Raw genomic sequence first — 57,671 nt, 5'->3', positions numbered from 1 at the left:
AGAGAATCACTAAAAACTATCCGCACACTCCTGGTATCGATGCGGCAGGCGTCGTGGTCAGTGATAAGTCTGGCACTTTTGAAGAGGGGCAAGAAGTCGTGGTCTTTGGCTATGATCTCGGCATGAATACCGATGGTGGCTTGGGGCAAATGATTTCTATCCCTGCCGATTGGGCGCTTCCCTGCCCGTCGTCGCTGACATTAAAAGAAGCGATGATTTACGGTACGGGTGGTCTAACCGCAGCGTTAAGTGTGCAAAAGTTAGAAAAAATGGGCGCAAAACCAAGCGATGGCCCAGTCGCTGTCACAGGCGCAACGGGCGGCGTGGGCAGCATCAGTATCGCGATATTAAAGCAGCTCGGCTACGAGGTGATTGCGTTCTCAGGTAAGCCAGAGCAAAGCGAGCATTTAAAAACATTGGGCGCGAGCGAAGTGCGTCATCGCGATACCATCAATGAAATCGGTAACAAACCTATTGGTCGTGAGCTATGGGCAAATGCCATTGATACCATAGGCGGCGATTACTTAGCAAACTTGCTCAAGCAAACCAAGGCGGGCGGCGCGGTAACCAGTTGTGGTTTGGCGGGCGGCGCTGAGTTTTCGATGTCTGTGATACCTTTTATCACCCGTGCGGTGTCATTATTGGGTATCGATTCGGTATATATTCCACTGGCTGACAAAGAAGCCATTTGGCAGCGTGTCGCGACTGATATGAAACTACTTAATTTAGAGAGCTATGGCGAAGAGATTACGCTTGAACAAACACCTGAATACTTAGATCGCTTTATGGCGAGCAAGACGGTTGGGCGTTATGTAGTGAATGTGAAGGGTTAGGTTTTTAAGAGCTAGTTTTATACATAAAAGGCAGCATCTGTTTTGAGGTGCTGCTTTTTTTATTTTTTAAAAGATTATTGTTTGATATCGAATACAATGTTTTTAACGTCAAATTCGTTACAGTTAATTCTTGGCGTCTCTAATCCTTCAATATTATAGAAATTGGACATTAGCTTTATTGCACTAGCAAAATTATCTTGAGTCGGCTCTAGTATTTCAGAGTAAATAGATAGTTTGTCTAATTTAAGGGTGGTACTCAATGTTCTAACCACTGAGTCTTGAACATTCGAATGCAAATATTGAATATTATAATCAATGGTGATTGCTATATAACCGTTGTCTATCTTTCCAAAAGTCAGCTTTGACACAGATACAGGATGATGTGTCCATAATATATAAACTGAAGCATCGATATAATTTTTCTCAGGATAAATTCGAAAATCAAAAGCTCTATTTTCGAGTTCCTTTAGATCATTGATATTAAAGCTTATGAAGTCTAGAATCAAAGAAGTATCAGTAACTTCATTTTCGATCTCGAACGTTTCTAGCTCAACTTCTATACTATAAAATAGTGTCATAGGAATGTTGACATGGTCATTCTCAAATATTAAACCATCTATTTTTCCACCTTTTGGTACGATTAGCTCATAGTTGAATGGTACGTTTTCGTCTGTCATTAGATAGTCCTTTATCTAGTAATAGTCAGTATGACCCATGTCTAAGTAATATATTAAAATTCGATAGTATTTTGATTAAGTCATATAGTTGCTAATAGAGTTTTACATTAAAAACTCATAAGTGTTCTTGATATTGCGCTACTAATACCAACTTGGTGAAAGCAATTCTCTTACAATAGCGGATAATATAAGTATCATTATAGTAAACCCAATAGCCTTGCCTAAAGATGTGCCTCCCTCTTTTGTTAGAATTATTTTAGCTTTTTCAGTGTTAGTAGACTGAGCTAGAGCCTTTTTCACTTGTTGTATACTGAAGTATAAATATAAATGATTAGATACAAAAGGTGCGAGAAGTCCACCAACTAAATAAGATGAGACTTTTAGATTGTTATAGGAATCCATTCCAAATATATGCATTGAAATCACATCTAAAATACTGACGAAAAATAGATAGGCTGCACTGTAAAAGTACATTTTTCGATAGCTAAACCATGTCCATTCGAATATTAAACTAGCTAAGTTGAAACCTCTTAGTGATACTTTCATATTTCTAAGATCAAGGCTGGGTTCATTACCGCTAAACCACTTATTACGGTAATAAATGTCGTATTTATCACCAACGAACGTAGCAAGCATTTCATCAGCCTGATTTATGCGTGTCGGCTTCTCATTCTTATTAGTATCTACTGTAGTCTTATTCAACTTCTCCAAAGAAGGTACGCGTTCTATAGTCATCTCTGCCCTAACTAAGTTGTCAAATTCGAAAATTAATTATAGTATTTTATTCTCATAAAATTTTAATTATTAAACATAATAATGAAGATTGAGGTTACTTGTGAAAATTATTTAGCATAAAAAACACCCAACTAAGTTGAGTGTTTTTCATTTACGACAAGCTGTATATCAATTCAAAAAATTTGAGTAGCGAGGAAAACGAGTGATAGCACTACATCAAGTAGGCTGAACGAGTTTGACGACGCTAATCAGATTTTTAGTTTGCTTTTATTAAGTGTTATTCCCACTCAATCGTCGCAGGTGGCTTGCTCGACACATCATAAGTGACGCGTGATACTTCCGCGATTTCATTCATGATACGATTCGATACCGTCTCGATCAAATCATATGGCAGATGTGCAAAGCGCGCAGTCATAAAGTCTACCGTTTCAACCGCACGTAACGCGATTACCCACGCATAGCGGCGGCCATCACCTACTACGCCAACTGACTTGATTGGTTGGAATACCGCAAATGCTTGTGCAGTCTTATCGTACCAGCCTGATTTTTCTAGCTCAGCCATAAATATCGCATCAGCTTGACGCAAGATATCCGCATATTCTTTGGTCACTTCGCCAAGGATACGCACGCCCAAACCTGGACCTGGGAACGGATGGCGATAAACCATTTTGGCTGGCAGACCCAAAGTAATACCCAGTTTACGGACTTCATCTTTGAACAAATCACGTAATGGCTCAATCAGCTTAAATGCCAAGTCATCGGGCAGACCGCCAACGTTATGATGGCTCTTAATCACATGGGCTTTGCCTTGATGCGACTTGGCAGATTCGATAACGTCAGGATAAATCGTACCCTGCGCCAAGAACTCAACGACTTTACCATCGCTCTGCTCGCTCACTTGACGCGCGCTCTCAGCGAATACGTCGATGAACGTTTTACCAATGATTTTGCGTTTCTTCTCTGGATCAGACTCGCCTGCTAGGGCATTTAAGAATAAATCTTCTGCATCAACACGAATCACTTTAACGCCCATGTTTTCTGCAAAGATTTGCATGACTTGGTCACCTTCGTTCAGACGCAGCAAGCCGTTGTCTACAAATACACAGGTAAGCTGATCGCCGATCGCTTTATGCAATAACGCTGCGACCACTGAGCTATCGACACCGCCTGATAGACCTAGCAATACTTGCTTGTCACCGATTTGCTCTTTTAACTGGGCGATACGCATATCAGCGATATTGTCTGGCGTCCAATCGCCTGAACAGTCGCAGATTTGATGCACGAAACGACCAAGCAGCGCTTGACCTTGCAAGGTATGCGTCACTTCTGGATGAAACTGTAGACCGTAATATTGCTTGTCGTCATTGGCCATAATCGCAATCGGACAGCTTGGCGTACTGGCGACGATATCGAAGCCTTCAGGGACTTCAATCACTTTATCGCCATGACTCATCCAGACATTGAGCGTGCCAGCCGCATCTTCAATACCATCGATCAAGGTAGAAGTGCCATTGATGTTGATCGTCGCTGCACCAAACTCATGGATATCACTGGCATGAACCTGCCCGCCAAAACGATCTGCCATCGCTTGCATGCCGTAGCAAATACCCAATACTGGTACGCCCAAGTCAAACACCGCATCATTGATACGCGGGCTATTCTCTGCGTGTACGCTCTCAGGGCCGCCTGACAAGATAACGCCTTTGGCACCAAAATCAGTAATTCGCTGAGTGTCGATATCAAAGGGTAGCATCTCACAAAACACCCCAGAATCGCGCACACGGCGGGCGATAAGCTGGCTGTACTGCGAGCCAAAATCGAGGATAAGAATGCGATCTTGCTTGATAGTCGGTATTGCAGAAGTGGCAGCGGCAGTGGTCATAAATCGATGTCCATCAATAAATAAATTGGTGGCCTATTTTAACAAGTTTACGCCCTCTATTGGCTATTAGATGCGTAATTGTTCGCGATTATTGATGGTTATCGATAATTATTAGTGAATATTGATAATTATTCGCCAAAGACGATAATTTTTTATTATACAAATGACGAGTACCTATAAAATTTTTGTTTATATTGTGATATGCTCAAATGATAAGCAATTTGGCTTTAATGCGATAGATTTAGTATCGTTAGCTCACGCTCATTACCAGACATTGGGCCGTCGCTAAATTGCGCCTAATTATTAACAGCAGATCTCAATCCAAACCTAAATAAAAGTGATAGTCGGTTCAAGATAATTTGGATACAAGGAAGACGAGTGAAGTGTCTACAGGATAGTAGACTGAGCGCGCCTGACCTCGCATCCGATTTATATAGGATTTGACTATATAATAAATCGAAAGGCTAACTCTCTATGAGCAAAATCAAATCTCTTATCCGTAAAAGTCCTGAATCTGACCAGTCTGCACCTATCGCCGTAAATTCTGATAATAAAAATATCGATAACATCAGTGTAGATAGCGTCTCAAAAGATAATACCTCCTTAAATACCCCCATCGAGCAAACGCGCTGGAATGGTTGGGGCAATGTCAGTATCAATAAAAAAGTCTCGCCACATGGCGCAAAATTGATCAAATCACACATCGGCAAAACCAATAAGCTAAAATCTGTGAGCTTGCAACAAGTGCTCAAAACTGTGCCCAAATCGCGCTTACCTACCGCCCTTACCGATCTTGATACGGTATCTATCGATAGTGAAGTTAGACTCAGACATGCGCGTGGGCAAAGCTTCCCCGATTGGATCGCTATGCACGGTGGCGACTTTGAAGTCTTCCCTGATGGTGTCGCTTTCCCTGAATCGACTGATGATGTCGAAACCTTATTAAAGCTTGCCAGCGAGCACGACCTTATCGTCATTCCGTTTGGTGGCGGTACTTCAGTCGTCGGTCATATCAATCCGCAAAAGGGCTCGCGTGCCGTATTGACCATCGCCATGAGCAAGATGGATCAGCTGATTGACTTAGATACCGAGAGTCAAATCGCAACCTTTGGTGCGGGTACGCAAGGGCCTGCGGTTGAGGCACAATTGGACGAGCACGGTTACCGTCTAGGACATTATCCGCAGTCTTGGGAGCTGTCAACCCTTGGCGGTTGGATCGCCGCGCGCTCCAGTGGTCAGCAGTCGTTGGGCTACGGGCGCATCGAGCAAATGTTTGCGGGCGGTACGCTAGTTACCCCACAAGGTGTGCTAAATATCGCTGATATTCCGGCGTCATCGGCAGGGCCTGATTTGCGTGAGATGATGATGGGCACCGAAGGTCGTGCTGGCATCTTTACGACAGTCAAAATGCGCGTACAGTCACAACCAGAAGAAGAGCTATTCAAAGTTGCTTTTTTACCCAATTGGGCAGCAGGTAAAGCCGTATTAAAACAAGCGGTGCAAAGTAATATCCGTCTGTCTATGCTACGTCTAAGTAATGCGGTTGAGACTGACGCTCACTTACATCTGGGCACTACGCCTAGTCAATTTTTAGCGATCAGCACTTATCTAAAAGCGCGCGGACTCAGCTCAGATAAAGTCATGCTGACTTATGGCGTCTCAGGTGACAAAGCACAGAATAAATTGGCACTTACCCAGTTTAAAAAACTACTAAAGCAGCACGGCAGTGTCACGGGTAAGCTGACCGATATCATGGGCAATATCTGGGCACACGGGCGTTTTAAGTTTCCTTATTTGCGTGGTACGTTGTGGGAAAAAGGCATCATGGTCGATACCTTTGAGACCGCGACCAACTGGATTAATATCGATGAGCAAATGGCGCAGATGCAGGATGCGGTGAAAACTTCATTAGCAGATGAAGGCGAAGAAGTGATGGCCTTTACTCATATCTCGCACGTTTATAAGCAAGGTGCCAGTCTTTATACCACTTACTTCTTTAGAGCGGCAAAAGATCACGCTGCTACCTTAAAACGCTGGCAAAAAATCAAACATGCCGCCAGTGTTAGTTTGGCTAATGGTACAGCCACGATATCGCATCAGCATGGCGTTGGTCGTGATCACGCCCCTTATCTTGGCGCTGAAAAAGGCGCGCTTGGCCTACAAGTCACCAGTGATATGATTAAAAGCTTAGATCCTGAACAACGTATGAATCCGGGCGTTTTACTTGAAAAGTGATTGCTTAAAAAGAGGAACGATAAGTGCTATAGCAATATTTTTTACGCAGCCTCTATCTGGCGAAGCGCACAGCATGCAAGAAAAAACTATTGCTGTCGCACACCGTAATCATGACGCTTTTTTGTTTAAAACTGCCTATGTCATATCAATGGATAACTAAGATGAATCATCTATGAACCAAACCACACAACGTGAGCAAGCCCTAGCGCCCCTATCTCGATCACAGATTTGGGATATGCTCATTATTGGCGGCGGTATTACTGGTGCTGGGATTGCCCGCGAAGCAGCGCGGCGCGGCTTGGCGGTATTACTTATCGAGCAAAAAGACTTTGCTTGGGGCACGTCCAGCCGCTCTAGTAAAATGGTACATGGTGGGCTGCGCTACATCGCATCAGGCGACTATAAGACCACTTTGCTTAGCGTGCGTGAACGTGAGCGCATGCTGAGTGAGGCTGGCGGCTTGGTCAACGAGATGCATTTCGTTATGCCGCATTATAAAGGCAAGTTTCCACCGCCATGGATATTTAATACTTTGCTTCGTGTCTACGATAAGCTGGCAGGTAAGCGCTATTTTACCTACTTTAAAAAGGACGCTTTTTTGCGTCTGAATCCTCATATCAAGCAAAATAATTTTTTGGGTGCCAGTCAGTTTAGTGATGCCGTTACCGATGACTCGCGACTCGTGATGCGCGTGCTAGACGAGGCGATACATGACGGTGCGCAGGCGATTAACTACTTAAAAGCTGAGTCGTTACTCACTAATGAGCAGGGATTGGTGGTAGGGGCAGCGCTCAAAGATACCGCTGATTCAGATTCTATAACTGCTAACAACGCTCAAACTTATAACGTTCATGCCAAAGTTGTCGTCAGTGCGACGGGCGCTTGGGCAGATACGCTACGGATGCAAGCCAGCCAACAAACCGAGCAAACCTTTAATAAGCAAATTCGTCCGTCTCGCGGCAGTCATTTGGTGGTTAGCCAAGAGCGTTTACCGCTTACGCAGGCCTATACCTTTTTGCATCCTATCGATAAAAGAGCAGTTTTTGTCTTCCCTTGGGAGAACCGCACCGTCCTTGGTACCACCGATTTGGATCATCCACCGTTAGGCGATGAAGAGGTCGGCATCACCAGCGAAGAGGTGGACTATCTGTTGACTGCGACCAATGATCTCTTTGATGACGTCAACCTAAACCGAGAGGATGTGATCAGCACTTGGGCAGGCGTGCGTCCGCTGATTTCTGAGGGTGGCGATGGTAAGCGCGTCAGTCCGAGCAAAGAGAAGCGCGACCATAGCGTATGGCTAGATAACAACCTAGTGACTGTCAGCGGTGGTAAGCTGACTACCTTTCGCCTGATTGCCCTCGATGTCCTTAAAAAGTGTCAAGAAGTGCTCGCCCTTGATGAATCAGTTATTCAAAACAACAACCTAGATAACGACCAAGTCTTTAGCAATCAAATTCCAACCAATCCTAAGTTTGCGACTTTACCAAAACCTTTACAACAGCGCTTACAAGGGTTTTATGGCCGGCAACTTGACAGCTTGCTTGAACTTGCCCATGACGATGATTTGGCTTACGTCACCGATAGCAATACCATTTGGGCGGAGATTCGATTTGCCGCGCATTATGAGCAAGTGATTCATTTAGATGACTTACTATTGCGGCGCACGCGCTTAGGTTTGATACTACCGCACGGCGCGATGACGCCATTGATTAGCGCCAGACTGAAGCCAATCTGCCAAGAGGAGCTGGGCTGGGATGAGCAAAGGTGGCAGCAAGAAATTGAGCGCTATCAAAACTTATGGCAACGCTATTATCATCTGCCTGCGGCTTAATTTTTTTAAAGTTACGTTGATATTCAAGGTCAGTGCTACTGGGATATATTTTGCGCAGCCTCTGGAGTTTTGAGGTCGCACATCAAGCAAGGAAAATGTATTTCAGTAGCACGTTTTGACGTTTATGATTATCACCACATAGTTAAGGACAACTATGACCACTCTTGATGACCCGATTTATTTCTTAGCTATCGATAACGGCACCCAAAGCGTCAGAGCGCTTATCTTTGATCAATTCGGCACTGAGATCGCCAAAGCCCGTGTGCCTATCGAGCCATATTTCTCTAATCAGCCCAACTATGCCGAGCAGCATGCCGACTATTATTGGCAAAAGCTCAGCGAGGCATGTCAGCAGTTATGGCAAAGCTGCGATGTCACCCCAGCACAAATCGCCGGTGTCAGTCTCGCGACCCAGCGCTATACGATGATATGTTTGGATAAGGATAAACAGCCGCTGCGCCCTGCTATCGTATGGATGGATTTGCGCCGCGCTGAGACCAATGATATTGGTTTCCTAAGTCCACTGACCAAAATCATCGGCATGGGCGAGCTAGTCTCCGAGGCGCAGCAAAAAGCGCGCTGTAATTGGCTCGCGCAAAACGAGCCTGAAATCTGGGCGAAGACTGCGCACTATGTCAATCTCTCCGCCTACCTCACCTATCAGCTCACAGGCGAACTCGCTGATTCGACAGGCCATTCGGTTGGCTACCTGCCTTACAACTTTAAAGCACAAAAGTGGCTAAAACCCACAGATCTCAAATGGCGCTTATTCAGCTGTACCCCTGATCAAATGCCCAAAATTATCTCGCCCGGTCAAAAGCTCGGTCAAATCAGCACGGCAGCCGCCGAGGCCACAGGCATCCTTGAGGGCACACCGATGATTGCTGCCGCCAGCGATAAAGCCTGCGAAGCTCTGGGGGCAGCGGGTCTAGCTACCGACACGGCCTGCTTAAGCTTTGGTACCACTGCCACTATTAACACCATCTCTACCGATTACGTCGAAGTCCTCAAGCACATGCCCGCCTACACCGCCGCTGCGCCAAACTATTACAATCATGAGTATATGATCTATCGTGGCTTTTGGATGGTCAGCTGGTTTAAAGAGCAGTTTGCTCACTACGAGGAGCAGCTGGCGCAGACTCAGGGTATCGATACCGAAAAGCTCCTCGATCAAGCGGTCAAAGACATTCCGGCAGGGTCTATGGGTCTGATGATGCAGCCATATTGGTCGCCCGGTGTTCGTCATCCGGGGCTTGAGGGCAAAGGCGCGCTCATTGGCTTCGGCGATGTGCACACGCGGGCGCACGTTTACCGCGCTATCTTAGAAGGGTTGGCCTACGAGCTTAAGCTTGGTTTTGATACCATTGAGAAGCGCACGGGCAAGCCCATCAAACACTTGCGCGTCTCTGGCGGCGGCTCCCAAAGTGACTCAGCCATGCAGCTCACAGCAGATATTTTTGGTATGCCCGCCTACCGACCGCATACTTATGAAGCCTCAGGCTTAGGCGCTGCCATCAACTGTGCGGTGGGTCTTGGCGTTTATCCTGACCATTTAACCGCGACACAAGCGATGACCCATTTGGGCGATGAATTCTTACCCATTGATGCTAATGTCCAGCTGTACAAGCGCTTGTATAATGAAGTCTATCTAAAGATGTACGAGCGCTTACAGCCCTTGTATCATAGCATTCAAGACATCACCGGCTACCCTGCCAAATAAGATAAAACGTCTGCGCCAGCCTAACCTTAATCTTGATTAGGAGTGATGGCTTGCGTTGCTGTTTACTTGTCATCACTATTTAAGGCTGTATAAATACGGTTCAAGCCTTCTATCAATACCGCTTGAGGACAGGCCACGTTAATACGCATTTTAAGATGTCCCTCATTACCATATTTGACACCAGAATTTAGCTCAACTTTAGCGTCTCTAAGCGTTTCATAAAGCACTTGATCCTCTTGACCATACGCCGAGCAATCTAGCCAGATTAAATACGAGGCTTCTGGGCGCATAACCTTAATCTTAGGTAGATGCCCTTCTAAAAAGTGAATCGTTAATTCGATATTGGACTCGATATAACCAAGCGCCTGCTCAAGCCACTCACCGCCCTGTTCATAAGCACTACGCATAGCCGCATAAGCAAATAAATTCAGCTCATACTCGTCATTTAATTGCTGCCGTTGGCTGATTTTTTTGATTAATGACTCATCTTTAGCAAATATCAGCGAGCCTTTGATACCAGCGATATTAAAAGTTTTGGTCATAGAAGTAAGGCTTACTACCTTGTGCTCATAACCTTTTGCTAGCGTCAAAAAAGGCGTGAATTTGTGACCTTGTAAGGTTAAATCTTGATGAATCTCATCGCTGACAATCGCTACATTGTGCCTTTTGCAAACTGCAAGCAGTGCTTCTAGCTCATCAATCGACCATACTCGTCCACCCGGATTGTGCGGATTACACAGTAAATAAAGCTTGACGTCATGCTCGATTATCTTGGCTTCGATATCAGCCAAATCCAAGCGATATTTGCCCTCAATCTCTTTTAATGCAGAGGTCACCAGCTTGCGACCGTTTTGCTCCACCTTAGTCATAAAGGGTGTATAAATGGGATCATTGACCAGTACCGCATCCCCTACTTCAGTAAATACGCTCATCATCAGTGCGAGGCTTGGCACGACACCGGGTGAGAACAAAATATGCTTCTCATCCAACCACAAATCATAGCGACTGCCATGCCAGTCAATAATCGATTTATACAAAGCCGCAGTGGGTTTGGTATAGCCCAATATGCCATGCTGCGCAATTTTCTCAATCGCGTCTAATATCGGCTGGGCAGCCTTAAAGTCCATATCCGCCACCCATAGTGGAATCGTGTCATCGGTATAGTGCCATTTGACTGACCCCGTATCACGCCTATCAATTATCTCATCAAAGTTATATAGCACTGACATTCTCCTAACAGATGGTGGTCACTTATTATAGTCTAGATAATAGCGTTGTCTTTACTGTTTGAATGATTAGGACACGCCCTAGCAGTATTAGCCTCTTTCAACCGTAATTATCTATTCATCGGCTTAAACGACCTTTGAGTAAATAATGCTAACAATAATTAAATTTTCATCAAATATTAATGTTACATTTATATTGCGAATTCTGAATAGTATTTAGGCCGTGTTATCAATTAGTACATGGATACATTTAGTGGTCTTAAAATGGTTAAATTTTGCCAAACATCGTCAGAAACCTTGTCAATATGTTCATATTTACGGCAATTTCTTTCTTGTTTGGCTGCAATTTTCCTCAGTTTAAGCCTCACAATCTAAATGATGACACGCCCTAGTCGTTTACGTCAGAGTACGCTGATATGACGAGCGTTAACATAGACATTGACCTCTACCAACCAATTAGCCCCGAGGGCTTTTAAAAAAGGATATAGCATTATGAAAACGGATTTTCTACCATGCTCAGCACTAAAAATTAGTGCGCTTACCCTAGCCATTGCCGCTGCTTCTTTGAGTACTTCCGCTGTGATGGCAGCTGAATGTCAATTAGGCAGTGGAGACACAGGAGGCGCAACCAGCTTTGGGACAGATGCCCTAGCTTGTGGCCCGAACACCAGCGCCTTTGCCGACAACGCCACCGCAGTGGGTCAAAATGCGTTTGCGTCGGATGAAAACGCTGTGGCGATCGGTAACACCGCCTTTGCCTCTTTTGAAAATGCTACCGCTATTGGTGCGAACTCACAAGCTGACGGTATCGATGCTGTAGCACTTGGCGGTGGTGTATCTGAAAATGGCTCGCGCGCAGGTGCGCAGGCGTTAGGCAATTCGACGACTGCCATTGGTGGCGAAAGCTTAGCGAATACCCCAGGCGCAACCGCTTTGGGTTGGCAGGCAGAAGCTTCTGGGGCTATGGCTACCGCAGTCGGTCATCAAACGACCGCATCAGGCGACCAAAGTTTTGCTGGTGCTGAAGATGCCGTGGCTTCAGGTACTAATGCGGTTGCGATAGGCAACACTGCCGTGGCTTCAGGCGATGACGGCGTGGCGATCGGCGGTGACAGAAGTGGTTTACGTCAGACGACTGCTTCGGGTACTTCTTCTACTGCTGTCGGTGCGCAGGCGCAAGCCACTCAAACGGGTACTACTGCGGTAGGTTGGCAATCAACCGCTAGTGCCGAACGCGCGCAAGCATTCGGTCATTTAGCCAATGCCAGCGGCGTACTCTCTACTGCTGTCGGTGAGGCAGCCGCTGCTCAAGGCGAAGCGTCGGTAGCGCTGGGTAATAAATCCGTGGCAGGTGGCACCAACGATACCGTCGCCATCGGTAACGCGGCAAACGCAGGTATGAACTCAGCCACTGCAGTTGGCGGTCAAGCCAATGCTGCAGGATTAGGCTCTACCTCTATCGGTTGGCAGTCAAAAGCCACTGCCGAACGCGCGCAAGCATTCGGTCACTTAGCCAATGCCAGCGGCGTACGCTCTACTGCTGTCGGTGAAGCAGCTACCGCAGCTGGTGCTAATGATACTGTCGCCATCGGTAACGCGGCAAACGCAGGCATGAACTCAGCCACTGCAGTCGGTGGTCAAGCCAATGCAGCAGGATTAGGTTCTACCTCTATCGGTTGGCAGTCAAAAGCCACTGCCGAACGTGCGCAAGCATTCGGTCATTTAGCTTCTGCGACTGGCCTGCGTTCAACTGCGGTTGGTGAAGCGGCCAGCGCTGAGTCAGACAACGCCATCGCTATCGGTAACAACTCAGTCGCTTCGGGTCTTGATGGCGTTGCCATTGGCGGGGACAGAAGTGGTGTTCGTCAGACGACTGCTTCTGGCACTTCTTCAACCGCCGTCGGTGCGCAAGCTCAAGCCACTCAAGCAGGGTCTACCGCAGTAGGTTGGCAATCAACTGCAAGCGCCGAACGCGCGCAAGCCTTTGGGCACTTAGCATCAGCAACAGGAGTACGCTCTACGGCAGTAGGCGAAGCGGCAGCAGCGCAAGGTGATTCTTCTGTAGCAGTGGGTAATAAATCTAGTGCTAGCGGCGCAAATGCTATTGCTATCGGTAACGGTGCAACAGCGGCAAGCGATGACCAAATCGTCTTAGGTAATGCCGGTCAATTACAAGCCAGTACGGGATCACAGTCAGGCGCAACCAACATAGTCACTACCGATGCCAATGGCACGTTAGGCGCTAGCGTCTCTGTCAACTCTTTGGCTACCGCAAACCAGCTAGCCAACACAGATGCTCAAGTCGCCAACTTAGGCACAGCCTCAGTTAGCAATGCGAGACAAATTAACGATTTGCGCAACGAGTACAACCGTCAAGAAGATCGCTTAGATGAAGCGGAAGACGGCATCGCGATGGCGCTAGCGCTCGAGACACCAGTCATTCCTTCAGGCAAACGCTACGCCATGACCATTGGCACAGGCTATTATAATAGTGGCTCAGCACTGAGCACCTCATTTGCTGGACGCGTGAATGACAGCATGACGATCTCAGCGGGTGCAGGATTTGGTCTTGATACTGGAAAAGTCGGGGCACGTGGCGGAGTAACCTTCGCTTGGTAAATGGCGCAAAAGTATCGACTCAATCAATCGCTATTTAACTCAATAAAACCTCGCGATTGCGGGGTTTTTTGCAGTATATTTATTTTACTTATTGCCGCACCTACTCTGTAATCAAACCAACCAGCCTTTTGGGCTTTTAAAAAGGATTTACTCATGAAAATGGACTTTCTACTACAATCAACGCTAAAAATTAGTGCGCTTACTCTCGCCATTGCTGCCACTTCTGCATGCACTGCTATGGCAACAGGCGCTGAGGCTCAGCCCGTTACTGCAAACGCTCAAATGATGGCAAACGCTAACTCTACTGCCATTACTTTAGGCAATAGTGCTATGTCTAGCGGCACTAACGACACAGTTGCTATCGGTAATATGGCCAATGCAGGTCTAAACTCCGCAACCGCTGTCGGTGGTCAAGCCAATGCCGCAGGTCTAGGCTCAACGTCTATCGGTTGGCAGTCAAAAGCCACTGCCGAACGCGCGCAAGCGTTTGGTCATCTAGCCAATGCTAGCGGTGTTCGCTCTACCGCAGTCGGTGAAGCCGCCATGGCTGGTGGCAGCAATGATACCGTCGCCGTCGGTAACAAAGCCAATGCAGGTCTGAACTCAGCAACGGCTGTCGGTGGTGAAGCCAATGCCGCAGGTTTAGGCTCAACCTCTATCGGTTGGCAGTCAAAAGCCACTGCCGAACGCGCGCAAGCGTTTGGTCATCTAGCCAATGCTAGTGGCGTACGCTCTACGGCAGTGGGTGAAGCGGCAGCCGCACAAGGTGCAAACTCAGTCGCGCTAGGCAATAAATCTATGGCTGGCGGTATGAACAGCATCGCTATCGGTAACGGAGCAATGGCAGCCAAAACCAACCAAGTCGTCTTAGGTAATGCTGGACAAGTGCAATCCAGTACCGCAGCACAGTCAGGTACGGTCAGAATCGTCACTATCGATGACAATGGCACGTTAGGCACGATGATGGTTGATTACTACAAATCGGCTAAATAATCATAGTCAATCAGAGCCAAGTTGCTAACGCTGGCACAGTGTTAGCCAGCTATACTCGATAAAATAATGAGACCTCGCCATGGCGGGGTTTTTATTGTTCAGGTTAAAAGTATTAGAAAGGTCGTAAGGTGTGGTTGGCGCGGTGTAACTCGCTGAACAGGTTGAGAATTATCTAAAAATCGAAGGTAGTCATAATCCTAATAAAGGGTTGGAGCTGATCGCGCTTTTTGCTTGTATCTGCACCCCTAAGCGAGGCGGGCACTAACGGCTGATGGCATTCCTGTATTCTCGATACTACCCTCAGTCGAGTGCCCACAACTCGCTTAGTCGCACAGGATACCGCGTCAGTCACGGCTAAAAAACATCTATATATAGTTAAGTCTTTATAAAATCGATACAGCCCATATCATGAAACAGTTTAGGTAGATTATTCTCCATCCACCCTTGGCGTAGAAACTTAGCCTGTGCCCATTTTTTCTCGATAGGGTTCAGATCGGGGCTGTACGGCGGCAGCCAAAGAATACGGTGGCCATGTCTGTTGAGTAGTTTTTGAATACGTCTGTTTTTATGAAACCGAGCGTTATCCATGACAATCACGCTCTTGGTTTTAAGACTTGGAATAAGTGTGAACTTACACCAGTCATAAAATATATTGCTATTGATATTTGTCTCAACGTACTCAAGCGCAAACAGCATTTTCTCATAGAGAGCTCCGATGACATTCGTACGCTTCTTTGCTTGCCAGTTGTAGCTATCGATACAGGGTTTACCTATCGGTGCATAGCCATGAGAACGAATGGTTTCAGCCTCAAAGCCGCTTTCATCCATATAGACAATGGGATAGCCTTGCTGAGTAAAGCGATCAAGCTTACTCTGGAATATCGCTCTTTTTATCGGACACGCTTTCGGGTGTTCTAAGGTCTTTTTTTTGACTGATACCAAGACGCTTTAAAGCATTGAAGATGCCCGTTTTACTACAGTTCAAGCGACGAGCTCTTTCATAGTTATAATCATCTGGGTATCTTTTTACGTCTTCAATCAATGCGTCATCAGGTATTTTAGTTGGTGCTTTATTTCTGGTTGTTTTAGGAGCTAGGTTCTGCTGCCAGCTATGAATGGTGCTGGTGCTAAGTCCATAAAATAGCGCAGCTTCTCGTATGGTCATACCATCAGCTATGCTAGAAAGTACCTGTTTGCGATAGTCTATTGAATACGTCATCGTTTATTTCATTAAATGCAATTGTTAATAGGATTGTATCGGTTTTATTTGGATTATACTATAGCTAAGTTTACCGATAAAATAAAAAAGGTTTATTCAAAAAGATACTGCTTACTTCTATCATCTTCTGTTATAGGGAGTTTAAATGGTTTAGCAGTTAATAATGTATTGCCAACGCTTATACATCTACCGTTTAAGTTTTTAAAGTTAGCATCAACGTAGCTCTTAAGCTTCGATTGATCTTCAAACTCATCTTTAACAACAAAAAAGCCAGAATCACTAGGAGAGTTAAAAAACTGTACAAATTTTTCTCGGAAGTGCTTTTTGGTTTTATTTCTAAACTCTTGTATAGACGACTCATTGCTTGAAGTATATGACTTAAGGATATATAAAAAATTTAATTTGTATTCATGAATAAACAAGGTATCTCTATCAAACAGACGCTCAGGAAAGTGTGCTGATTTAGTAGGTTTGTTGCCTTTCACCTTTAACAGGGGCTCTTCAAATATACGGTAATTATCAATATACCCATAAATAAAGAAGTTAGGACTTATATTATAACCTTCTGTAATGTCATCTCTATATCTTAATCCATCAAGTAGCTTCGATTTTTGGTTTAAAACATCAATGTGAAATTGAATGACATTTTTAGCATAGGTGAACTGCTTAAATTTTGAACTTTGCCCAGCACTATTCACAGATTTATAATATTTAGAATCACCAATATAAAAAATATTAGAGTTATCAATCAATGATTTATCAGAATATATATGATCTATGATTTTTCCGTCTGGATGGTTTTTCAATTTCTTAAGTGAAAGCCCTTCTTTATTCTCTACAGAAATACTGTCTGTTATAAGATCAGAGAACAGCTTATCTACCATGTCTTCAAATACTATGTTGTAGTTATCTATCGTTATAAATTCCTGACTAAGATTTGATCTGGATCCTAAATCATTTTTAGTAAAATATAATTCGCACAAACGATACATCTTCTTATATACGTCTGAAAAGTAACGATATTTAATTTTCTTTAGCTTACTTAGTCCATTATTTTTAAGCACTTCAAAATCTTTGCCCTTGATAAGGCTATAGCTTTTATCAATAGCTATATTTAAGCCATGTTCTTGGTTAAAATGCTCCAAGATAGAGAAGAAATATACTAAAAGCTCTTCTTGTCTATTTACTGCTTTATTTTTATTTAAAAACTGATGATATACAGGTTGTCCTGCACTATCTATTAAAGGTAGCTGCTTACGAATAGTTTTAGGCCAGTTAGTTCGCTTAGCTGTCTTGGAAACTGATTGAATATGCCTATATAGGATTGGATTTTTGTTTTTTTTATAAAAATTTACGAAAGTAAGTAACAAGTCTAAATAAGTGTATTCTTGCTCAGCAATATTTGAGTTTAGTAGAGTCTGATCGCTTTTATGAAGTAAAATACTTTCACTGTGTCTGCGTTTAAACTCCTTAAGACTGTTATAGAAATAAACCAATAGTTGACGTACCCATTGATATTTGTCATCGTGCTTAAAAGTATCATTTGAGTCTATATTTACTAACTCTAGTACATCTATATCAAATACTGTGTTTCCATTTTCACGCATAAAAACTTTAGGCAACATATAAACTAAAGATTTATTTTTAGACGAATAGTAATAACCTACTGTGGTTATTGTGCCCTTAAAGTTATCTTGCGTGTAAAAGCTAGCATCTTCTAATATTTTCTCCAAAAGCAACAGAGGATAAGCTTCGCCTTCAATTAGTATCTTCATTCGAGACCGTATATTTATCATCCGATAATTTAAAATTTAAAGTCTTCAGTAGTGCTTTCACCATTTGAGCACCATTTTTTTCAACAGGAAAAAAATTCTCGTAAGTTACATTTTTAGCAAATATAGACTCATCACCGAACTCGTCTTTGAACACATCATTCCATAAATAAAATATAGCCTTGTTAATAAAGGTTTTTAAACTGATAGTATTGTCTGTAGGATTGATAAAATAGTTACCTATACATTTATCCATACCTAAATTGGGGTTACTTTTGATTTGAATATTTACTTTTTCTATAAAATCCAACCAAGAAAAGTATGTTTTATCATCAAACTCAACTATAAATTTTGATGATTTGTTTTCATCATTTCTATCATAATTTATGGGTATGTATTCCCAGTCCCAACGGCGCTTAAATGCGCTATCCATAGGGAATAACGACTGATCAGAGGTATTCATAGTTGCTAGAATAGATAAGTTATCTGGCATCTTCAAGCCATTAGCTATACCTTCTAAATGCTCTGATAACTCTTGAACTAAATAAGCTTTTAACTCACTTGAAGGTGTAACAGTATATTTTTGGTTTTGATCTAGTAATTGAAATATGTCGCCAAATATTTCAGCACAATTACCACGATTGATCTCTTCTATAACTAGATAAAACTGCTCTTGAGGATTTTTCCACGCATCAACATATATGTTTGTAAAGACTTGAGGAACAAATTTGTATTTAATATTATCATCGCCCTCAGTAATAGGCCTATAACCACCAACAAATGATACGTAATCATAATCGGGATGAAAGGTGACTCTCTCTTTATTTTTATCAGGTACAGTTTCAAGTTTTTCTTCAATAGTATGCGACTTACCTGTCCCTGGTGCACCATAGTAAATAGTATTAGGTTCTTTATTAGGGAAATATATCCTTATATCAGCATCTGGCTCAGGATATTCAATTAATAAATCTTCAAGTTTTGCAATTGTAGTATCAAGCTCTTGTAAATCTAAAAATATTTTTTTGTGTTCATAATCCTCAATAGTAAAGTTATTAGCCCAGCTAATTATTTTACTAAGCGTACAAAATAGTGGCTTAGTCTGTACAGTAGCCATAGCATTAGCTGTACTGTCAGTATAGAATTCACTACCTAAATCTCTCCAAGTCTTTTCAACATACGTTTCATTACCTTGGAATAAACTCAGATTCTGATTAATATCTTTTAAAGTCTGTAAAACTGCATCTATACCTATTGCAAAATACTTATCGCTTGTATTACTAAACCTCAAATAACCCCATCGAGTATTGATCTCCGTTTTAAATTTCTCATGTTCTGAAATATCTTTTAAATAATGTTCTAACTCCTTAATCATAATAACTGCCTCTTAATCTCTGAAAACACAGATCTAATCACGGGCACTGACACACTATTACCAAATTGCTGGTAAGCCTGTGTATCAGACACTGGAATAACAAAGCTGTCATCGTATCCTTGTAAGCGACAAGCTTCTCTAGGTGTGACCTTTCTAGGATTTTTTCCTTTTTGATCTATCATTATTTCACTACCATCTTTGTAGTAACGTGCTGATATCGTGCTTGTGTAAGGCGAGCTTGCATCAAACAAACTAAAGCCAAAACCATTGCCTTTTCTTTTGTGCTCTTCTTTTCTTCTTAAATGACCTGCATATAACTTATCAGATATTGTGTATTTTTCAGGCACATTCTCTTCTAATATATCGCCGAGACTCACTTTTTTAGCATTAGTTTGAAGAATTTCTTTATCAAAAATTAGTTCATCTTTAGGTGTTAGCCCGTAAGGAAAAGAAAACTCTTTATTAGAATCTTTCAGCCATGCAACGATGAAAATTCGTTCTCTATTTTGAGGTACACCAAAATATTTAGAATTGAGCACTTCATTTTTCACTTCATAACCAAGCTCATTTAAAGTGCGAGTTATAATGGAAAGTGTTCTACCTTTGTCATGGTTTCTTAGTCCTTTAACATTTTCAAGAAAAACTATTTTCACTGGATTACCAGCTTTCTTCCTTTCTTGTAGTATTTGCACCACGTCAAAAAATAGAGTGCCTCTTGTATCTTCAAAACCTTTTTTCAAACCTGCTTGAGAGAATGGCTGACAAGGAAAGCCAGCACATAAAACATCAAATGAAGAAGGTATATCTTGTTTAGTTTCTTCTAACGTAATATCTCCAAGAGGTTTATCACCATAATTTACTTCATAAGTAACTTGAGAGAACTTATTCCACTCTGAAGTAAAAACACACTTTCCCCCTAAATCTTGCAAAGCAAGTCTAAACCCACCTATTCCTGCGAATAAGTCAATAAATGTAAAATCAGGATTTATAGGCGCTGGAAACGGTACTTGCTCTTCAAAAATATCTTCTTGAACCATGCTCATGGACTAGTCTAAACCTTATGGAATTTAAAAATTACGATAGTAGAGCATTGTGAATGATACAAAATTAGATGGCAAGTTGAATACTTTGATATACGACATTAAACGTCGTAAATTCCTACTTCCCCTTAAACTCAGCCTCACGCCTTTCAACCATCGCCATCACACCCTCTTTCGCATCTTCTGAATGAAAGAGCGGCGGCAGATAACTATGAATATTGGCCAATGCAGTCGCTGCGCCATTACGACTGGCATCTTGCGCTGATGATAGTGCACCTCTCACGCCTAGCGGTGCTGCCTGACAAATCTCCTGCGCCAACGTCAATGCGCGCTCATACTCAGACCCATTTGCCACCACTTCGCTGACCAAATTCAGTCTATCAGCCGTTTGCGCATCGAATGCCTTACCCGTGAGTAGATACGGCATGGCTTTTTGCCAGCCTGCTGCTGCGACGAAGCGTACTGTCGCACCGCCAAATGGCATAATACCGCGCTGGACTTCCATTTGGGCAAAATTACAGTTATCACTAGCGATGACCACATCACTATTGAGCATCAGCTCGATAGCTACCGTAAAGCAAGTGCCTTTTACCGCCACTACTACGGGCTTAGTACGCAATTTTCCACTGATGCCCCACGGGTCGATTTGGTTATCGTCAAACTCAAACACACCGTCATTTAGCTTGTCTTGCAGCTCTACCAAATCCAGACCTGCGGTAAAATGATCTCCATGAGCAAATATTAAGGCACAGCGTAAATTGTCATCATCTTCATAGCGAGTGAGCGCTTCAGATAACTGCGCAATCATATGACTGTCAAAAGCATTGCGTTTATCGGCTCGATTTAGCCCGATCAGGCAGATATGGCCGTCTGTTTCTTGGGTAATGCGATTGTCTGTGCGGTTATTATTTTCCATAGTCATGGTCTTGTCCTTTTTAGAATGCTAGTTTGCAGGGTTCACCCTATGCCAAATCAATATTGCTAAAGATTTATTCGACTTACTTTTAATATAGACATACGCCCTCTGCAACGCAAGTACCGTTTTCGCGTTGATGAATAGCTGACATCAATATTAGTTGACCTGATTTGCGATAAGTGCAACTATTATTCAAACTAAGACATAACTCAGAGCATTTTATGGAATTTTGGCACGGTTTTTTGCTGATCACTAGCGTCCATCTACTCGCTGCTGCCTCTCCAGGGCCTGATTTTGTCTTGGTATCACAGCAGACATTGGCAAAAGGTCGACGCACGGGTTTGATTTGTAGCCTTGGCATTACCTTGGGTCTTGCTGTACACATTATCTATTCGGTGCTGGGACTGGCAACAGTGATCGCCCATTCGCAGCCGCTATTGACCGCTATTAAATGGTTGGGTGGTAGCTATCTGATTTATCTCGGATGGCAAGGTATTCAAGCCAAACCGAAAAAATCATTAGATTTAGCAGCTTCAGAAAATGTAGGCATTGATGTTTCACAAGCCGCGACTACAGAGCAAGCACAGCTGCTTTCTACCAAAAAACCTTTTATTAATAGCGACTCAACTATTAATAGCGACTCAACTTTCGCCATTCTACGTCGTGGCTTTTTTTGCAATGTATTCAATCCAAAAGCGCCAGTGTATTTCGTGGCGATATTTACCTTAGTATTGTCACCTGACATACCGCTTTGGCAGTTAGCAATCTATGGCGTATGGATGATGGTCTTGCAGATGGCATGGTTTAGCACGGTGGTGATGTTACTTTCTATCCCTGCGATTCATCGCCGCTTTCAACGCTTTGAGCATTGGATAGACCGCGTCTTGGGTACAGCGATGATTGTACTGGGATTAAATCTTATTTTACGTAGCCGATAAGACCTTCGTGACTCGTGAAATCTGCTAAAATGGTGCATTATATTCAAACATCAAAGCCCGATACTATGACCAGTAAGCCTATGAACCGTCGCCCGACCGCCAACAATCACAGAAACAGATCGCCTGAGACTGCTAAAAAACTCGGTCAGCTACATCCGCGCAATCCGCACCAAGGTCGCTATGACTTTGCGGTATTGACCCGTGCCTTGCCAGAGCTTGCCAAGCATACGATTACCAATCCTAATGGCGAGCCAACGATTAACTTCTCTGATCATCAAGCGGTAAGAGTGCTTAATCAGGCGCTATTGGCCCATTATTATGGCGTCAAGTTTTGGGACATTCCCGAAGGTTACCTATGTCCACCGATTCCGGGACGCGCAGATTACATTCACTATGTTGCTGACTTACTTGCGCAAACCAGTCATACCAATGACGATAACCTCCCGCCAACGGGCAAAGAAATCCACGCTTTAGATATCGGTACGGGTGCCAGCGCCATTTATCCAATTATCGGTAGTCAAAGCTATGGTTGGCGCTTTACCGCGAGCGATATCGACCCTATTTCGGTCAATACCGCAGCGTTGATTTGTGATGCCAATCCAAAGCTAAAAGGCGCGGTGAAAGTTAAGCTGCAACCCAACCCAAAAAAGTTTTTTGCAGGCATCATTGGTCGTCAAGATTACTTCGATGTGGTCGTTTGTAACCCTCCGTTCCATGCCTCGTTAGAAGAAGCGATGGAATCCAATACCCGCAAGCAGCATAATTTGCAAAGACATCGTGGTAAGAACGAAAGCGAGCAAGTAAGCCGTAGCTCAACGAAATCTGGCAATGCCGCACAAAACCTAAACTTCGGCGGTCAGCATAAAGAGCTATGGAGTGAAGGCGGCGAGATTACCTTTTTAACTAAGATGATAAAAGAGAGCCAAGACTTTGCTGAGCATGTTGGCTGGTTTACTAGCTTGGTATCAAAATCTGAAAATGTTAAGCCTTTACAACTATTGTTAAAGCAGCTCGATGTCACACAGATGCGCATTATTGAGATGAGCCAAGGGCAGAAAAACACCCGTATATTGGCATGGCGTTTTAACACTGACGAAGAGTAGTAGCTACCGTTTTTAATTCTTAAAGTTTCACGTGAAACAAAAAAGCACCGCTCTGGAACCCAGAGCGGTGCTTTTTATTGAGAAAATAGGTTGGAATGAAATATAGTCAAAATATCCTAAAAACGCGTCGGTATTGCTGATATCAATTTTTTTTCGCCTCTGTCTGCGTAGGCACAGCAAGCAAGAAAAATTGATATCAGCAGTGCGTGATGTATCGATATTACTTTTCACTCACTATAGTTATTTAGCCAAAAAACATCACCTTTAGCCCAATCGCAATCAGTACAAATCCACCCAGTACCTCCGCTTTATCCTCTAACCATGTGCCAGAGTGCCAGCCTAAATAAACACCGAACAGCCCGAATACGGCAGTTACTACAGCGATAATTAAACACGCTAACCAAGCATTCAACGCCAATAAGTTAAGCGTAAACCCTGCCGCCATGGCATCGATGCTGGTGGCAATTGCGAGCGTAAGCATAGTGCGATGATTGATATGGTTGTTTGCAGTATGAATGACTGCAGCTTCGTCACCAGCCGTATCAATATCATGGGCTTTTAGATGAAGCGCACTGTCTACCGCATCTTCCCCATCGCCAGTAAACACCTCATACAGCATCTTGCCACCGAGACCGATCAGTATAATGCCACCGATCCAAGGTGCAGCAGCAGCCAACCAACCTAGTAAAGCCGCACCTAACAAATAGCCAATAAGCGGCATAATACCCTGCGCAACACCAAAATATAAACCCGCATAGACAGCTAAACGCAGCAAATATTGCTTGCTCTGTTTTTGCGACTTAGCACCTAGCCCAATCGCGACGGCAAATGCATCCATGGCTAGAGCAACAGCAAGTAGCACGACTTCAATCATTTTATTTTTTCACTTATGCTAATAATTTATAACTGGGACAGTTTAAAGAAGGTTTATAGTCGTTTCAATTTAAAAAAACGACAATGCTGCTGAAATAAATTTTGCGAAGCTTCCGGAGTGCGAAGCGCACAGCGAGCGAGAAAATTTTATATCAGCAGGATATTGTTTTTGATTAAGTTTCACGTGAAACAACCTTAACATTAAAAAACCACCGCTTTGATTACCAAAGCGGTGGTTTTTTAGTGAGTCACAATATCATGCTAGTTAGATATCTAGGTTAGAGACCGTTAACGCATTCTCTTCAATAAAGATACGACGTGGCTCAACATGATCGCCCATTAGGCAGGTAAACATATGATCCGCGGCGATGGCATCTTCAATAGTAACACGTAGCATACGACGGTTTTCAGGGTCCATCGTCGTATCCCACAGCTGATCGGCGTTCATCTCCCCTAGCCCTTTGTAGCGCTGGATGGCTAAACCACGACGCGCATCAAGCATCATCTGCTGCCAGAGGTAATCAAAGTCACGGACTGGGATGTCTTTGCTAGCACCCGTGGTATTCTCGCGGCGGATAAATGCGCTATCCTCAAGCAAAGTGTTCCATTCCGCCGATAAGCGTAGCAACTTGGTATATTCGCCTGAATTGATAAAGCTTGCATCTAGCAGATAATGATGGGCCAATTGATGCACATAAACCGTGATGCGAGGTAACCATTGTGCTTTAGCCGATAACGCTTCACCGTCAGAAGTGTCGCCATCTTCAGCTGCTACGGCAGGCTTCATACCTAATAAATCTGCAGCGGCTGCATCCATATTTTTTGGTTGCGGCGCATGAATATTAATCAATTCAATCTCAGGGCTCAGATCACTACCGAAGTGCTCAAGCTGAGTTTGCATAGTCTCTTGCCACCCTTGCATAGCAGACTTATCATAAGTCATGTCAGTGCTAAGCTTCGGCGTATGCGTTAAAGCATCCAAAATCACCGCTGGAAAACGAATTTGCAAACGGGCTTTGATCAGCTGCGTTTGGTTATAGTCGTTCAATAGCGTTTCTAACGCTTGCCCAGTAATCGCAGGTGCATCCTCACTGATATGTAGCTTGGTATTATCAATCGTAGATGACAGTAGATACGCTTTAAGCGCTTCATCATCTTTTAGATACAGCTCTTGACGACCTTTTTTCACTTTATATAGTGGTGGCTGAGCGATATAAATATAACCACGCTCGATCAGCTCTGGCGTTTGACGGAAGAAGAAGGTCAACAGCAAGGTACGAATGTGCGAGCCGTCAACGTCGGCATCGGTCATGATGATGATTTTATGATAGCGTACTTTATCAGGATTATATTCATCAGGGCCGATACCACAGCCAAGCGCAGTAATTAGGTTACCCACTTCCGCAGACGATAGCATTTTGTCAAAACGCGCACGCTCAACGTTTAGAATTTTACCTTTTAGCGGCAAAATCGCTTGGGTCTTACGGCTACGACCTTGCTTCGCTGAACCACCTGCAGAGTCACCCTCCACGATATATAGTTCTGAAAGCGCTGGATCTTTTTCTTGGCAATCGGCCAACTTACCAGGCAAACCGGCGATATCCAAAGTAGTCTTACGACGCGTCATTTCACGCGCTTTACGAGCTGCGTCACGCGCTCGTGCTGCATCGATGATTTTATTCGCAATGGCTTTACTAGCCGTTGGATTCTCTAACAAAAAGTCGTTGAATTTATCATGCATCGCCGATTCAACAGCAGACTTTACTTCGCTTGAGACCAGCTTATCTTTGGTTTGACTAGAGAATTTTGGATCAGGCACTTTAACCGAGACAATCGCCGTTAGTCCTTCACGCGCATCGTCGCCCGTCGCGGTCACTTTCTCTTTTTTAAATAAGTTTTCACGATCCATATAACTGTTTAGACAACGGGTCAATGCCGAACGAAAGCCTGATAAATGCGTACCACCATCGCGCTGCGGGATGTTGTTGGTAAAGCACAATACTTTTTCGTTATAAGTATCTGTCCATTGCAGTGCCACTTCGACACTGATGCCGTCGTCTTGCTCACTATCAAAATGGAAGACTTCGTTGACGCCATCTTTGCCCGCATTGATATAGCTGACAAACTCTGACAATCCGCCTTTATGTTCAAACTCATGACGCTTATCGATACGCTCATCGGTCAAGACGATACGTACACCTGAGTTCAAAAACGACAGCTCACGTAAACGCTTGGCTAAAATATCATATTCGAAGATAGTGCCAGTAAATACATCGTTACTAGGGTAAAAGCGGATTTGAGTACCAGTTTTATCCGTCGCTTCCATTTGCTGAATGTCAGCATCAGGCACGCCATCGGTATAAGTCTGATGGTAGTGATAGCCTTCACGCCAGATATTCATTTCCAGCTTTTTAGATAAGGCGTTAACGACCGAAACGCCGACACCATGCAGACCGCCTGAGACTTTATAGCTGTTATCATCGAACTTACCGCCTGCATGCAGGACAGTCATAATAACCTGCGCCGCTGACACACCCTCTTCTGGATGGATATCGACAGGGACACCGCGACCATTATCCATGACACTGACCGACTCGTCTTCGTGAATGACGATATCGATCTGATCACAATGACCGGCCAACGCTTCATCGATAGAGTTATCCACTACCTCAAAGACCATATGATGCAAGCCAGTGCCGTCATCGGTATCACCGATATACATCCCAGGACGCACGCGCACAGCTTCTAAACCGCGTAAGACACGGATATCTTTGGAGCTATAATCAGAAGGTAAACTCTCAGGAACGGCGGCAGGGACAATCGTGTCAACGACAGTATCTGACACTGTAGCATCTGAAACTGTCGTATCGGCTGTCAATTGCTCGTAATCGGTAGGTAATGAATCACTCATGTGCATTCCTTAATCTAGCCATCATCAGCCCATCACGGGCGCACCATTACGGTGACGCCTCACGATGTTATCTTAGACTTAACGTTTTATGGTCAAAGTCTTTCATGCGTATTAGTAGCTAAATAGCGTTAGCTACAACTTTGTGGCGTGTCTTTAAAGACATAAAATTAGCGCTCAGTTTTTTAATACTAGCTTCTGTTTTTTTGAACATTATTGAAGCCAAGTAAAATAAATAAAACGCATGTTTATCAGCCACTTAGAATTTTATAGATAATAAAAAAACTCTATATCACGCCATAAGATAACTTGCTGAGAATAGGACAAAAATAAAGCCCCATTTTAGCATTTTTTCCCTTCTAAGTCACTGTTTACTGGCAGTTTTATCACTATTCGTCAAGTATTTTAGGATAGTGAAAATTATGTTGGAATAAGGGTGGAATTTATAGATCAAATGCAGAGTTGACGACAAAGCAAGGAGGCAATAATGTCAAAAACAATTGCTATTGGGCAGATGAGACTTGACCTTGTTTCACATGAAACATATTAGGTTCTGACCATAGTTTGTTGACTAGCGGCACGATATCCTCGGTCAAACTGGTCATAAATACCTGACAGGGCAGCTGCGCTAGCGTTGACAATAAAATCTCAATCGCTCTATCATCCAGCTCTGCGGTGATATCGTCTAACAATACCACAGGCGTCACTCGCGATTTAAAATCATTGTTAGAGGTATCAGTACCTTTTTCAGTATTAAGTAGCAGTGGCAACTGTGATAAGCGCAATGCAGTGATCAATAGTTTCTTTTCACCACGCGACAACACATTAGCGGCCTGCTCTTTTAAAACGGGTAATTTCGTGTGCACATCGCCTTCTACTATCGTGTTTTTAGTTAGCTGCCCTTCATGCATGGCTAGTGGCTCGCTAGAGCGCCAATGGACATGAATATCAGCACGGTGGTTACCGATGCGGGTATAGCCCAGCTGCAAATCCTGCTCCAAGCGTTCATTAAGCTGTACATCGAGCGCAACATTGGTGTCGTAACCGGCGCTATAGCTCAAGCTTAATTGCTCCGCATAAGCAGGCAATAACTGAGCAATGCTTTGAGCAAAATAAGGCTGCCATTCACTAAATATTCGTTCTCGATAGTGGTGGATAAGTGCGGCATGATTGCTCAGACCTTTATCCCATGCTTTTAGCTCAGCGAGTTGAACTTGGGTCAAATGACGCGATTTTTTTAGCAAACTATTGCGCTGTTTTAACAGGCGTTGATAAGCCACCCACTGCGAATGAAAGCCTTGTTTCATGTGAAACACCAACCAATCCAATAGCTGTCGACGACTGGCACTGCCCTGCTCTAACATGTCCATCGTAGAAGGATCTATCAATAGTGTGGGGAGCTGTTCGGTTAAGATGCTTTGATTGTAGACCGTGGTTTGATTAAGACGTAGTATCGTCGTCGCATCGGCTTGCTTTTGAATCGCTAAAGTACTGCTGTCACTGAGCTTAGCATGTACCGTCGCGTTGTCTTGATGATGCTGAATATAGCGTTTGGGCTGGTGATGACGAAAGCTCTTGCCTCTTGATAGCAAGAATATCGCTTCTAATAGCGAGGTTTTGCCACTACCATTCGCGCCGATAATGACGTTGCAAGCAGTGGCAGGTAGATTGACTTGGCTAAGGTTACGTAGGTGTGAGATTTGTAGACGTTCAATCATAATGTCGACAGCCGCCTATTTTCGCCACCTACATTTTAGCAGGCAAAAGTTTGATTAATTATAGATTTTTCGAGGTTGCAGAGGTTAGTTTTGAATGTAAAAACGGTCTTTAAAACTATGCTATAAAGATAGCGACACCGTCTAACAGGACAAGTGCCACGGTCTAACCAAACAGTCTTCCGAAAAAACTAAAAGCACTATATACGCATTGGCATAATGACATATTGATGAAATTCATCATTCAGCTGATTCACTAGCACTGAGGCGTTAGATTGGCTCATATGCATTTGCAGATCACCTTGGATGACACCTAGCACATCTTGCAGATAGGCGGCATTAAAGGACAGCTCCATCGGCTCCCCTTGATACTTAGCTTGTATCATCTCAACTGCTTCATCTTGCTCAGCGTTATTAGCGCGTACTTCTACCATACCGTCGCTGGCGAAATTAAACACCACGCCACGTGATTTTTCGTTACTTAAAATCGCGACACGGCGTAGCACGTCCGTCATTTTTTCTTGATTAAATAAAGCCAATTTATCGGTATTGCTTGGCATGACACGGCGATAGTCAGGGAACTTACCGTCGATCAGACGCGCGGTAAAGGTAACCATTAGATTATCACTCACCTGCCCTGCACTATCCACCTCACCAAATGGCAGGCTTACTTGCAAAAACTCGCGACCGAAACTTAGCGTTACTGCGTTATCTTTATCACCTAGCATTTTACCAAGCTCAGAGGCCAAACGCTCAAGCTCGATCACCGCTTTGCGCGGCAGGATGGCTTGCATGTTCAGATCTGCACTCACATCAATAACACTACGCGCCAATGCCAGTCTATGTCCGTCAGTCGCAACGGTGGTTAGCTGCTGCTGTGAAACATCGAACAGCATACCGGTTAAATAATAACGGACATCTTGAATCGCCATGGCAAACTGAGTTTTATGAATCAAATCAGTAAGACGGCTACGGCTGATGGTCAACGGTGTGATGTTTTCAGGATTGCCCAAGCTTGGATAATCTTCGCTAGGCAATGTACCCAAGGTAAAACGGCTCTTACCACTGGTCAGCAAGCAGCGCTCGTTCTCTTGGGTAGCAAGACTGACTTGTGCTTGTGCTGGTAAAGATTTGCAGATATCTCTCAGCTTGGTCGCAGGTAAGGTGGTTGTACCTGCTTCCACGCAAGCACCAGCAGGCAATTTCAACGTCGATGTCAGCTCTACCTCTAAATCAGAAGCGGTCAAAATAAGCGCTGACTCAGACAACTGTAGCTTAATATTACCCAAGATAACCATATTGTGGCGTTTGTCAGCGGCTTTGGCGATCAGGTTGATAGCTTTTAGTAACGACTCTCGATTAATCGATAATTGCATGCTTGGTTACTCTTATTTGAATGATTCTTTTTATATAAATGTAAAATAATGACTCAATAATACCTTGTCTACTGACGATAATCCATAAGGTATCTGTCTGTTGACACTCGCAATATTATAAACCATATCAGCCGACTAAAATATAGTGTAACCACAGCCTAAAAATAGTGCAGCCACACCCTAAATTTAGCGACTGCATACGCCTTTAACCTGCTTGTAACATCAGCGCGAGTGTCTTGTAATCCTTATCGAACGCAGGATCGGCGGCGCGCAGCTCATTAACTTTATCACAAGCATGCATCACCGTCGTATGATCTCGGCCTCCAAAGGACTGTCCAATCTCCGGAAAGCTATCGCTGGTCAATTCACGTGATAATGCCATGGCTATTTGGCGTGGTCTAGCAATACTACGCGTACGCTTACGACCCATCATATCTTTGATAGTCACATCATAGTACTCAGCGACCACTTTACGAATATTATCCATATTCACGGCTTGGACACGCATTGCGACAATATCTTTCAACGCATATTGCACCATTTCGAGAGTAATCTGTGCACCCGTCAAATTGGCATTAGCAAATACTTGATTTAGAGCACCTTCTAAACGCCGAACATTTGAAACCACATTTTGAGCGATGAATAATGCGCATTCTTTAGGCAGTGTCATGCCATGTGATGCCGCTTTTTTCTGTAATATTTGTACTCGTGTATCAATCTCAGGCGGATCAACAGCCACCGTCAAACCCCAAGAAAAACGAGATCTAAAACGTTCATCAAACTCCGTCATTTGCGAGGGATGACGATCTGATGCCAAAATTAGTTGCTTGTCACCACTGGTAAAATCTGCAAATAACGTTAAAAACTCATTACTACTTTTAGTCTTTCCTGCTAAGACATGAATATCATCTACAATCAATAAATCTACTTTTTTTATTTTCTTTTTAAAATATTCTATTTTATTGTTTCTTAATGAATAAACCAATTGATTAATAAATTTTTCAGAAGTGAAATAATAAAAACTTTGATTATTTTTTAAATAGCGATGTGCTACCGAATGCATTAAATGCGTTTTTCCCAATCCTGAAGGGCCGTATATAAACAAAGGATTATGACGGTTTTTTGACTGGCGTTTACCAAGCTCATAACAAGCCTTATACGCCAGATTATTAGACTTACCAGTAACAAAAGTCTCAAAGTTAAAGTCAGGGTTTAGATAGCTCAAAGATTTGGCATCAGCAGAGTCTACTAGGGCAGCGTGACGCATGTTTGCATCGATATCTGCACGCGCATTATTCTGATGTATAGATTCAAATTTGTGCTCGGCAGGGGTAGGGGAGGGTTTGTCCTCTACAAATAGCGAACCTGATTGCGACTGATTATTTTCATCTGACTCTCGACCCGCATTGTCGACCCGCACGATAACTTCTTCGATCACACCTTGACTGTGCTTAGCCACCAGTTGCTGGATATCTTGCAGATGGTTTTTTTTGATATACGTCACAAAATAATCGTTAGGCGCAAGAATGATCAGCGTTTGTGCTTCTTGATGAGCTGACAAAGGTCTTAACCACATAGTAAATACATTATCTTTGACGTTATAACGTAGGTCGTTTAGACATTTATCCCAAATAGTTGCTGTATCTATCATGAAAAACAATAACCCCATAATCCAAAATAATAAAGGTGCCTAAACGGCATAATTGGTCGACCAGCATCCGATATTGTCGCTGAGTACTATCTCAAAAAAACCATTAGAGAATACGCCAAAATCATATATCAAGCAGGGGGCTAATCTAACACAAATACCCTGTGGATAACATCCTGTTTTTTGTGGATAAGACTGTGGATAGTTTTGTGGATAAGTCAAAAACCCAAGTTATCCATATTTCACCCACAGGTTATCCACAGGTTTACCCATAGCCTAGTATTTTGATAATAAAGGATAAGTAAGACTTAACCCCAGATAATCGTGCTCCCAATAACAACAATACTTATATATATTAATCATTAATTATTATAGAGCACGACGATTTCTGTGGATAACTTTATGAAATTAAAACTGAGATCAGCCAGTCAATAACTAATAAATTAATGGAATTCTGCAGTCAGTTGAAAGAATTTAATCATCACGTTGACAACAAAAAATTAGTTTATTGACCAAAATACAATGCAATGGTATAATCCTCCGTTATTACGAATTTAGTCCATTATTTTGATAGGTGAGTTATGAAACGTACATTCCAACCAAGCGTGATCAAGCGTAAACGTACTCACGGTTTCCGTGCTCGTATGGCAACTAAAAAAGGCCGTCAGGTCTTAGCTCGTCGCCGCGCTAAAGGACGTCATCGTCTTACTGTATAATCACTAGATAACGATAAGCATGGCTACTAGTGCTTGTTGTGTTCCTATTGTTTATAGATTGCGATAGTCAATCATCACAACTGACACGTAGCCGTATATCAAAAGCGCCCAAATAGGCGCTTTTTTTGTCTCTATATTTTATGGTTATTTCTGATATTGTCACCAGCTCTTATACTAGGTTGTACTATGTCCACTACTGTCCCAGCTACATCGACTGCCCGCTTCACCAAAGCGCAACGCCTGCTAACGCCTGCGGCTTTCCGTGAAGTATTTGACGCTCCTGAGCGTAAGCTACACCAAAGCCATCTCATGGCTTTTGTACGCACCAATACGCATGAGCAGCCGCGAGTCGGTATGGCGATTACCAAGCGTAAAGTACCTACTGCGGTCGCTCGAAATTTAATAAAACGTCAAATACGTGAGCAGTTTCGCGTAAAGTCCTCAATGTTAGAAAATAAAGACATTGTTTTTATTGTTAAAAAATCAATTAAAGAATTAGATAATAAAGAATTAAAAAACGAAATAATTAATATATTTAAAAAAATAGAAAAAAAATAAAATGAATTTAATTTATAAAAAATTAAAATTTTTATTATATCGTTTTTTTTATTACATTATTCTTATTTATCAAAAAATCATAAGCCCAATTATTCCTGCCCGTTGCCGATATTATCCAACGTGTTCTAATTATGGCAAACAAGCTTTAGCGTGGCATGGAGTGCGAAGAGGTAGTTGGCTGTTGTTAAAGCGCATTGGGCGCTGTCACCCATTAGGTGGCCATGGTATTGATTTTGTGCCTCTGCCCTTAGCGACCTATAAATACCAGTATTTGCCCTCTACTAAGTTGGGCAGTTCTAAAAACTTTGGTTTTGGGGTGTATCGAGACGATAAGAGTTATGTGAGCCGCTTAAACTATTTGCTGAAGACCACATAGAATAGGTGCTCGACTGGCTGTTTTGTTAGGTCTTCAGAGTTACCCACAAGTTATCCACACTCTTGGTATCATTCGAGGTGGATTTTTAGTAAAATGATGCACATTTTATGTAAATGACTGCCAATACTGTTGTCATGGCGATAATAGATAACGGTGCTTTGTGTTCATGACACATGCCCTAATTTTTCATTCCCTAATTTTTTAATCTAGGAAAGGTTTATGCAAAAGATATTTCGGGTGATGATCATCATTGCGATGCTAATCACCGCTTATCTGCTGATTTTGGCATGGCGAGATGATTATGCCGATGCACCAGCTGTAGACACGGTACCAGAAGCTGCAACGTCAGTAGGTGCTGACATTCCATCTACGACTGGCGCAGCAGGTGATATTCCGGTACAGACACTACCTGTGGATAACGCGACTGCTGTTAACGGCACTGTGACGGCTACTCCGGCGAAAGATGCTGGTTTGATTACAGTCACTACCGATCGCTATGATATAAAAATCAATCCAGAAGGCGGTGATATCGTTTATGCTGCTCTCAAGCAGTATGACGCGACGCTCGATAGCGAGACGCCTTTTGTACTATTAGAAAATAATAGCAATCGCGTTTACGTGGCTCAGTCTGGTCTGATTGGTCAAGACGGTATTGATACCGCAGAAGGTCGTGCCAATTATAGCCATACTGCTAATAACTATGTAATGGAAAAAGGGCAACAAACGTTGTCTGTACCGCTTACTTATAAAAAAGATGGCGTGACGATTACCAAGACCTTTACCTTTACGCAAGACAAATATCCGATTGATATCAGTTATCAAATTCAAAATGCCTCTGCCGCAGCGTGGCAAGGACAGATGTTTGCGCAGTTAAAACGTGATGATAGTAAAGATCCTGGGATGTCTGATAAAGGCGCGCTAAGCATGGCGACGTATTTGGGCGGCGCTTGGGGCACACCTGACGATCCTTATAATAAGCTGAAGTTTGGTAACTTTAGTGATGGTGAGTTAACGACAACCAGTGATAAAGGCTGGGTCGGCATCGTGCAGCATTATTTTGTCTCTGCATGGACGCCTGAAAATTTCACGGGTAAGTTCTTCAGTCGTGAAACTGCTGATGAGTACTTTATCGGCTTTAACAGTCAGCCAGTTAATGTCGCACCGAACAAGCAAGTCACACTAAATGCAACGTTATATGCTGGGCCGAAAGTACAGTCTGAGCTTAAAGACGTGGCAGTTGGCTTGAACAAAACGGTCGATTATGGTCTGTTATGGCCAATATCGAAGATCTTGTTTGCTATCTTGGACGGCATTCATAAGGTAATCGGCAACTGGGGTTGGTCAATTATTGTACTGACTATCTTGGTTAAAATTGCTCTCATGTGGTTCTCAAACAAGAGCTACTATTCAATGGCGAAGATGCGTGCCATCGCACCGCGACTTAAAGTGCTCAAAGAAGAGCATGGCGATGATCGCATGAAGATGTCGCAAGAAATGATGGCGATCTATAAAGAAGAGAAAGTCAATCCGATGGCGGGTTGTCTACCTATCTTGATGCAAATGCCGATTTTCTTAGCACTATATTGGGTACTGGTTGAAAGTGTTGAGTTGCGTCATGCCCCGTGGATCCTATGGATTCAAGATCTATCAGCGATGGATCCATGGTTTATTTTGCCATTGCTAATGGGCGCATCGATGTTTGTACAGCAACAGCTAAATCCGCAGCCTGCTGACCCAATGCAAGCAAAGGTAATGAAATTCTTACCGATTATCTTTACTGCATTCATGCTGTTCTTCCCAGCGGGTCTGGTTTTATACTGGACAGTGAACAACTTGTTTAGTATGACTCAGCAATATATCGTTAATAAGAAAGTTGACGAAGAGCAAAAGCGCCGTACGGTTAAAGTGCTTGACTAATCGACAAGTAGTTAGCTCTATAATAAAAAACCATCGCATAAGCGGTGGTTTTTTTATACGTCAAACCTAGTATTTGCTTATATTGGTACGCACTAAAAAGCGCAAAATACCGCTATGTAAAGATTGCTTTGTCAGCATGCTTTTAGCCGTCTATAATGGGGTTTTTATCTATTGAGAGTAAGCGTGAATTCTGTCGAAGTGACGTTAGCACTTGGTTCATCTGAAAAGCCTGATTCCTCTAAAAATCATAAGTCATCTGGATTGGCCACCATTGCCGCAATTGCCACACCGCTTGGGCGCGGTGGTGTTGGGGTTATTCGTCTGTCAGGTGCGCGTGCTTATGACATTGCCTGTCAGCTCACTGGTAAGTCTGTTTTTGTTCCGCGTATGGCCAGCTTTTGCCGTTTCTATCAAGAGGATGGCACGACCATTGATGAAGGCTTAGTGTTGTACTTTAAGGGGCCGCACTCATTTACTGGCGAAGATGTGATTGAGCTGCAAGGGCATGGCGGCATGATTTTGCAAAATCAGCTGCTAGCACGAGTGTTTGAATTGGGCGCAAAACAAGCCAGTGCAGGGGAGTTTTCTTACCGCGCTTTTGACAACGATAAGCTGGATTTGGTACAGGCAGAGGCTATCGCTGATGCGATTGATGCGACCAGTGCTGCCGCTGCCAGTAGTGCTATACGCTCGCTAAGTGGTGAGTTTTCACAAAAAATTAATGAATTGCTTGAGCAGCTTATTCATCTGCGTTTACATGTTGAAGCCGCCATTGATTTCCCCGATGAAGAAGATGTTGATTTTTTATCCGATGGCGTTATACAGGCCAATCTTGAGAACACGCAACACAAGATACAGCAAGTACTGTCGACCGCAAAACAAGGTCAGCTATTACGTGACGGTATTCACGTGGTATTGGCAGGCAGACCAAATGCTGGCAAATCGAGCTTGCTGAACCGTCTAGCAGGACAAGAGCGCGCTATCGTCACTGATGTCGCAGGTACAACACGCGATACGCTACAAGAGACCGTGGTACTGAATGGCTTGACGCTGCACCTAACCGATACAGCTGGCCTACGTGAGACGGAAGACACCGTAGAGCGTATTGGTATTGAGCGTGCGCGTACCGCTATTACGCAAGCTGATATGCTGATGATGGTCTATGATGTGACCCGCGACCTTGAAGAAGAAAGTACGCCATTACAGCTGGCTGAGCAGTTATTTGGCAAGCTACCAGAGGCTAAGCGATTATTGATTATTGCCAATAAAAGCGACTTACTAAACGGTTTGAGTGACGAGGATGCCATGTCCGCTTCGCAGATTGAAATTAAGAATCGTGGTTATGAACAAGTTAATGTTTCATGTGAAACAGGCGCTGGTATCGATACATTGGTCGAAGCGTTGTGTGCTAAAGTGGGTTTCCATCCGCCCGAAAACAGTCTCATCGCCCGCACGCGGCATTTAGATGCACTCAGACGCACAGCAGATTATTTGGCAGAAGCACACGAACAATTAACAGTCTTTCAGGCAGGTGAGTTGGTGGCTGAAAGCTTACGTCAAGCTCAGCAAAGCTTGGCTGAGATTACCGGTGAGTTCAGTGCCGATGATCTACTGGGTAAAATTTTTGGCAGCTTTTGTATTGGCAAGTAGCTTTTTAAGCCAGCATAATTAATGGCTTTGTTGAGCTGCGCTTGAGTAAATCGTCGATGTTGCCGCCTTTAATATTAAGACAAGGAAAGTAGTATGCATTGCCCTTATTGTAATGCGTCAGAGACCAAGGTAATTGATTCGCGGCTAGCGGCAGAAGGTGCGCAAGTCCGTCGCCGCCGTTCCTGTAATAGTTGCCAAGAGCGTTTTACCACGTTTGAGATGGTAGAAGTGGTAATGCCAAGAATTATCAAATCAAGCGGTAAAATTGAGCCTTACGACAATGAAAAGCTGCGCCGCTCTATACTCTTGCCGCTACAAAAGCGTCCGATCACGATTGATGAGCAAGAGGCAATGATTAGTCGGATAGAGAAGCGCGTACGGCAAATGGGTGAGCGTGAAATTAGCAGCAAGGTCTTGGGCGAGATTATCATGAGCGAGCTTAAAACGCTTGATGATGTCGCTTATGTACGCTTTGCCAGTGTTTACCGTGACTTTCAAGACATTGATGCTTTTCATCAAGAAATCGCTAACATCCGCCCCACCGAAAAAACTGACGATAACGTTAAGTAGGGTCTGTTGAACATTCAAATATTAGGACTGCTGATCGCTAAAATCGCATCAAACGTTTTATCAAATCAGGCGTAAACCGACGATAATGTTGAGACCTTAGCTAGGTTTACAACAACGTTTGGGGTGATTTTAGCATCAGCCCCAAGTATACAAGCAGGGGCAGGGCTATTTTTTGCCAATACATGGCGAAATTGTCTACCCTAGAATGACTAGGCGTCAAAAATTTCACTGCGTATTGTCTAAAAAATAGCCACTGCCAGTTCCACATTTGAATGTTCAACAGACCCTAGTCTTTATTAGCTACTTTCTTATTAAGTGTGACCTCTTTATGACGCTCTCAAATCATCAACTTTCAAAACATCAACAAAATGCTCAAGACCAGTATTTTATGATGCTTGCTATCGAGCAGGGTAAGCGAGGTCTCTATACTACGAGGCCCAATCCAGCGGTAGGATGCGTTATTGTTCAGGCAGAGTCTATTGTCGGTCAAGGCTTTCATCCGAAAGCGGGGGAGCCACATGCCGAGGTGTTTGCCCTGAAAGAAGCAGGTACGCGAGCAGTAGGGGCAACTGCTTATGTAACCTTGGAGCCGTGTAGTCATACAGGACGTACGCCACCTTGTGCGCTTGCGCTGATCACTGCAGACGTTAAGCGAGTAGTGATTGCAGGTCTAGATCCCAATCCACAAGTTGCTGGACGCGGTGTACGTTTACTAGAAGAGGCGGGGATTGACGTCACTATTGGTGTATTAACGCAGCAAGCAGAGGCCTTAAACCGCGGATTTTTGAAAGCAATGCGCACTCAGATGCCTTATGTTCGCCTTAAGATTGCTACCAGTCTTGACGGTCGTACCGCGATGGCGACAGGGGAGTCAAAGTGGATTACAGGCCCTGCTGCTCGAGAAGACGTGCAAAATCTGCGAGCCCGTAGTGGGGCGATTATCACGGGTAGCGAAACCGTTATCGCTGATAACCCACAGCTGAATGTACGCTCAACTCAATTGGGCGTACTATCTGAGCAAGTTCCCGCTCCCAAAGTTGTCGTACTCGATAGGCGTCAGCGCTTAGCGCACAGCTTACAGTCTGATTATCAGTTATGCCGTCGACCGGATACGATTTATTGGCACGAAGATAACTTAATGGCATTATTAAAGAATTTAGTCAGCGAGCATCAGTGTTATGAAGTATTGGTTGAAGCTGGTGCGAGCGTGGCAGGCAGCTTTCTAGCCCAGCAGCTGGTCGACGAGCTTATTGTTTATCAAGCGCCTTGTTTATTAGGAGCACAAGCGCGCCCGATGATCGACTTCAATCCACTGTCGTTGGCGCAGCAGCTGCGTTTTGATATCGATAGTTATGAACAAGTTGGCGCTGATCTTAAACTGACCTTACTGCCTTTATGACTCGGTTATCCATCACTGATCTGCTCACAATATGCGTTAGATGTGTGCGGAATGTGGATAAATCAGTAAATCTATTAATGGTTTCACATGGAACTGTGCATAACTTTGTTTCACATGAAACAGAAAAGTCTATTTTAATGAATGATATCAATATATATGTATAAAAATCAATGCTTTATGATTTGTTATGAAAGTTTTTAGGTTTTTACGCCGACTATGATTTTCTGTGGATAACTTGGTGAAAATACAGGTTTTTAACAACATAAGGGTTGATTTACTATGACTTATCCACAACTTATCCCCTATTACGCTTAAAATAGGTGTGTTTCACTTAAAAGCTGTGTGTTTCACTTAAAATTTAAGACAAGCAAACGTTGCCATCAATATTGATAAATGCCAATACGTTGTCTATGACGACAATATAATAATGAGATGAGGTTGATATGTTTACCGGAATTATAGAAAGTGTCGGAAAGGTTAAATCCATGCAGCCTACGGGTGGTGATATACGCTTGACGATAGAGTCTGATGGTTTAGACTTCAGTGATGTGAAACTGGGTGACTCTATTGCTTCTAATGGTATTTGTTTGACGGTTGTGGATTTTGGCAGCAATCATTACTCGGTTGATGTCTCACGTGAAACAATTGCTCATACAGCGTTAGAAGATCTAAAGCCAGGTCATATCGTCAATTTAGAAAAAGCGATGTTGCCAACCACACGTTTTGGCGGCCACATTGTCGCGGGTCATGTGGATGGTGTTGGTGTCGTGCGTAAGTTGCAAAAAGACGCGCGTTCTATCTATATTGAGATCGAGATACCGCAAGAGTTGGCGCATTATACAGCGACCAAAGGTTCTATTACCCTTGATGGCATTAGCCTCACTACGAACTTGGTACGCGATAATATCGTCTCGTTAAATATCATCCCGCACACCGCACAAGTCACCAATATTGCTCAGCATTGGCTGGTAGGTGATAAGGTTAATGTTGAAGTGGATATCGTCGCGCGCTATTTGGAGCGGCTGTTAACCAAGTCACAAACTGACAGTAAGACAGCGCACAATACACCAAGTAATATCACTGAGACTTTCTTGGCTGATAATGGCTTTATGAGATAATAAGTAAAAATAGTAAGTAGGGTTTTTCAGCATATTACTTATATTGACTAAGGCGTGCCCTCATTTTGATAATGATAAAAATGAGGGCACGCCTTAATTTTTAATAAGGCTCTGTAACACTGTTTGTAGCTTATTTTTATTGATAGGCTTGGTCAAAAATTCATCCATCCCTACGGCAAAGCAAGCGTCACGATCTTCTGTCGAATTGTTTGCCGTCAGCGCCACAATAGGAATATCATTTCCTTGTGCACGAATGGCCTGAGTCGCTTGTAAGCCGTCCATAACCGGCATTCGGCAGTCCATCAAAATAAGCGCAATCTCTTTATGCTGCGCTTGCAATTGACTCAACGCCTGCTGACCATCTTCTGCGACCACCGTACGATAGCCAAGCTTGGTTAATATCTTACAAGCTATTTTTTGATTGGTCGGACTGTCTTCTACCACTAAAATAAGCGGCGCTGCGATCTCATCGTTGACAGTATATGTGATTGCGTTATCTGTGGTCGCGTTATCTGTCTCTGTTACTGGTGCGCCATTTTCTTTATTCACTTTTTGGATTGGTGCAAACGTCTGTCTGGCTGGAAGGGTTAAGCGCAGCAGCTCAGATAACAATAAAGCACTGTCTAAAGGTTTGGCCAAAAAACCATCACATTGATCTAACAGTACAGAGGAGATACGGCGCTCAGGCTTCATGCTCAGCAGTATTTTAGGCATCGAGATAGTGGCCAGTAACTGGCTTAAGGCCTTACGCCGGTTATGACTGATTGTTTTATCGTCACCTTCTGCTGGCTTAGGAAATACGATAGTGTTGCTCTCATAATATTCATAATCTAGTAGCAGAATGGGTGCTAGTGTTTGCGCATTCTCGGAGAGCTGTTTTGTTAACTGCCTAATGGTCGCGCTATTGATCGAGGTATGAATAGTAGCTGGTATGGATAGATAGTCGCACAAACGTTGCAAATGTTCCGCACCCAGCGTTTGATTCATCACTGCAACCAGATGAATGTGAGTCAATTGTTCATGAAAACGATAGACTGGCTGATAGTTTGGACGATGACAAGGCAGGTATAGATCAATGCTGATACCTTTATCGGCGGTGCTATTTGACTCAATAAAGCCGCCCAATAATTGTGCAAAGCTGTTCGCCGTATTGAGTTCTAAAATTGCTTCAATAGAGGGCTGCTGTACAGGATAGTTGGCTGAGTTGTTTGCTTGATTGATATAAGTAAAATGCTGCGTTTGCTGCTGCGATGGGTTGCTTATCCCAGTACTTTGTAGGCTAAACTTCACCCAGTTATGCGGATTTTTTGTTGTGCTGTCTTCGCGGATAGCCAGCGCCTCATTCTTGGTGGCTGATGGTAAAGGGTTGTCGGTAATTGCTTCAATCGTCAGAGAAACAGAGCCTGCAAGAGTGGATGTGATGGTACTGTCTAATAAATTTAGCAAAATTTGGCACAAGCGTTTGTGATCCGTACTAATATAACGCGGGCAGCTGGGGGCAAAAAAGTAATGCAGCTCGAGCCCTTGTCGCCGAGTATCATCTGTGACTAAGTCATTGACATGTTGTCCCAGTTTGTAGATGTCGACAGACTCAATCCTAAGACGGGTTTTCTTGACGTCGAACTCTCCTACACCCAGCATGTCATTGAGACTTGTCAGCATAGAGTCGCTCGACCTCATTAGCGTCTGTAACACCGCATTCTGCTGTACAGAAAAAGTCTCGGGATTCATGGCTTCAAGAGTGTCGATCATAGTCTCTAGTGGTCTATGCAACTCATGATATATAGCGGGTTTGAGCCCATTAAATTCGTCGATTTTTCCTTGTAGCTGTTGGTTTTGTTGTTGTAGATGCGCGTTCTGATGGATGATTTCATTGACATTATTAAGCAGAACTGTAAAGCCATGTACTTGTCCGTGCTCACCAAACCAAGGGGTAATGTGCAATTGATAGGCTTGTTGATTCTCTAGACCGTGAACGTTTAGAGTACGGGTGACATACAGGTTAGAGAGTTTTTGTAATAGTAGCTGGGTAGGTTCATCGTCAGCCGAGACAAAATCTGTCAATTGATAGTTGGTATCGCTTTGAAATGGGGTGGCAAATATCTGCTCAAAACGTTGATTAAAAAAGCTGATCTGACCGTGACGCATGATCATGACCATCGGTAGCGGTGCTTGCTCAACCAAACGCTCAAGACGATGTTGCAGGGTTTGTATACGTCGGTGGTTACTATGGAGTTGGTAACTGATACGACTGAGCGCATGACCTAGGCGCAAAAACTCAGCCGTAGAATTTTTGTTAATAAACGGTGGCGGCAGATAAGCGTCTTTCGCCTTGCTACTTAAATTATCGGTATAAGCTATCAGCTGTTGCCAATTACTCTGGCGCTTTAACGTATAGAGTAATGCCATGATGAAGAATATGATCGCCGTCATTAGCGGTAGCCAATAGCGATAGGATATCCAGTCTATCTCAAGTGGTTTGTGGCGTAATATGATATAGAGTTTGTGACCACTCTCAAGCTCAATGGTTCCTGTTAAATTACTAGAGTTGAGCTTATAGGCACTATAATTATTGCTATCAGAAGGCAGTGAAGTAAGGACATTAGGGAAGGTGACGGTGGCAAATGCACGTTCATTAGGACGGACATAGCGATGAATATGAGTCTGCCCAGATGGCATCATAGAAATAATCTGATAACTAACACCTGCAAAAGAAGGCTCGGTCAATATTTCTTGAAAGTCAGAGTTTAGAGGTTCTGCGTGTTTAGTAACGGCATGCTGCAATGACTCAAACGTGTCTATACTCTGCTGATGATTATGCGTGTTTAGGTCATCAAACTGCGCGAAGTAATACAGTGACAACATGGCCAGCAGTGTCACTGTATAAAAGAGCAGCAAACGCTGTAAAGACTGAAACTGTTGCATGAAAGCCTGACCCTATATCGGAACGATAAAATACAATTATGATGCGTCTGTCACCAATCTGATAAATGCGCGACACTTGTTATGGGTCTGTTCTATGTTGATAAGTCGCTTGGCTCACTATAAATGATGACACGCCCTAGTGTTACTAGTGACAAGCGACAAGCGACAAGCGAGAGATCATTGAATAAAAAATTCACTACGTGTCAATAATGAGTTCCCGTAGTACAAATACAAAGACTTCCTATATATAAACCTCTTCATAAAAGGGTGTTAAAAAGAGATCGTGATGGGCTTCATTGCTATTATAAAGATAAATGGGCTTATTAGTAACGCTGGATTGACACTATTACAATCATGGCACAACGTCGTAAACTCACCTATAATGGGCACATCAATCATATATTATAATGCATGACTATGAACACAATTGCTTCCGCCTCTGATCTGTCTATGGATTCTACTAAACCTCAGCAAAATCCCATTCTTGGTGCTCAGCAGGGTACTAGCCCTTTAAGGCTAGTATTTGCGGGGACGCCTGAGTTTGCAGCGATTAGCCTAGAGGCTTTGATTCGCCAACAAGAATCCCTGAATATAGAGATTGTCGCGGTGTACACCCAGCCTGATCGCAAAGCAGGTCGGGGACAAAAACTCTCAGCTTCTGCTGTCAAGCAAGTGGCATTAGCCAATGATATCGCTATAGAGCAACCGCTCACCTTTAAAAAATCCAGCACCGAAGGCATGGCAGCGCGGCATACCTTGCGTACTTATCAGCCAGACGTGATGATTGTCGCCGCTTATGGCTTGATATTGCCTATTGGTGTATTGGACATGCCTACTTATGGTTGCCTAAATATTCACGCTTCATTATTACCACGCTGGCGCGGTGCTGCACCGATTCATCGTGCACTATTGGCCGGAGATGATGAGACAGGCATTACTATTATGCAGATGGACAAAGGTCTTGATACGGGCGACATGCTCTATAAAGTCAGCGCCAGTATTGAGCCTACTGATACGGCCGCCAGTTTGCATGATAAGATGGCTGAGCTTGGTTCGACGGCCATTGGCACTGTGCTAAAAGACTTGGTACATTACCAAAAACAGGCTGTATCTCAGGATGACAGCCAAGCCAACTATGCTGAAAAACTGGTCAAAACGGAAGGCGAAATCGACTGGACGCAATCCGCTACTGAGATTGAACGAAAAATTCGTGGACTGACCCCATGGCCAGGTGCTTATACTTTCTTGGCAGGGCAACGCGTCAAAGTATTGGCTAGCTTGCCTGTGAACCGCTCACAGCAAACCAATGAGCCTGTTGGCACTGTTATCAGTATTGGACGCAAAGCGATTTTAGTCGCTTGTGGCAAAGAGAGCGAAGCTGAATCATTAGCCACTACTTTAGCCATTACTCACTTACAGTTTGCCGGTGGTAAGCCGATGACCGCTGAGCAAATTTGCCACGGCAATCAGCTAAATGATGGCGATCAATTTATGACAGAATCAAAATAGCTTTTACTTATATTCAACCTACTTGCACAAGACGCTATCGACCATACGTCAAGGAAATAAAACTTAATGAGACAAACCAGCACTGCGCCAAGAAACAATAAGCTCAAACCGTCAAGCAACCTTATCATGAATGGCAGTGTGCGCGTGCGCGTGATTCGTACTTTGCTCGCTATTCAAAACGGTCAGTCGCTCTCAAGCGTCCTTGATCCATTATTGAATAGTTTGCATGATGGTGACAAAGGCTTCGCCCATGCGCTATTGCTCACGACATTGCGTCAATGGCATGCGCTGGCACGTTTGCTCGATACTTTAGCAGACAACCCTATCGATGAGGTTGAGGTGCGCACCACCATTCAAGTAGGCTTAGTACAATTGCTGTATTTAGAGGTGGCTGACCATGCGGCGATTCATGAAACCGTTGAAGCTGCAAAAGAGATTGAGTTCGCTCATTCAACTGGTTTGGTGAATGCTATCTTGCGTAAAGTCGCCAAGAATCCAAGCAAATTCCGTAAGAAGTGCGATAAAAAACACAGCCTACCGAATTGGCTCGCTTATCAGCTTAAGCAAGATTGGAGCGAGCAGTATGATGAGCTGACCCAAGGCTTGCGCCAGCCAGCACCGATGTTTTTACGAGTGAACTCGGCGGTTACTTCGGTAGAGGATTATCAGCATGCGTTGGATGGGGCAGAAATTGATGCAGACATAGTTGAGCTAACGACTGGTTTTAAGATAGCGAATTCGCCAGAGTCTGCCACTGCTACCACGCTATCAACCAAAGGTCTCCGGCTACATCAAAGCACTGCCGTTAACGCTTTGCCTGAGTTTGCTTTAGGGGTTGCTAGCGTTCAAGACATGCATGCGCAACTTGCTGCACCAATTATTAATAAAGCATTGATGGCTAAGCTTAGTTCTGAAAATAACAGTGCTGAAAGTGCGAATACTGACAACGACAGTGATGAAAGTAATAATAATGAGCTACACATTTTAGATGCATGTGCGGCACCTGGTGGTAAATTGGCTCACTGGTTAGAGCTTATAAGTTCTAAAAACGAGTCATCATTGTTTCACGTGAAACGAGATAATGCTGAAACGTCATCTGCGACTGCTGATATCAAAGTAACAGCTATCGATAACGAAGCACCACGTATCGAGCGTATTCGTGAGAATTTACAGCGCTTAAATCTAAGTCAGCACGATTTGCAGCAAGCAGAGAAAAGTGTCGTACTCAGTATTGTCTGTGCGGATGCGACCAGATGGCAGCATGGAAAAAACAAAAAAGCGGCTACCAATGAACCCGTCTTTGATGCAATATTACTAGATTCTCCTTGTACCGCGACTGGTGTGATTCGTCGCCATCCTGATATCAGTATCCTTCGTACCGAAGAAGACATCGAGCAAACGGCACTGTTGCAAGCAGATATTTTGCACAATCTATGGCCACAACTCAAAGCTGGTGGTTATCTGCTGTATGTGACCTGTTCTATCTTAAAGCAAGAAAACGTCGAGCAAATGCAGGACTTTATCACGCATCATAATGATGCAGTAGCGATTGAGTTTACCGAGGATTGCAGCTGGGGTATCGCGCAAGCAATCGGGCGTCAGTGCTTACCGATTGATAGCGCGAGTGGTGATGGTTTTTATTATGCATTGCTTCATAAGACAATGGCATAAAACTGCTGAATAAACCGTTTTAAATATTGAATAACCTCATTATAGACAGGACAATCTAATGAAATATATCAGTACCCGTGGTCAGACAGCGCCGATGGATTTTAGTGATGTGCTATTGATGGGGCTTGCGCCAGATGGCGGTTTGATGCTGCCTGAGCACTATCCAAATATAGATAGCACGACCCTTGATGAGTGGCGCACGCTCAGCTATCCACAGCTTGCCATGGCGATTATGCAGCGCTTTGCCACCGATATTCCTGCCGCTGATTTGCAAGATATTATCGAGCGTACTTATACCGCTGAGGTGTTTGGTAGTAAAGAAATCGTACCTGTGCGCAAGCTTGACAATAATTTATATATTTTAGGACTATCAAATGGTCCGACATTGGCGTTTAAAGACGTTGCCATGCAGTTCTTGGGCAATGCCTTTGAATACGTGCTAAAAAGAAAAAATGCGCGTATCACTATCATCGGTGCGACCAGTGGTGATACGGGTAGTGCGGCAGAATATGCACTTCGCGGTAAAGAAAACATCGAAGTCTTTATGCTGTCACCGCATGGCAAAATGAGCGAATTCCAACGTGCGCAAATGTATAGTTTGACCGATGATAATATTCATAACATTGCTATCGATGGTATGTTTGATGACTGTCAGGATATCGTCAAGGCATTGCAGCAAGATGCTGAGTTTAAAGCGGCCTATAACCTAGGCACGGTAAACTCTATCAACTGGGGTCGTATCCTTGCGCAAATCGTTTATTACTTTAAAGCCTATTTTGCCGTAACTGCAAATAACGACGAAAAAGTCAGCTTTAGCGTGCCATCAGGTAACTTTGGCAATATTTGTGCCGGTCATATTGCCCGCGAAATGGGTTTGCCAATTGAGCGCTTAATCGTCGCCACCAATGAAAACGATGTGCTAAATGACTTCTTTAACCAAGGTGCTTATCAGCCACGTCCGACTGAAAAAACCTACATTACCTCAAGCCCATCGATGGATATCTCCAAAGCGTCTAACTTTGAGCGCTTTGTTTATTTGCTATTAGAAAAAGACAGCGCGCGCGTTCATGAGTTGTTTGAAGGGGTGAAATCTGGTCAAGGTTTTGACTTATCTGACTTGATGGATGCGGTCAACAGCCGTTACGGTTTTGCTGCTGGCAAGTCGACCCATAGCGACCGCCTGCAAACCATTAAAGCGCTTTATGAGCAGCATGGTGAGCTAGTTGATCCGCATACAGCTGACGGTATCAAGGTTGCTAAAGAGCTACAGTTAGAGGGTGAAATCATTGTCTGTGCGGAGACAGCGTTACCCGTCAAATTTGCTGACACAATCGTTGAAGCGATTGGGCCAATAGACATTGCTCGGCCAGCGCATACCGAAGGCTTGGAGAGCTTACCACAGCACGTGGTGGTGCTGGATAACAACGCTGAGCTGGTCGCTGAGCAAATTCGTCAACATGTGACGCCAAATCCAGCCTGAATTAATGCTGGACTTGTTATTAGCTTTGTTTAAACATTAAACAAGCGTCCACATAAAAGTTACGCCATTGTAATAAAGTGTTTATGATTGTGTTATGGTAGATATAATTGTAATATTAGAAACAGCGTCGGCGACTCATCATTTTGCTAGACGCTTTTTTAGCAATCCCACCAGCCAATTACACTGAACAGCTGCCCTATAGGCGTTATGATAACCGTACTGTTAAGCCCTTTTATGCTTGTCATTAATTTTAATAATGCTCAAGGCTTAAGATTAAATAAAGGGTCTAAATAGTATTGATTATGGCGACAACAGCGGTACATATTGTGGATATAACAATGAAGATGAGCTTAAAAACGATAGCAAAAGCCTTGTTGATCACGACCTTTAGTAGTGCAATGCTAATGAATGCTGCCCACGCTAACAATCCACCGCCTACTATCAAAGCGGATGCGCCCAACCGCTATACGGTTAAAAAAGGCGATACATTGTGGGATATCTCAGGACGCTATCTAGACAGTCCATGGCGCTGGAAAGAAATTTGGGCAACCAATAAGCAAATCAAAAACCCTAATCTTATTTATCCCAACGATATTCTTATCTTATGTGTGATTCAAGGTAAGACTTTGATTGGTGTCGATACGGGTGAGGGCTGTGCTGGGATTGAAAAACAATTGACCGGTACTTCAGTTACCACTTCGGTATCAGTCACGTCGACGGCCAATAGCATTCCGCCTATCCCATGGTCTGCTATCCAGCATTGGCTAGATAAAACCATCATCGTTAATCCAGCAGACTTTAATACCACACCATATATATTAGCGTCTAAAAAAGGCAACTTAATCACGGCAAGCGGTGACAAAGTTTACGCCAAAGGCGTGCCACTTATCGTCGGTCAGCGTTATGGTATCTACCGTGAAGGTGAGATGTATGTTGAGCCAAAGACTCAGCAAGTCATCGGACTTGAAGTCACCCAAGTAGCGACTGGATTGGTTACGTCTACAGAAAGTAATGGCGTCACAAGCTTGCAGCTTACCGACAGCTACGGCAAAGAAGTCCGTGAAGGTGATCGCGTTTTTGTTGAGCTGAACAACTCTATCCCGCCCGTATTTTACCCAACGCCTGCAACCGTTAGCCGTGGCGGTATGATTGTTCGTGTCATGGACTCAATCAGTTCTGCGGCGAAGGGTAGTGTGGTCGCGATTAATTTGGGTCACACTGATGGTGCCAAACCCGGTGATGTATTGACTGTCTATCAAAAAGGGGCGTTGGTACGCGATACCAAAGATAATGATGCCTCTGTACGCTTGCCCAGTGAGCAGAGCGGTATGGTGATGGTGTTCAATACTTTTGATAATATTAGCTACGCCTATGTGCTTGATTCTGAGCTACCGCTCAACGTGGGTGATCAGCTACTACCACCCCCTTATCTATAAGCCAGACTTCTTAAGTCAGTTGAATCCGTAAATGCGAGTCAGACTATTATGACGGCAGTTTCTCCAATGTTATCCGACGAGCAGCGCGCAATATTGGCGCTGTGGACTGAGGTGAACGCGTCATTATCGGCTTATCATAAGCTTATGACTTCTTTTGGGGTAGCAGAGCTTGCTTGGCAAGCCAAAGTAGACGCTTGGCGGCAATTGGGTATTCATCATACGCATCTTGCCCGCCATGAACAGCCAGCGCAAACACAAGCCAGTATCGATAAAATTCAGCAAGCGCTCATCGAGGGGCGCTACGGTCTGCTATTTGCCGACCAGCCTGATTATCCCGCCCAACTCCTACAAATATACGATCCGCCGCCGCTGTTGTTTTATCGTGGCCAGCGCGCGCGTTTGCAGCAAGCACAAATTGCCATCGTCGGCAGTCGCAAACCCACCGCCCATGCGCAAAAAATTACTTTTGATATGGCACAATATTTAGCACAGGCAGGGTATATCATCACTAGCGGTCTGGCCATGGGTGTGGATAAGCGCGCCCATTTAGGAGCACTGGCGCAGACAGATGCTGATTATCAAGGTCGAACCATTGGGGTGATGGGCACTGGTATTGAAGTGTATTATCCCAATCATCATGATAAATTATTTGCGCAAATTATCGAGCAAGGTGGCTGTATTATCAGTGAGCTGTTGCCGGATACGCCGCCGCACAAGCATACGTTTCCACGGCGCAATCGCTTGGTGGCAGGTCTCAGCTTAGCCACTATTGTCACCGAAGCGACTATCCAAAGTGGTTCGTTGATTACTGCGCGCCTAACCTCGGAGCAGGGCAAGCAAGTCTTTGCGATTCCCAGTCATATTGATAATAGCAATGCTGAGGGCTGCCACCATCTGATACGTGAAGGCGCGACGTTGATTTATCATCCTCAGCAAGTCATTGAGGACGTCAATGGTCAGCTGGCTTATGGCAATAATGGCTATCGACCAACAGCACAGACGACCAACTCAAACCATAAGCCCTCGACTAACAGTCAGTCTGCTAATGCTGCAGAGACAGATTCTGTGCCAGCGGTGAGCCAACCGATACCGTCTAATATCAAATCTCCTAAAAGCGCTATCGTCGCCCCTGAGCATTTAACGCTGGTTTATGAGCAGCTTGATTGGCATGGACAAGATTTAGATGCGTTGTTAGTCAGTACCAGGCTTACGCCACCGCAGCTGATCGGACAATTGATGGAGCTTGAGTTACTAGGCGTCATCAGCGTGCAAGGTGGGCGTTATTTACGCGTTTAAAGTCGTACTTTCTCTACTTTTACGTTTTTCTACTTATTAATTTTCAGTGATTGAATACGGTACAATTTCATAAATATAGTCAGTGAAAAGTAATATCGAACCATCACGCACTGCTGATATCAATTTTTCTTGCTTGCTGTGCCTGCGCAGACAGAGGCTACAAAAAATTGATATCAGCAAAACCGTCGCGTTTTTAGGATGTTTTGACTATATTTGAATTTGGCTCACTTAGTCAGCTTCTCTCCTATGTTATTATTAAGGCTTAAACTCCTACCTTTTCGAAGCCTTCAAGCCATGAAAAAATCCGCATCCTTTACTACTGATTCTGTCGTTCAAGCTGCTACGTGGCTAAAAGAAGGGCGGCTGCTTGCTTATCCCACCGAAAGCGTTTGGGGAATCGGTTGTGATGCTTACGACGAGATAGCCGTTCAGCGCATTTTAAATATCAAACAACGGCCACAAGCCAAGGGTATGATTGTCGTTACTGACAGTGCCGAGCGTTTAATGCCTTTACTAGAGCCTTTAGAAGACAGTCAGCGCCAACAAATTATTAAGAGTTGGCAGGCAGATAGTGACAATATAGAGCTACAATGCAAGCAAGCGCATACTTGGTTGCTACCCATTCCGCAGGCTTTAACGACAGTGATACCTTCTTGGATTACGGGGCAGCATCAAACAGTGGCAGTTAGAGTCATTGCCCATCCTATGGTTCGTCAATTGTGCCAACAATTGGTCGACGTTCAAAACCCCTTTGGGCTATTGGTTTCTACAAGTTGTAATCCATCAGGGCAACTGCCTGCTATGACTTTCACTGATGCATATGGGTATTTTGGTGAGAAAATCAGCTACTTGCAGGCTGACACTCTAGGCTATACCTTGCCTAGTCAAATTCGTGATGCAATGACAGGATTAATTATTCGCTAAACAAATTACAGTTATTTAAAGATTGATACTTATATCTATTTCACTATTGACAGAAATAAAAGAATGGCGCAAGATAAGTTAATCTAATCGTATAAAAAATTAAGTGAATGGCTCTTATGAAACTAAATCCTGTGACCGAAAAATTTATCTTACATTGGGGTGAGATGGGCTCGCAGTGGGGCGTTAATCGCACCATGTCACAGATACATGCGTTATTATTTATCATTGGCAAGCCACTAAATGCTGAAGAAATCACTGACACACTTGGCGTCGCGCGCTCTAACGTTTCAAACAGTATTAAAGAGTTGCAGCATTGGGGCTTAGTACAAAAGATTTCGATATTGGGTGACCGTCGTGACCACTTTACGACCAATACCGATGTTTGGGAGTTGGCACGTATTATTGTCGTTGAGCGTCAGAAGCGTGAGCTTGAGCCAACAGTGCAGTTTTTACAAGAACTCATGGACAGCCCTGAATTTGAACATGAAAATAATGAGGTAAAGTCACGTATCCGTGATACCCAAGAATTCGTCAGTACGCTAACCACTTGGTCATCTGAGATGCTTAAACTGCCCACAAGCATCCTCAAAAAAGTCCTCAAACTGGGCGCTAGTATTAAAAAGGTTTTGCGTTAATAGTAAGCTATATGATTTAAAATAAAAAATTTGAGATTTTATTTCTGTTTTGACAGAAATATATGTAATAGACATAAAGGCAAGCTAAGTTTAAGTGACACGAGCTTCAGTAAAAGTAGCAGCAATAAGAAACAGCAACGACAAATGGATGTGTAAAATGACAGTCAATCAAACACACGCTAATAAAGAGCAAGCCATTAAAAAGGCTATCGGTGCAGTCGAGTGGCAAGACTTGCGCCAGTTAACGCGTGGTCAAATCGCTTATAACGTTATTTTGCCTTATCCATTTTTGTTGTTGTCTTGGTGGTTCGCCAGTCAATCATGGTATGTACTAGCATGCGGGGCTTCTTACTTATTTTTTGCTGCTGCATTTCGCCAAGCGCACGATGGCTATCATCATAGTTTAGGGACAGGTAAGCGTACGACCACCGCCATATTACTATTGCTTAGCGTGCTACTGATGACCAGCTTACACAGCATTCGCGCCACTCACATGGCGCATCATCGTGATCCGCTGGGCGATAGTGATATTGAAGGCAGTCTAGCAAAAGTGTCATGGTGGCGCGCGCTGCTCGGCGGGATAACTTATCGGTTCGATATTTATCGTCAAGGACTGCGTCTAAGCAGCCGTCGCAATCAAAGCTTGGCTTGGTTAGAATTTGGCTTGATTACTTTAGTCATCTTGGTTGCCTTCGTACTGACCGTATTTACTGTCGCTGTTCCTGCTCTGACCATGTTAGCGCAAGTATTGATATACCACATATTGACCATGATGTTGGCCAATGCTAGCGTTGGCATCATTGCTGTGTGGGGCGTGCACCATGATTGTGATGAGACGATCGCTCGCACTGAGCGTAACCGAGTAGTCAACTTGCTGACCTTCAATTTACTCTATCACGTAGAGCACCATCTGTTTCCTGCCGTCCCATCCAACCATTTACCTGAACTTGCCAAGCGTTTGGATACCGCCGCACCACACCTGACTAAAGCACATGTGTTACCGAGTGTGGCTAACGTCATAGATTTTATTAATCATCGTTGGAACAAATTAAAGAATAAATCTCAAAATAATAATGATAGTGAGTGTCCTATTCGTAAGCATTTTGCCTAATAAGTAGGCTAAATAAAATCAAGATACTTATCCATCAATTATCCACGGTAGTTTCATGGGCTTTGCCAACGCCGTATTTATACTAAATTAACGATGAATGTTAATAGGATAAATATCATGAAAACGAATAACAATGTAAGTGCTTACCCTTACCTATCAGTGATTATTTTGTTTGCAGGGCTTGGTAGCTTGGTTGGTGGGCTGGTAGCGCAGCTGTTCTTGTTATTCATATTTAGGGATGCTAATTTTGCTCAAATAGGTTATCAGCCATTACTCTATGTTGGATTACTTGGTTTTATTCCTGCTTTATTAACAGGCATTATTGTCGCTACTCAACAGATATGGCGCGGTGATCATAAGAGTCTACGCACGACATTTTTAGTTGGGTTCGCAACATCCGCAGGTTATATGGGTGCAATCATCTTATATTTAGGCATAAACTCCTTGATAGAAGTTGGCGTGCTACTGGCCTTTATGATTGGTATAGGACTATTTGGTGCTATCAATTCAGCCATCGCTGGCTGCATTGCTTTACCAAAAGCATGTAAAAGTCGTTTTGATATAAGCGCTAAAAAAGAAGACGATGACTATAACGGATTAAGTTTTACTAAACGATAAGCGAAAAATATAAGGAATAGGACATGAATATTTTAATCAGTGGTGGATCAGGATTTTTAGGTAGTGCCTTTAGCAATGAAATTATGGCGCGTTATCGTACTCAAAATAAAGCGCTGCATATTACTTGGCTGACGCGTGATAGCAGCCAAGCCCATCCGAATGATATCGACATGATGACTTATGATGAGCTGGCGAGCTCGGATAAAAGCTTTGATGTTGTTTTAAACCTAGCAGGGGCAGGTATCGCTGACTCGCGCTGGAGCGATGAGCGCAAAGAGCAACTTATGACGAGCCGTATTAAACCTACTGAGTCCCTATTAGCATTTATTAAGCGCACCAGTATTAAGCCCAAGCTAATGGTCAGCGGCTCTGCGATTGGTTGGTATGGGACTCAAGGTGACAAACCTCTTACCGAAAGCAGTGGTTTTGAAACCGATTTTGCTCATCGATTATGTGATGAATGGGAGCAGTTAGCTTTGACAGCAGCCGAATATAGCGTGCCCGTGGCTATTGTGCGTACAGGTGTAGTGATTCATCCTGATGGCGGGATGCTCGGTAAGTTATTAACCCCATTTAAAATGGGCGTCGGTGGACAATTGGGTAATGGTCAGCAGATCATGAGTTGGGTCAGCCGTGAGGACTGGGTAGGGGCAGCGATATTCATCATTGAGCAGCATCTTGCTGATGATGCGAGCAGTCAAACCACCCATGAAAATACCCTACAGACTACAAATGATACGACAGCGGTCGTGTATAACCTAACGGCACCCAATCCTGTAAATAATCATACTTTCACCAAAACGCTTGGAGCATGGTTACATCGTCCGACCTTTTTTACCTTACCAAATTTTTTACTCAAGCTGATGTTTGGTGAGATGTCGACGCTATTAATTGATGGTCAAAAAGTATTACCACAAGCATTACAGGACGCAGGTTATGAGTTCCAGCAGCCAACGCTAGAGCAAGCGTTAGCAGGGCAGAAGCTTTGAATAGTTTAAGGTAGGTTTCATGTGAAACAAGGAGGTTAATATATTCTTTAAGATTATACTTTCGTAATGCATGATATTCCGGTCACCTCGCAGTATTAAGATGGTAAAAATATGGTTTCTAAAAGCGATGAAAATTCAAATTTAATGTTAAAAAAGAAAAGCATTAAGAAATCTTACCCTTGGTTAAAAGTGCTTATAGGCTTCGGTCTACTCGGTGGATGGGTAGGGGCTAACGGCATAACTTTCACGCTCTTCTTATTTGAGAGCTTCGTACCAAGACCGTGGCAAGGTTTTGATTTTCAGTACTTTATAGAAAATATATTTGAAGGTCTGGTTTTTAAAATGATAGTAGGTTTACCTCCTGCATTGATAACTGCAGGTATTGTTATTTATATAAAACTGTACCTTAGAACGTTTAAAAACTGGCTTGCCTTAGGCTTACTTGGTTTTATTGTAACTATTCCATTTAGCTTGATCGCTATGACAATGGCTGAATCAATAGATTTTGAACTATTTCTCTTAGCTATGTTAGTGGGCTTGTCGGGATTGTTTAGCGCTATTATCATAGGTGGATTAACTATTCCTAAGTCTTAAGTTAGCTAGGTTTTCATTAGAAATAAGAAATTTATTTATAAATAGAATTGTTTCATGTGAAACCTAAATGGAGGTGTGTATGAGTGACATCGAGGTTGGCGCTACAGCATCCAGCTATCCTAAAGGTAAAGTAATAAATCAATATGCACAATTTGGCGGGGCACTAGGTGGGATATTTCTATGGTTAAGCGTAGCAGTACCTGATGTCTTGTTTAATGACTATAATTTTGGTGGGCCCGAAATATTCAATATTACTAACGCCTATTTTATCACTGTATTTAATATAGTTTGGCTGCTAGGGTTTGCGCTGATTTTCTATGTGGTCTTTGGATTTATATTAGGACTGTTACCTTCGTTATTTACAGGTTGGATTCTTGCGCAAGTAAATGCTTATCGTAATTATAAAGGCCTTCTTATATCTTTAATTACTGGTGGTTTTATGGGCTTTGCCTTTCTATCAGCAACAGAGCTACCTTTGATCATTCAGGTTTTGACTGGTGGTATCAGCGCTGTGATTACAGGTCTTATCGCATTACCTAAACATAAATAAAATTTATCTAATTATTTCACTTTTGACAGAAATAAAATAAATAAAACTATGTAGCTAAATTAAGTGGTCGCGCCAGCAAGACAGCTACTGCTTATCACTAAGTAAGGAGAACATCATGCGTCATACTTCGTTAGCCAATATTGAATGGCAAGATTTGCGTCAGCTCAAGCCCACTGAGACCGTTTACAATATCTTTTTATCATTACCATTTTTATTATTGTCATGGTGGAGCGCGTGGCAGGGGTTTTGGCTACTTGCGCTGGCTGCGACGTTTTTCTTTTTTACTGCCGCACTTAGACAAGCCCATGATTGCTATCACCGCACTTTAGGTGTGAGTAAGGTCGCCACAGAGCTCATGCTATTTATGCTGAGTATCACCATGCTTTGTAGTACGCATGCCATTCGGCACACTCATCTCAATCATCATAGAGATCCGCTTGGAGACAGCGATGTCGAAGGTAACTGGGCACGCCTGCCGTGGTATCAGGCGATATTAGGCGGTGGTATTTTTTCGATTATGATTCAGTGGTTTGGTTTGACGCATGGTAGTCGCCGCAATCGCATTCTGGTTGCCTGTGATATGTTGCTCATTTTCGCAGTGATTGCCGCTGCTTTTATCACGATGCACCCAGTTTTGATCTATCACGTAGTGGTGATGATATTGGCCAATACGATGGTGGGATTTTTTGCGGTATGGAGCGTACATCATGGTTGTGATGACGTGGTATATGCCCGTAGTGAGCGCCATCCGCTGATTAATCTACTGACTTTTAACTTGCTCTATCACATCGAGCATCATCTGTTTCCAGCGGTGCCGACCAATCATTTACCGGCACTGGCTAAGCGCTTAGATGCCGCTGCACCGCAGTGGACGCAGCAACCAGTCATTCCTTTTTTAGCACCAGTCAATAAATACCAAAAACCTAGCGTGATTAATAAAACGAATAGCCTCGATGCTGAGGTATCACTCATAAAGGAGTCATAACATGATTATCCAAAACCATATCAACAGTTATAGAGAGCAAGCAAATTTGTCCATTACCATGTACTACGATGATGCGTGCGTGATATGCAGCACCGAGGCGCATAACATGAAAAAGCGTCAACCAGAGAAGATACGCTTAGTTCCTGTAGATGCAGGGCTAGATGAGCTGGCTATTGCAGGATTTAGCCGTGAGGATGCGATGACGTATATGTGTATGAAAGACAGCTACGGCAATTGGTACACACATATGGATGCTGTACGTCTGCTATATAAGACGGGCGGTGTTAAATGGTCACCGTTGTTGTTTTTGCCAGTGATCAAACAACTGGGTAACTTTACTTATCCGTATGTCGCTCGCAATCGCTATCGAATTCCAAACTGGGTGACCAAGATGGTGTATGGCACAGCAGTCCTGCAAGCGTGCGAAAATGGTGTTTGTAAAATAGCGCCAGATAAACGTTAAAGTGCTTTTACTGGCCACTATTTGGTTTTGTGGCAACAGCACCTTGGGCGTAAAGCATATGAAGTTTGCGTGAAAAAAAAGAGGCTATGTTCAGAGTATTCAGCTTTTGACGTAAGATAGCATCCTCTTTATCTAAGCAGACTTGATTATGTGGTTCTTTATCATTTTCACTCAGTTGCTAGCTGTTATGACCAGCGTTCTTATTTACTGGTTAATAAAGCCAAAAACTACGTCTGTAAAAGCTGCGCTGATAGCTGCTGTCTTTATTATTAATAATGTGGCTCTCATTTATGGTTTGACTGAGTTTTGGGGTGAGCGCTTTCATGTCTATCTGGTCGTTAGTATTTTACAAGGTTTTATGCTTTATGCTGGTGTGATAACCGCTACGGTGGCGCTACTCGTTTATCGACTCTTTAAACGAAAATCTCGTCCAATACTCTTGCGCGCCTTTGCCATTACGACTTATGTCGCCATTGTTAGCTTAGCGGTATTTAATGCTTACTTGCCCGTTGTACATCGTTTGACAGTCACTATAGATAAGCCGCTA

Annotated in this window: 47 protein-coding genes (2 of these 47 cut by a window edge); 31 read left to right on the top strand and 16 right to left on the bottom strand. The window is 43.5% G+C overall.

Features of this window, described 5'->3' with window-relative positions; genetic code table 11:
• Positions 1-833: the 3' portion of an oxidoreductase gene (locus tag ACTQ9T_RS06550; RefSeq protein ID WP_440464532.1), read on the top strand. It extends 172 nt beyond the left edge of the window; the window shows 833 of its 1,005 coding nt (coding positions 173-1,005); the start codon falls outside the window, past its left edge; its stop codon occupies positions 831-833.
• Positions 834-907: 74 nt separating this feature from the next.
• Here the strand turns inward: ACTQ9T_RS06550 and ACTQ9T_RS06545 are convergent, their stop codons facing one another.
• The 3 genes from ACTQ9T_RS06545 to guaA all read right to left on the bottom strand — a co-directional run bounded on the left by ACTQ9T_RS06545 (position 908) and on the right by guaA (position 4,127).
• Positions 908-1,510, bottom strand: a complete 603-nt coding sequence (locus ACTQ9T_RS06545) for a hypothetical protein (RefSeq protein ID WP_440464531.1) — start codon at positions 1,508-1,510, stop codon at positions 908-910.
• Between the two features lie 141 nt (positions 1,511-1,651).
• Positions 1,652-2,245, bottom strand: a complete 594-nt coding sequence (locus ACTQ9T_RS06540) for a hypothetical protein (protein WP_440464530.1) — start codon at positions 2,243-2,245, stop codon at positions 1,652-1,654.
• Positions 2,246-2,522: 277 nt separating this feature from the next.
• Positions 2,523-4,127, bottom strand: coding sequence for a glutamine-hydrolyzing GMP synthase (gene guaA / locus ACTQ9T_RS06535; RefSeq protein ID WP_440464529.1), 1,605 nt, complete (start codon positions 4,125-4,127; stop codon positions 2,523-2,525).
• A 474-nt stretch (positions 4,128-4,601) separates the two neighbouring features.
• Between guaA and ACTQ9T_RS06530 the strand changes: the two genes are divergently transcribed.
• The 3 genes from ACTQ9T_RS06530 to ACTQ9T_RS06520 all read left to right on the top strand — a co-directional run bounded on the left by ACTQ9T_RS06530 (position 4,602) and on the right by ACTQ9T_RS06520 (position 9,916).
• Complete coding sequence (locus tag ACTQ9T_RS06530; RefSeq protein ID WP_440464528.1) at positions 4,602-6,362, top strand: FAD-binding oxidoreductase; 1,761 nt, start codon at positions 4,602-4,604, stop codon at positions 6,360-6,362.
• 172 nt (positions 6,363-6,534) lie between these two features.
• Positions 6,535-8,196 carry a glycerol-3-phosphate dehydrogenase/oxidase gene (locus ACTQ9T_RS06525; RefSeq protein WP_440464527.1) on the top strand — a complete coding sequence of 554 codons (1,662 nt, stop codon included), beginning with the start codon at positions 6,535-6,537 and terminating at the stop codon, positions 8,194-8,196.
• Between the two features lie 154 nt (positions 8,197-8,350).
• Entirely contained in the window at positions 8,351-9,916 is a 1,566-nt protein-coding gene (locus tag ACTQ9T_RS06520) for an FGGY-family carbohydrate kinase (protein WP_440464526.1), read from the top strand.
• A 62-nt stretch (positions 9,917-9,978) separates the two neighbouring features.
• Here ACTQ9T_RS06520 and ACTQ9T_RS06515 read toward each other — a convergent pair whose 3' ends face one another.
• The gene (locus ACTQ9T_RS06515) at positions 9,979-11,145 is read right to left on the bottom strand and encodes a MalY/PatB family protein (protein ID WP_440464525.1); all 1,167 of its coding nucleotides are present in this window, start codon (positions 11,143-11,145) and stop codon (positions 9,979-9,981) included.
• Positions 11,146-11,634: 489 nt separating this feature from the next.
• Between ACTQ9T_RS06515 and ACTQ9T_RS06510 the strand changes: the two genes are divergently transcribed.
• Both ACTQ9T_RS06510 and ACTQ9T_RS06505 read left to right on the top strand, forming a co-directional pair.
• A complete protein-coding gene (locus ACTQ9T_RS06510; protein ID WP_440464524.1) occupies positions 11,635-13,761 on the top strand; it encodes a hypothetical protein in 2,127 nt (708 codons plus the stop codon).
• 153 nt (positions 13,762-13,914) lie between these two features.
• Entirely contained in the window at positions 13,915-14,754 is an 840-nt protein-coding gene (locus ACTQ9T_RS06505) for a hypothetical protein (RefSeq protein WP_440464523.1), read from the top strand.
• Positions 14,755-15,129: 375 nt separating this feature from the next.
• Here ACTQ9T_RS06505 and ACTQ9T_RS06500 read toward each other — a convergent pair whose 3' ends face one another.
• From ACTQ9T_RS06500 to ACTQ9T_RS06475, 6 genes are all read right to left on the bottom strand, one after another.
• Positions 15,130-15,696 carry an IS630 family transposase gene (locus ACTQ9T_RS06500; RefSeq protein ID WP_440464397.1) on the bottom strand — a complete coding sequence of 189 codons (567 nt, stop codon included), beginning with the start codon at positions 15,694-15,696 and terminating at the stop codon, positions 15,130-15,132.
• Positions 15,623-15,973 carry an IS630 transposase-related protein gene (locus ACTQ9T_RS06495; RefSeq protein ID WP_352310224.1) on the bottom strand — a complete coding sequence of 117 codons (351 nt, stop codon included), beginning with the start codon at positions 15,971-15,973 and terminating at the stop codon, positions 15,623-15,625. Before ACTQ9T_RS06495 ends, ACTQ9T_RS06500 begins: the two co-directional genes overlap by 74 nt.
• A 92-nt stretch (positions 15,974-16,065) precedes the next feature.
• Positions 16,066-17,748, bottom strand: a complete 1,683-nt coding sequence (locus tag ACTQ9T_RS06490; protein WP_440464522.1) for a hypothetical protein — start codon at positions 17,746-17,748, stop codon at positions 16,066-16,068.
• Positions 17,732-19,117 (bottom strand): McrB family protein, encoded by a 1,386-nt coding sequence (locus tag ACTQ9T_RS06485; protein ID WP_440464521.1) that lies wholly within the window; start codon positions 19,115-19,117, stop codon positions 17,732-17,734. The genes ACTQ9T_RS06490 and ACTQ9T_RS06485 overlap by 17 nt, the downstream gene beginning before the upstream one ends.
• Positions 19,114-20,160 (bottom strand): DNA cytosine methyltransferase, encoded by a 1,047-nt coding sequence (locus ACTQ9T_RS06480; RefSeq protein ID WP_440464520.1) that lies wholly within the window; start codon positions 20,158-20,160, stop codon positions 19,114-19,116. Before ACTQ9T_RS06480 ends, ACTQ9T_RS06485 begins: the two co-directional genes overlap by 4 nt.
• A gap of 115 nt (positions 20,161-20,275) precedes the next feature.
• On the bottom strand, positions 20,276-21,079 hold the full coding sequence (locus tag ACTQ9T_RS06475) for a crotonase/enoyl-CoA hydratase family protein (RefSeq protein WP_440464519.1): 804 nt from the start codon (positions 21,077-21,079) through the stop codon (positions 20,276-20,278).
• Between the two features lie 215 nt (positions 21,080-21,294).
• Between ACTQ9T_RS06475 and ACTQ9T_RS06470 the strand changes: the two genes are divergently transcribed.
• Complete coding sequence (locus ACTQ9T_RS06470; protein ID WP_440464518.1) at positions 21,295-22,011, top strand: LysE family transporter; 717 nt, start codon at positions 21,295-21,297, stop codon at positions 22,009-22,011.
• Positions 22,012-22,076: 65 nt separating this feature from the next.
• A complete protein-coding gene (gene rlmF, locus ACTQ9T_RS06465; RefSeq protein WP_189583864.1) occupies positions 22,077-23,114 on the top strand; it encodes a 23S rRNA (adenine(1618)-N(6))-methyltransferase RlmF in 1,038 nt (345 codons plus the stop codon).
• A gap of 244 nt (positions 23,115-23,358) precedes the next feature.
• Here rlmF and ACTQ9T_RS06460 read toward each other — a convergent pair whose 3' ends face one another.
• The 5 genes from ACTQ9T_RS06460 to dnaA form a co-directional block, all read right to left on the bottom strand.
• A complete protein-coding gene (locus ACTQ9T_RS06460; RefSeq protein ID WP_440464517.1) occupies positions 23,359-23,988 on the bottom strand; it encodes a manganese efflux pump MntP in 630 nt (209 codons plus the stop codon).
• A gap of 264 nt (positions 23,989-24,252) precedes the next feature.
• A complete protein-coding gene (gyrB, locus tag ACTQ9T_RS06455) occupies positions 24,253-26,898 on the bottom strand; it encodes a DNA topoisomerase (ATP-hydrolyzing) subunit B (RefSeq protein WP_227669968.1) in 2,646 nt (881 codons plus the stop codon).
• A gap of 500 nt (positions 26,899-27,398) precedes the next feature.
• Positions 27,399-28,613: a DNA replication/repair protein RecF gene (gene recF, locus ACTQ9T_RS06450; protein ID WP_440464516.1), complete on the bottom strand. Its 1,215-nt coding sequence runs from the start codon at positions 28,611-28,613 to the stop codon at positions 27,399-27,401.
• Between the two features lie 197 nt (positions 28,614-28,810).
• On the bottom strand, positions 28,811-29,986 hold the full coding sequence (dnaN, locus tag ACTQ9T_RS06445) for a DNA polymerase III subunit beta (RefSeq protein ID WP_440464515.1): 1,176 nt from the start codon (positions 29,984-29,986) through the stop codon (positions 28,811-28,813).
• Between the two features lie 205 nt (positions 29,987-30,191).
• Positions 30,192-31,637, bottom strand: coding sequence for a chromosomal replication initiator protein DnaA (dnaA, locus tag ACTQ9T_RS06440; protein ID WP_440464514.1), 1,446 nt, complete (start codon positions 31,635-31,637; stop codon positions 30,192-30,194).
• Between the two features lie 578 nt (positions 31,638-32,215).
• Between dnaA and rpmH the strand changes: the two genes are divergently transcribed.
• The 8 genes from rpmH (at position 32,216) to ACTQ9T_RS06400 (ending at position 39,938) form a co-directional block, all read left to right on the top strand.
• A complete protein-coding gene (gene rpmH, locus ACTQ9T_RS06435) occupies positions 32,216-32,350 on the top strand; it encodes a 50S ribosomal protein L34 (RefSeq protein ID WP_007394757.1) in 135 nt (44 codons plus the stop codon).
• 186 nt (positions 32,351-32,536) lie between these two features.
• A complete protein-coding gene (gene rnpA / locus ACTQ9T_RS06430) occupies positions 32,537-32,908 on the top strand; it encodes a ribonuclease P protein component (RefSeq protein ID WP_240216406.1) in 372 nt (123 codons plus the stop codon).
• 1 nt (position 32,909) lies between these two features.
• Entirely contained in the window at positions 32,910-33,284 is a 375-nt protein-coding gene (yidD, locus tag ACTQ9T_RS06425) for a membrane protein insertion efficiency factor YidD (protein ID WP_352309828.1), read from the top strand.
• Positions 33,285-33,503: 219 nt separating this feature from the next.
• The gene (gene yidC, locus ACTQ9T_RS06420; RefSeq protein ID WP_189583885.1) at positions 33,504-35,201 is read left to right on the top strand and encodes a membrane protein insertase YidC; all 1,698 of its coding nucleotides are present in this window, start codon (positions 33,504-33,506) and stop codon (positions 35,199-35,201) included.
• Between the two features lie 261 nt (positions 35,202-35,462).
• Positions 35,463-36,851, top strand: a complete 1,389-nt coding sequence (gene mnmE, locus ACTQ9T_RS06415) for a tRNA uridine-5-carboxymethylaminomethyl(34) synthesis GTPase MnmE (protein ID WP_352310866.1) — start codon at positions 35,463-35,465, stop codon at positions 36,849-36,851.
• A gap of 93 nt (positions 36,852-36,944) precedes the next feature.
• Complete coding sequence (gene nrdR / locus ACTQ9T_RS06410) at positions 36,945-37,421, top strand: transcriptional regulator NrdR (RefSeq protein ID WP_010197173.1); 477 nt, start codon at positions 36,945-36,947, stop codon at positions 37,419-37,421.
• A gap of 328 nt (positions 37,422-37,749) precedes the next feature.
• Complete coding sequence (gene ribD / locus ACTQ9T_RS06405; RefSeq protein ID WP_440464513.1) at positions 37,750-38,820, top strand: bifunctional diaminohydroxyphosphoribosylaminopyrimidine deaminase/5-amino-6-(5-phosphoribosylamino)uracil reductase RibD; 1,071 nt, start codon at positions 37,750-37,752, stop codon at positions 38,818-38,820.
• A gap of 443 nt (positions 38,821-39,263) precedes the next feature.
• Positions 39,264-39,938, top strand: a complete 675-nt coding sequence (locus tag ACTQ9T_RS06400) for a riboflavin synthase (RefSeq protein ID WP_189583891.1) — start codon at positions 39,264-39,266, stop codon at positions 39,936-39,938.
• Between the two features lie 93 nt (positions 39,939-40,031).
• Here the strand turns inward: ACTQ9T_RS06400 and ACTQ9T_RS06395 are convergent, their stop codons facing one another.
• Positions 40,032-42,863, bottom strand: coding sequence for a response regulator (locus ACTQ9T_RS06395; RefSeq protein ID WP_440464512.1), 2,832 nt, complete (start codon positions 42,861-42,863; stop codon positions 40,032-40,034).
• 450 nt (positions 42,864-43,313) lie between these two features.
• Here ACTQ9T_RS06395 and fmt point away from each other — a divergent pair, with 450 nt between their 5' ends.
• The 15 genes from fmt to ACTQ9T_RS06320 all read left to right on the top strand — a co-directional run.
• Positions 43,314-44,372 (top strand): methionyl-tRNA formyltransferase, encoded by a 1,059-nt coding sequence (gene fmt / locus ACTQ9T_RS06390; RefSeq protein WP_440464860.1) that lies wholly within the window; start codon positions 43,314-43,316, stop codon positions 44,370-44,372.
• A gap of 66 nt (positions 44,373-44,438) precedes the next feature.
• Positions 44,439-46,043, top strand: coding sequence for a transcription antitermination factor NusB (locus tag ACTQ9T_RS06385; RefSeq protein ID WP_440464511.1), 1,605 nt, complete (start codon positions 44,439-44,441; stop codon positions 46,041-46,043).
• 58 nt (positions 46,044-46,101) lie between these two features.
• Positions 46,102-47,523, top strand: coding sequence for a threonine synthase (gene thrC / locus ACTQ9T_RS06380; RefSeq protein WP_440464510.1), 1,422 nt, complete (start codon positions 46,102-46,104; stop codon positions 47,521-47,523).
• Positions 47,524-47,861: 338 nt separating this feature from the next.
• Entirely contained in the window at positions 47,862-48,959 is a 1,098-nt protein-coding gene (locus ACTQ9T_RS06375) for a LysM peptidoglycan-binding domain-containing protein (RefSeq protein ID WP_440464509.1), read from the top strand.
• A 48-nt stretch (positions 48,960-49,007) separates the two neighbouring features.
• Positions 49,008-50,255, top strand: a complete 1,248-nt coding sequence (gene dprA / locus ACTQ9T_RS06370; protein WP_440464508.1) for a DNA-processing protein DprA — start codon at positions 49,008-49,010, stop codon at positions 50,253-50,255.
• 294 nt (positions 50,256-50,549) lie between these two features.
• Positions 50,550-51,179 (top strand): L-threonylcarbamoyladenylate synthase, encoded by a 630-nt coding sequence (locus ACTQ9T_RS06365; protein WP_440464507.1) that lies wholly within the window; start codon positions 50,550-50,552, stop codon positions 51,177-51,179.
• A gap of 116 nt (positions 51,180-51,295) precedes the next feature.
• Complete coding sequence (locus ACTQ9T_RS06360) at positions 51,296-51,814, top strand: GbsR/MarR family transcriptional regulator (RefSeq protein WP_010197184.1); 519 nt, start codon at positions 51,296-51,298, stop codon at positions 51,812-51,814.
• A gap of 157 nt (positions 51,815-51,971) precedes the next feature.
• Positions 51,972-52,925, top strand: a complete 954-nt coding sequence (locus ACTQ9T_RS06355; RefSeq protein ID WP_440464506.1) for a fatty acid desaturase family protein — start codon at positions 51,972-51,974, stop codon at positions 52,923-52,925.
• Between the two features lie 117 nt (positions 52,926-53,042).
• The gene (locus ACTQ9T_RS06350) at positions 53,043-53,543 is read left to right on the top strand and encodes a hypothetical protein (RefSeq protein WP_440464505.1); all 501 of its coding nucleotides are present in this window, start codon (positions 53,043-53,045) and stop codon (positions 53,541-53,543) included.
• A 23-nt stretch (positions 53,544-53,566) separates the two neighbouring features.
• Positions 53,567-54,532, top strand: a complete 966-nt coding sequence (locus tag ACTQ9T_RS06345) for an epimerase (protein WP_440464504.1) — start codon at positions 53,567-53,569, stop codon at positions 54,530-54,532.
• A 111-nt stretch (positions 54,533-54,643) separates the two neighbouring features.
• Entirely contained in the window at positions 54,644-55,126 is a 483-nt protein-coding gene (locus tag ACTQ9T_RS06340; RefSeq protein ID WP_440464503.1) for a hypothetical protein, read from the top strand.
• Positions 55,127-55,205: 79 nt separating this feature from the next.
• Entirely contained in the window at positions 55,206-55,676 is a 471-nt protein-coding gene (locus tag ACTQ9T_RS06335; protein ID WP_440464502.1) for a hypothetical protein, read from the top strand.
• Between the two features lie 115 nt (positions 55,677-55,791).
• On the top strand, positions 55,792-56,661 hold the full coding sequence (locus tag ACTQ9T_RS06330; RefSeq protein ID WP_440464501.1) for a fatty acid desaturase family protein: 870 nt from the start codon (positions 55,792-55,794) through the stop codon (positions 56,659-56,661).
• Between the two features lies 1 nt (position 56,662).
• Positions 56,663-57,124 (top strand): thiol-disulfide oxidoreductase DCC family protein, encoded by a 462-nt coding sequence (locus tag ACTQ9T_RS06325; protein WP_440464500.1) that lies wholly within the window; start codon positions 56,663-56,665, stop codon positions 57,122-57,124.
• A 148-nt stretch (positions 57,125-57,272) separates the two neighbouring features.
• Positions 57,273-57,671 carry the start of a metallophosphoesterase gene (locus tag ACTQ9T_RS06320; RefSeq protein ID WP_440464499.1) on the top strand. 675 nt of this gene lie beyond the right edge of the window, so 399 of the gene's 1,074 nt are visible here — the first part of the coding sequence; it begins with the start codon at positions 57,273-57,275; its stop codon lies beyond the right edge, outside the window.

Origin of the sequence: Psychrobacter sp. ASPA161_6, assembly GCF_051970285.1 — a bacterium.
GTDB classification, from domain to species: Bacteria; Pseudomonadota; Gammaproteobacteria; order Pseudomonadales; family Moraxellaceae; genus Psychrobacter; species Psychrobacter glaciei.
Note: the sequence above shows the minus strand (reverse complement) of the source record. Positions and strands in the feature narration are given on the sequence as shown.

Bases quoted from the DNA above. Each gene is read 5' to 3' on its own strand.
- ACTQ9T_RS06545 (WP_440464531.1), bottom strand. From the start codon at position 1,510: ATGACAGACGAAAACGTACCATTCAACTATGAGCTAATCGTACCAAAA.
- ACTQ9T_RS06540 (WP_440464530.1), bottom strand. From the start codon at position 2,245: ATGACTATAGAACGCGTACCTTCTTTGGAGAAGTTGAATAAGACTACA.
- guaA (WP_440464529.1), bottom strand. From the start codon at position 4,127: ATGACCACTGCCGCTGCCACTTCTGCAATACCGACTATCAAGCAAGAT.
- ACTQ9T_RS06530 (WP_440464528.1), top strand. From the start codon at position 4,602: ATGAGCAAAATCAAATCTCTTATCCGTAAAAGTCCTGAATCTGACCAG.
- ACTQ9T_RS06525 (WP_440464527.1), top strand. From the start codon at position 6,535: ATGAACCAAACCACACAACGTGAGCAAGCCCTAGCGCCCCTATCTCGA.
- ACTQ9T_RS06520 (WP_440464526.1), top strand. From the start codon at position 8,351: ATGACCACTCTTGATGACCCGATTTATTTCTTAGCTATCGATAACGGC.
- ACTQ9T_RS06515 (WP_440464525.1), bottom strand. From the start codon at position 11,145: ATGTCAGTGCTATATAACTTTGATGAGATAATTGATAGGCGTGATACG.
- ACTQ9T_RS06510 (WP_440464524.1), top strand. From the start codon at position 11,635: ATGAAAACGGATTTTCTACCATGCTCAGCACTAAAAATTAGTGCGCTT.
- ACTQ9T_RS06505 (WP_440464523.1), top strand. From the start codon at position 13,915: ATGAAAATGGACTTTCTACTACAATCAACGCTAAAAATTAGTGCGCTT.
- ACTQ9T_RS06495 (WP_352310224.1), bottom strand. From the start codon at position 15,973: ATGACGTATTCAATAGACTATCGCAAACAGGTACTTTCTAGCATAGCT.
- ACTQ9T_RS06490 (WP_440464522.1), bottom strand. From the start codon at position 17,748: ATGAAGATACTAATTGAAGGCGAAGCTTATCCTCTGTTGCTTTTGGAG.
- ACTQ9T_RS06485 (WP_440464521.1), bottom strand. From the start codon at position 19,117: ATGATTAAGGAGTTAGAACATTATTTAAAAGATATTTCAGAACATGAG.
- ACTQ9T_RS06480 (WP_440464520.1), bottom strand. From the start codon at position 20,160: ATGAGCATGGTTCAAGAAGATATTTTTGAAGAGCAAGTACCGTTTCCA.
- ACTQ9T_RS06475 (WP_440464519.1), bottom strand. From the start codon at position 21,079: ATGACTATGGAAAATAATAACCGCACAGACAATCGCATTACCCAAGAA.
- ACTQ9T_RS06470 (WP_440464518.1), top strand. From the start codon at position 21,295: ATGGAATTTTGGCACGGTTTTTTGCTGATCACTAGCGTCCATCTACTC.
- rlmF (WP_189583864.1), top strand. From the start codon at position 22,077: ATGACCAGTAAGCCTATGAACCGTCGCCCGACCGCCAACAATCACAGA.
- ACTQ9T_RS06460 (WP_440464517.1), bottom strand. From the start codon at position 23,988: ATGATTGAAGTCGTGCTACTTGCTGTTGCTCTAGCCATGGATGCATTT.
- gyrB (WP_227669968.1), bottom strand. From the start codon at position 26,898: ATGAGTGATTCATTACCTACCGATTACGAGCAATTGACAGCCGATACG.
- recF (WP_440464516.1), bottom strand. From the start codon at position 28,613: ATGATTGAACGTCTACAAATCTCACACCTACGTAACCTTAGCCAAGTC.
- dnaN (WP_440464515.1), bottom strand. From the start codon at position 29,986: ATGCAATTATCGATTAATCGAGAGTCGTTACTAAAAGCTATCAACCTG.
- dnaA (WP_440464514.1), bottom strand. From the start codon at position 31,637: ATGATAGATACAGCAACTATTTGGGATAAATGTCTAAACGACCTACGT.
- rpmH (WP_007394757.1), top strand. From the start codon at position 32,216: ATGAAACGTACATTCCAACCAAGCGTGATCAAGCGTAAACGTACTCAC.
- rnpA (WP_240216406.1), top strand. From the start codon at position 32,537: ATGTCCACTACTGTCCCAGCTACATCGACTGCCCGCTTCACCAAAGCG.
- yidD (WP_352309828.1), top strand. From the start codon at position 32,910: ATGAATTTAATTTATAAAAAATTAAAATTTTTATTATATCGTTTTTTT.
- yidC (WP_189583885.1), top strand. From the start codon at position 33,504: ATGCAAAAGATATTTCGGGTGATGATCATCATTGCGATGCTAATCACC.
- nrdR (WP_010197173.1), top strand. From the start codon at position 36,945: ATGCATTGCCCTTATTGTAATGCGTCAGAGACCAAGGTAATTGATTCG.
- ribD (WP_440464513.1), top strand. From the start codon at position 37,750: ATGACGCTCTCAAATCATCAACTTTCAAAACATCAACAAAATGCTCAA.
- ACTQ9T_RS06400 (WP_189583891.1), top strand. From the start codon at position 39,264: ATGTTTACCGGAATTATAGAAAGTGTCGGAAAGGTTAAATCCATGCAG.
- ACTQ9T_RS06395 (WP_440464512.1), bottom strand. From the start codon at position 42,863: ATGCAACAGTTTCAGTCTTTACAGCGTTTGCTGCTCTTTTATACAGTG.
- fmt (WP_440464860.1), top strand. From the start codon at position 43,314: ATGGATTCTACTAAACCTCAGCAAAATCCCATTCTTGGTGCTCAGCAG.
- ACTQ9T_RS06385 (WP_440464511.1), top strand. From the start codon at position 44,439: ATGAGACAAACCAGCACTGCGCCAAGAAACAATAAGCTCAAACCGTCA.
- thrC (WP_440464510.1), top strand. From the start codon at position 46,102: ATGAAATATATCAGTACCCGTGGTCAGACAGCGCCGATGGATTTTAGT.
- ACTQ9T_RS06375 (WP_440464509.1), top strand. From the start codon at position 47,862: ATGAAGATGAGCTTAAAAACGATAGCAAAAGCCTTGTTGATCACGACC.
- dprA (WP_440464508.1), top strand. From the start codon at position 49,008: ATGACGGCAGTTTCTCCAATGTTATCCGACGAGCAGCGCGCAATATTG.
- ACTQ9T_RS06365 (WP_440464507.1), top strand. From the start codon at position 50,550: ATGAAAAAATCCGCATCCTTTACTACTGATTCTGTCGTTCAAGCTGCT.
- ACTQ9T_RS06360 (WP_010197184.1), top strand. From the start codon at position 51,296: ATGAAACTAAATCCTGTGACCGAAAAATTTATCTTACATTGGGGTGAG.
- ACTQ9T_RS06355 (WP_440464506.1), top strand. From the start codon at position 51,972: ATGACAGTCAATCAAACACACGCTAATAAAGAGCAAGCCATTAAAAAG.
- ACTQ9T_RS06350 (WP_440464505.1), top strand. From the start codon at position 53,043: ATGAAAACGAATAACAATGTAAGTGCTTACCCTTACCTATCAGTGATT.
- ACTQ9T_RS06345 (WP_440464504.1), top strand. From the start codon at position 53,567: ATGAATATTTTAATCAGTGGTGGATCAGGATTTTTAGGTAGTGCCTTT.
- ACTQ9T_RS06340 (WP_440464503.1), top strand. From the start codon at position 54,644: ATGGTTTCTAAAAGCGATGAAAATTCAAATTTAATGTTAAAAAAGAAA.
- ACTQ9T_RS06335 (WP_440464502.1), top strand. From the start codon at position 55,206: ATGAGTGACATCGAGGTTGGCGCTACAGCATCCAGCTATCCTAAAGGT.
- ACTQ9T_RS06330 (WP_440464501.1), top strand. From the start codon at position 55,792: ATGCGTCATACTTCGTTAGCCAATATTGAATGGCAAGATTTGCGTCAG.
- ACTQ9T_RS06325 (WP_440464500.1), top strand. From the start codon at position 56,663: ATGATTATCCAAAACCATATCAACAGTTATAGAGAGCAAGCAAATTTG.